The sequence below is a fragment of the Streptomyces sp. NPDC025721 genome (assembly GCF_055558595.1).
Map to the genome: position 1 here is coordinate 66976 of NZ_JBVHMF010000028.1, position 54842 is coordinate 121817.

Genomic DNA, 54842 nt, shown 5'->3' on the forward strand with positions numbered 1-54842 from the left:
GCCTTTTTGGGTCCAGGGGTTGCGGCCCCTCTGGGAGGGGGGGAGCAAGGAAAGGAAAAGGAAAAAGGGAGGGGGCGCCCTCCCTCCCCCCCCCCCCCCGCCGGTTCGAGGTGCTGCCGCGGTGCGCGTGTCCGCCCGCGTTGTTACGAGCCGTTACGCGCGCCGCCGTCGTACGCGGTGCCGCTACGCGCGGCCGGAGGTCTTCTGCGTACGGCGCGAGACCGAGTCGATGACCACGGCGGCGAGCAGAACGGCGCCGGTGATCATGTACTGGATCGAGGTGTTCATGTTGAGCAGGTCGAGTCCGGTCTGGATGGACTGGATGACCAGCATGCCGAGCAGCGCCGACCAGACGTTGCCGCGACCGCCGAAGAGGCTGGTGCCGCCGATGACCGCGGCGGCGATCGCCAGCATCAGCAGGTTGCCGGTACCGGCGGCGAGCGTCGCGGTGTAGGTCTGGGCGGCCAGGAAGAGACCGCCGATGGCGGCGAAGCCGCCGGAGATCGCGAAGACCGCGATCCGGATCAGCGCCACGTTGATACCGGCGCGGCGGGCGGCCTCGATGCTGCCGCCGACCGCGAAGACCTTGCGGCCGAAGGGCGTGCGGCGCAGGACGAAGTCGCAGATCACCAGGGCGACCAGGAAGATCACCAGGGCGTTCGGCACACCGGCGGACTTGTTGAGCACGTACGCGGCCACGTAGGCCACGACGGCCAGGGCGACGGTGCGCAGCGCGATCTCGCTGGTGGGGCGGAACGGGACGCCCGCCTTGCGGCGGCGGGTCTGCTCGATCAGCGAACCGGCGAGCAGCGCGACGACACCGACGGTCGCCAGGATGTAGGCGCCGGCGATGTCCTGGTCCATGAAGAAGGAGCGCTGGCCCAGGATGTGCATCGGGCCCTTGTCCTGGATGGACAGCGAGCCGGTGGAGCCGAGCAGCCACAGCATCAGGCCGTTCCAGCCGAGGTTGCCCGCGAGGGTGACCACGAAGGCGGGGACGCCGATCTTGGCGAAGAAGAAGCCGTGGATCGCGCCGATGCCGATGCCGGTGAGGACCGTGAGGATCATCGCCAGCCACATGTTCATGCCGTGTGTGGTGGAGAAGATCGCGAAGATCGCGGCCGACAGACCGCTGACGGAGGCGACCGACAGGTCGATCTCACCGAGCAGCAGCACGAAGACCAGGCCGACCGCGATCATGCCGGTGGCGGCCAGGAAGTAGCTGATGTTGACCATGTTGGTCGAGCTGAGGAACAGGCTGTCCTTCAGCTGGAACACGGTCCAGATGATGATCAGGCCGACGATGACGGGCAGCGAGCCCAGTTCACCGCCCTTGAGCTTGCGCTTGAACTCGGTGATGTAGCCCTTGAAGCCCTCTTGGCGGACCAGCAGCCGGGGGTCGATGACCTCGACCGCGGCCGGGGCCATTTCGTCGACCGGAGCGGCCGGCGGCTCCTCGTCGGCCTTCGACAGGGTGGTCTTGTCGCTCACTTCGCCGCCTCCACATTGCGCGACTGACGGCGGGTCACGGCGTTGTCCGTGGCTCCGGTGATGGCCGCGATGATCTGCTCGTTCGTGGTGCCCTTGACCGGGAAGGACCCGTTGTTCCTGCCCAGGCGCAGCACGTGGACGGTGTCCGCGACCGCCGTCACGTCAGCCATGTTGTGGCTGATCAGAATCACGCCGAGGCCGCGCTCGCGCAGCCGCTCGACCAGGTCGAGGACCTGGGCGGTCTGCTCGACGCCGAGGGCGGCGGTGGGCTCGTCGAGGATGACGACCTTGGGCTCGCCGATCAGGGCGCGGGCGATGGCCACGACCTGCCGCTGACCGCCGGAGAGGCTGGCGATCGGGATCCGCACGCTGGGGATCCGGATGGACAGCGTGTTGAGCAGCTCGCGCGCACGCCTTTCCATCGTGACCTCGTCGAGCACTCCGACCCGGAGGATCTCCCGTCCGAGATAGAGGTTGCCGACCACGTCGAGGTTGTCGCAGAGCGCGAGGTCCTGGTACGTGGTGGCGATGCCGAGGCTCTGGGCGTCCTGCGGCCGGTTGATGCTGACCGCCTTGCCCTCCCATTCGATGACGCCTTCGTCGATGGGGTGCACACCGGCGATCGTCTTGACCAGTGTGGACTTACCGGCTCCGTTGTCGCCCACCAGGGCGACAACCTCTCCGGCGTGGACCTCCAACTCGACATCGGTGAGGGCCTGAACCGCACCGAATCGCTTGGAGACTCCGCGCAACGCCAGCACGGGCGTAGCGGACACGTGAACCATCTCCTTCGCCGCCTGACCGGCGGGGATGCCGCGTACTGGGGGGACAGCCGCGGGGGACGTGCAATAAAGCACTGGGATGACATCAGTCAACGGGGAACGGGCTCATACCCCTTCCCCGAACGCTCTACCCCGGAAGCGTTTCCGTCCGGTGCCCCGCCCCGGCAGCGGGGTGGAATGGTTGGGGCGGGGCACCGGACAGGTCTTTCGGGGGCGGGCCGAGGCCCTGGGTACTACTGGATGCCCGCGTCCTTGCACGCCTGGGCGAACTCGGCGGTGCAGATCTGGGCCACGGTGTACAGCTTGTCCTTGATGACCGTGTCCTTGATGTTCTCCTTGGTCACCGCGACGGCGCCGATGAGGTGGGCGGGGACCGTCTGGCCCGAGCCGCTCTTGGCGGTGGTGTCGGCGACGTCCTTGAAGTCCTTGCCCTCGAGCAGCGCGACCGCGATCTGGGCGGTGGCGTCGGCCTCCGGCTGGTACGCCTTGTAGATCGTCGCGGCCTGGGTGCCCGCGAGGATCCGCTGGATGCCGGGCAGTTCGGCGTCCTGGCCGGTCAGCGGCGGGTTGATGCCGGCGCCCTTGAGGGCGGTGGCGATACCGCCGGCCATGCCGTCGTTGGCCGAGTAGACGCCCTTGATGTTGGCCTTGCCGAGCTGGGTGATCGCCGCGGTGACCTTCTGGTTGGCGACGGTGTCCTTCCACAGACCCGACTGCTCGTAGGCGATGTTCACCTTGCCGTCGAGGATCTTGTGGGCGCCGGCCTTGAAGGAGGCGGCGTTCGGGTCGGCCGGGTCGCCGTCGATCATGACGATCTTCGAGGTCGGCTTGGCGTCGGCGCCCATGGCGTTGAGCAGCGCCTGGCCCTGGAGCTCGCCGATCTTCTCGTTGTCGTAGGAGACGTAGGCCGAGACCGGGCCCTGCGCGAGGCGGTCGTACGCGACGACCTTGATGCCCTTGTCGACCGCGGCCTGGACCGAGGACTGGATGCCGACCGAGTCCTGCGCGTCCAGGATGAGAACCTTGACGCCCTTGGCGATCATGCTGCTGACCTGCTGCGCCTGCTTGGCGGGGTCACCGGCGGCGTTGGCGTAGTCGACCTTGCAGTCGGAGCACAGCTCCTTGACCTTCGCCTCGATCAGGGGCCGGTCGAACTTCTCGTACCGGGTGGTCGCGTTCTCCGGGAGCAGCAGGCCGATGGTCTTGTCCTTGCTGCTGTCGGACGACTTGTCGCCCGCCTTGCCACAAGCGGCCATCGTGAGCGCGATCGAAACAGCGACCGTCCCGACGGCGATTCGACGCGTCATTGCGTTCATGTGAGGTTGCCTCCCTGACAGGGCCGCAACACCGCGGCCGAGGTGCTCGTGAGTCAACTCCGGCTGACGCCATGCCGTCAAGAAGTAAACACTTAACGAGATGGCAACGACCCGTTTCGTTAGCTGTGTGAACGCTCAGTTATGCCGAAAAGGCGGGTGTATCAACCGGAGTATTACCATCCAACAGTGTAGAATCACCCATCTCACTCAGCACCAGGGCAAGTGCCCCCAAAACCTCCGCACGGGCACCCAGCGACCCGGGCACCACGGACAGCCGTTGGGCGGCACTGGGGATCGCGTACCGCGACACGGACTCCCTTATCGGGCCGAGCACCAGCTCCCCCGCCTCGGCCAAGTCCCCGCCCAGCACGACCCTGCTGGGGTTCAAGAGGTTGCACAGACTGGCCACGCCCATGCCTATGTGGCGGCCCACGTCCCCGATCACGCGACGGCAGCCGGGGTCGCCCTCGCGTGCGAGCTGCACCATCTTCGGGACCGTTAGGCCATCTCCGTGGCTGCCGCGCAGGAGTTCGAGCACATAGCGCGCGGCGGTGAAGGTCTCCAGGCAGCCGCGGTTGCCGCACCGGCACACCGGACCCGACTCGTCGAGGGTGATGTGGCCGATTTCACCCGCCGTGCCCCCCGGTCCGCGGTAGATCCTGCCGTCGATCACCAGGCCCGCGCCGACGCCGCTGGCGACCTTGATGTACGCCAGGTCCTTCACGCCCCGGCCGCCGCCCCAGACCAACTCGCCCAGTGCGCCCAGATTCGCGTCGTTGTCCACCTGGACCGGCACACCGAGCCGGTCGGTCAGCTCCTGGCGGGGGTTGATACCGCTCCAGCCGGGCAGGATCGCGGTCGAACCGAGCGTCCCGGACTCCACGTCGATCGGCCCCGGCACGCCCAGACCCACCCCGAGCACCTTGTCGGGGTTGATCCCGGTGGACTCCACCAGCCGCGCGACGAGTTGCTCGGCGCGGTCGAAGCCCTGGGAGGCGGAGGCGTCCACGTCGATCGGCTCGGACTGCTCGGCCAGCACCTGATGGGCCAGATTGCCGACCGCGACCCGGAGATGCGAATGGCCGAAATCGACTCCTACGACGATGCCGGCGTCACCGGACAGCGCCACGCTGCGGGCCCGCCGACCACCCGAGGAGGTCGACGTCACCTGCACCGTGCCGTTGTCCCGCAGTTCGCGGACGATGTTGGAGACCGTCGCGGCCGACAGGCCGGTGCTGCGCGCGATCTCCGCCTGGGTGAGTGACCCGGCCAGCCGTACGGCACGCACGACGCGTTCCAGGTTGGCCCGGTGCAGCGACGACTGCGATCCCGGAGTCTCGACCACGACATCCACTCCTGCCCGGCAGCCGGAGCGTCCCGGCTGCCCGCACGGACGGGGACCCGGACCGATGTCGTACCTGCCACATCGGTGAGACCCCGTCGTCTACAACATGTGAACTCTAAGTTGAGTGTTTGGGGTGATGTCCCGTCAAGGGGGAGAGCCACACCGTTATGCGAATCGGTCGCCAACGCCGAGGAGCGGCTCCGCGCCCTCGCGGAGCCGCTCCTCGCGGCGTACAGCCTGCTCAACGGCGCTCGGGGGCGCCGCCGCGGGCTACTTCAGGGTGCCCGCGGTGAGTCCGGCCTGGACCTGGCGCTGGAAGGACAGGTACACCACCAGCACCGGCAGCATCGCGATCACCATGCCGGCGAACAGCGCCGGGTAGTCACCCGAGTACCCCTGCGACAGCGCGAGGTTCACCAGGCCCTGGGCCAGCATGGAGTGGTCCTTGTCGGTGCTGGTCTGCGGCTGCATCAGCGTGACCGGCAGGATGTACTGATTCCACTGCCCGAGCACGTTGAAGATGCCGACGCTCAGCAGACCGGGCTTGGCCATCGGCACCATCACCTGGAAGAACGTCCGGGTGTGCGAGGCGCCGTCGAGCACCGCCGCCTCATGGATGGCCGTTGGCAGCGTCTTGAAGAACGAGTGCATGAAGAAGGTCGTGAACGGCAGCGAGTAGGCGACGTACACCAGGATCAGACCCTGGTACGTGTTCAGCATGCCGAGGTTCTTCACCATGAAGAACAGCGGGACCAGCGCGAGGAAGTACGGGAACATCGCGCCGCCGACGAACAGGAAGTAGATGAACCTGTTGCCGGGGAACTCGTACCGGGCCAGCACGTAGGCGACCATCGAGCCGAAGAGCATGGTCAGCGGCACCGAGAACACCATCACGATCACGGTGTTCAGGAAGAAGTCGCCGATGCCCTTGTCCCAGGCGCGGCTGAACGCGCCGAAGGTGAAGTGCGAGGGCCAGGACCACGCGCTGGAGCCGATCTCGCTGTTGTTCTTGAACGAGCTGAGGATGATCCATGCCAGTGGCAGGATGATCATGATCGCCCAGACCGCAAGGAAGCCGTGCGAGAAGACGTTGAGCACCCGGCCGCCGGCTCCGTCGTAGCCGGCCTCCTCCGCTCCCTTGCCCTTGCGCTTCTTGCCGGGCCCGCCCTGAGCGGGTACCTGGCCCAGCAGTCCGCCGGACTGCGCCTCGGTGATGGGTGAGGTCATGGTGCTTCCCCGCTCAGAACTCGATGCGGTCACGGCGGGAGACCCGCAGCGTGACAGCGGAAACGATCAAGGTCACCAGCATGATGATCACGCCCTGTGCGCAGGCGTAACCGCTCTTGCCGAAGGACAGGAAGTTGCGCATCAGGTAGGTCGCCATGACCTCGCTGTGGTGGTCGGGACCACCGCCGTAGCCGGTTCCGGGGGTCAGTCCGGAGACCAGGGCGAAGAAGTCCATCGCGAAGATCGAGATGTACACCCACGAGGTCTGCACGCTGTCCCACAGCAGCGGGAGGGTGACCTTGAAGAAGGTCTGCGAGCGGCCCGCGCCGTCGAGCAGCGCGGCCTCGTAGATGTCCTTGGGGATGGACTGCATCGCCGCGGAGAACAGCACGAGGTAGAAGCCGACGCCCGCCCAGACCTGGATCGCCAGCAGGCACCAGAGCACGAGGTTGGGGTCGTTCAGCCACTCGATGGGGTTGTTGGCGTCCTCCAGGTGCAGCTTCACCAGGACGCCGTTGAGCAGACCGGCCGAGTCACTGCGGTAGACCGCGCCGAACAGCACGATCAGGATCGCGACCGACAGGACCTGCGGGAAGAAGTAGACGACCTTGTAGATCCCGGCGCCGCGGACGCCCTGGACACCGCCCGCCGTGCTGCGACCGCCCACGTTCACCATGAAGGCGAAGAACAGCGCCAGCAGGATGGTGATCACCGGCAGGAAGATCAGCAGCAGGATGTTGTGCCACAACGCGGTCCTGAAGACGGAGTCGTGGAACAGGGTCGTGTAGTTGTCCAGGCCCACGAAGTTGAAGGTCTGGGACTCGCCCTTCCAGTCCGTGAGCGAGTAGCCGATCGTCTGGAGATACGGCCAGATCACGAACGTCACATACAGGACGATCGGGACGATGAGGAAGCCCACAATGAAGGGGTATTTGCGATGCTGCATGGATCCTGCTCCTGATCGAGGGGCTATGCCGGTGGGGGGGGGGGGGGGGGGGGGACGCGCCCCCCCCCCCCCCCCACCGCACGACGTCGCTGGGTCAGGCCTTCTTGGCCTTGGCCGCGAGCGCCTTGGCCTTCGAGATCCACTGGGCGGGGGTGAGGCGCTTGGCCATCAGCTCACCGCTCAGGTTCTGCAGGGCGACATCGAACTCGCTGTTGGTGTTCGGGTAGTTGTAGTTGAACGTGTTCGCACCGGCAGCGCTCAGCGCGGTCACGGTCGACGCGGTACCCGGACGGAGCTGGACGTCGGAGCCGACGCCGTCCTTGAGGACGGTGAGGGAGTTGGCGGCGGCGGCGAACTTGCCGGAGCCCTCCTTCGTCAGCATCATGCGCAGGAACTCCAGGCCGCCGGCCTTGTTCTTGGCCTTCTCCGGGACGATGAACGGCTCGCCCGCGCCCGCCCGGATCGCCTCGAAGGGCAGCTTGTCGCCCGTGAGCGACGGCATCGGCATGAACTTCATGTCGAAGTCGCTCGGGGTGGCCTTCATCTGCTCGTTCTCCAGCCAGGAGCCGCACGGGATGAAGGCGGCCTTGTACTGGTTCCACGCGGTCTGCGACTCGATGTGGGTCAGACCGTTGGTGCCGGGCAGCAGGTAGTTCTTGTCCACGATCTCGTAGACCGCCTCGATGCCCGCCTTGACGGCCGGGTCGTCCCAGGCCGTCGGGTCCATCGTGTCGATGCGCTTCTGGAGCTCCAGGCCGCCGTTCTTGGCGATGAGGTCCATGATCGCGACGTTGATGTAGTACGGGTACTTGCCCTGGTGACAGAAGGGCGCGATCTTCTCCTTCTTGATCTCCGCGGAAAGGGAGATGAAGTCGGCCCACGTCTTGGGCTCGGTCCAGCCCTTGTCCTTGAACAGCTTGCCGGAGTACCACAGGCCGAACACGGTGTAGATGTAGCTCAGCGAGTACATCTTGCCGTCGAGCGTGCCGGTCTCGATCGTGCCGGGCTGGAGCACGTCGCGGATCTTCTTGCTCGGGTCGTCGATGTAGGGCGCGTCGAGCAGCGGGGTGAGGTCCGCGAGCTGACCGCTCTTCTGCAGGACGTCCAGCTTGATCTGCTGGGCGCCCGAGTCGTCGATGACGTCCGGCGGGCTGCCGGCGTTGAAGCGCGGCTGGAGCTTGCCGGCGATGTCCTGCGTGGGCAGGACGCTGGACTTGGAGCCCGGGTGCTTGGACTCGTACAGCTTGCCGAGCGCGGTGGCGTAGTCGTGGCCGTAACCACCGTCGAAGATGACGATGTCGAGGGCCGTGGAGTCGTTCACGCCGAAGGGGTTGTCCTTCGAGGCCGCAGTCGCGCTCTTGGTGGGCTTGTCGCTACTGCTGTCACCGCCGCTGGACGCGCAGGCGCTCAGCAGACCGGCCGACGGAATGGCTACGAGGCCAAGCGCCGCGGAACGCTTGACCAGATCCCGGCGGTTCATTTCGGATCCCATGCTCAAGTCCTCGCTCTCATCAGGACTCATGCGGTGCAGCGGAATCCGCCGACGACCGCGAACAGTTGAAGCTTGAGTGATGCCGTGCATCCATCGAGGAGGGGTACGTCACCGTAGGCCGCCGGGTGTTTCTGCCCGACGTTCCCCCCCGCCCCGCCCCGCTGTGAGCGGGTTCCTTGGACGCCGACAGGTATAGTCCACTTGCAGTCGGCAGGGCAAGATCGAATGATGGTTTGGGCGGCAAGCTTTCCCGAGTTGAGACCTCCGCGAAACGTGGGATGTCTCACCGATCCCGAGCGCGCCGGATCTTGTATTCACTAGTCAACACGACTGTCACGGAAGTGCGTTCAAGTAGTGAAGACCGAACCGGGCCGAGCCGGTCTGCATGTACGGACATAAGCGGACGGGCCGCACTCCCCTGAGAGGAGCGCGGCCCGCCTGCGGTTTCTTCTGCGTATCCGCCGTAGCGGAACGTCACTTGATCGTTACTTGCGGATCAGCGACCGCAACACGTACTGCATGATGCCGCCGTTGCGGTAGTAGTCGGCCTCTCCGGGGGTGTCGATCCGGACAACGGCGTCGAACTCCACGCCGGTGTCGGTGGTGACCTTCACCGTGCGCGGGGTCGTGCCGTCGTTCAGCTCGGTCACGCCGGAGATGGCGAACGTCTCCTCGCCCGTGAGCCCCAGGGAGGCCGCGGAGGCGCCCTCGGGGTACTGGAGCGGCAGCACGCCCATGCCGATCAGGTTGGAGCGGTGGATGCGCTCGTAGGACTCCGCGACGACCGCCTTGACGCCGAGCAGCGCGGTGCCCTTGGCCGCCCAGTCGCGGGACGAGCCGGAGCCGTACTCCTTGCCCGCCAGGACGACCAGCGGCACGCCCTGCTCGATGTAGTTGCGCGAGGCGTCGTAGATGAAGGCGACCGGGCCGTCCGCCTGGGTGAAGTCGCGGGTGTAGCCGCCCTCGGTGCCCGGCGCGATCTGGTTGCGCAGCCGGATGTTGGCGAAGGTGCCGCGGATCATGACCTCGTGGTTGCCGCGGCGCGAGCCGTAGCTGTTGAAGTCGCGGCGGTCGACGCCGTGTCCGGTGAGGTACTTGCCCGCCGGGGTGTCGGCCTTGATCGCGCCGGCCGGGGAGATGTGGTCGGTGGTGACCGAGTCGCCGAGCTTGGCCAGGACGCGGGCGCCCTCGATGTCGGTGACCGGGGTGGTCTCCATCGTCATGCCCTCGAAGTACGGGGGCTTGCGGACGTAGGTGGACTGCGGGTCCCACTCGAAGGTGTCGCCGGTCGGGATCGACAGCGCCTGCCACTGCGCGTCGCCCGCGAAGACGTCGCGGTAGGACTCGTTGAACATGTCCTGGCCGATCGCGGACGCGACCACGTCGTTGACCTCGGCCTCGGTCGGCCAGATGTCCTGGAGGCGGACCGGCTTGCCGTCGGTGTCGGTGCCGAGGACGTCCTCGGTGATGTTCACCTTCATCGAGCCCGCGATGGCGTACGCGACGACCAGCGGCGGCGACGCCAGGTAGTTCATCTTGACGTCCGGGTTGATCCGGCCCTCGAAGTTGCGGTTGCCCGAGAGCACCGCGGCGACCGCGAGGTCCGCCTCGTTGACCGCCTTGGAGACCTCCTCGGGCAGCGGGCCCGAGTTGCCGATGCAGGTGGTGCAGCCGTAACCGACCAGGTTGAAGCCGAGCTTGTCCAGGTACGGGGTCAGGCCCGCCTTGTCGAAGTAGTCCGTGACGACCTTGGAGCCGGGCGCCAGCGTCGTCTTCACCCACGGCTTGCGGGTCAGACCGCGCTCGACCGCCTTCTTGGCGACCAGGGCGGCGGCGACCATCACGTACGGGTTCGAGGTGTTGGTGCACGAGGTGATCGCGGCGACGGTGACGGCGCCGTGGTCGATCTCGTACGTGCTGCCGTCGGGGGCGGTCACCACGGTCGGCTTGGTCGGCACGCCGTTGTGGGTGGCCGGGGAGTCGGAGGCCGGGAAGGACTCCTTGCCCGCCTCCTCGTCGTCGGTCACGTAGTTGCGCACGTCGCGGGCGAACTGCTGGGAGGCGTTCGCCAGGACGATACGGTCCTGCGGGCGCTTGGGCCCGGCGATCGACGGGACGACGGTGGCGAGGTCCAGCTCCAGCTTCTCGGAGAAGTCCGGCTCGGCGGCCGGGTCCAGCCACAGGCCCTGCTCCTTGGCGTACGCCTCGACCAGCGCGACCTGCTGCGCGTCCCGGCCGGTCAGCCGCAGGTACTTCAGCGTCTCCTCGTCGATCGGGAAGATCGCCGCGGTGGAGCCGAACTCCGGCGACATGTTGCCGATGGTGGCGCGGTTGGCCAGCGACGTGGCGCCGACGCCCTCGCCGTAGAACTCCACGAACTTGCCGACCACGCCGTGCTTGCGCAGCATCTCGGTGATGGTCAGCACCAGGTCGGTGGCGGTGGTGCCGGTGGGCAGCTCGCCGGTCAGCTTGAAGCCGACGACCCGCGGGATCAGCATGGACACCGGCTGGCCGAGCATCGCGGCCTCGGCCTCGATGCCGCCGACGCCCCAGCCGAGCACGCCGAGGCCGTTGACCATGGTGGTGTGCGAGTCGGTGCCGACCAGGGTGTCCGGGTACGCCTGGCCGCCGCGGACCATGACGGTACGGGCCAGGTGCTCGATGTTCACCTGGTGAACGATGCCGGTGCCGGGCGGGACGACCTTGAACTCGTCGAACGCGGTCTGGCCCCAGCGCAGGAACTGGTAGCGCTCCTTGTTGCGGCCGTACTCCAGCTCCACGTTCTGCGCGAAGGAGTCGGCGGTGCCGAAGCGGTCGGCGATCACCGAGTGGTCGATGACCAGCTCGGCCGGGGCGAGGGGGTTGATCCGGGCGGCGTCGCCGCCGAGCTCCTTGACGGCCTCGCGCATGGTGGCCAGGTCCACGACGCAGGGCACACCCGTGAAGTCCTGCATGATCACGCGGGCCGGCGTGAACTGGATCTCCTGGCTCGGCTGGGCCTGGGAGTCCCAGCCGCCCAGCGCCCGGATGTGGTCGGCGGTGATGTTCGCGCCGTCCTCGGTACGCAGCAGGTTCTCCAGCAGCACCTTCAGGCTGTACGGCAGCCGGGCCGCGCCCGCCACCTTGTCCAGCCGGAAGATCTCGTACGACTCGTCGCCCACGCGCAGCGTGCTGCGGGCGTCGAAGCTGTTCGCCGACACGACAGTCTCCTTCATGCGTCGTCTTGCGTCATTGCGCGCGTACCACCGCGGTCCCCCGGCCCGGCCGCATGTCGGTGACATGCCCGCCGGCCGGTCCGCTAAGGTGGGCTCTGGTTAGGTAACCCTTACCTCGTGCGGTGCGGTCGTCGTACGCCTCAGCAGATATCTCGATGTCGAGATAACTCTAGTACATGACCGCCGCTGGGTCATGCCCGGCCCGCCCGGTGACCTGTCGCAGTGAAGGTTGAGTGTTTCCCACCGAAGCTTGATCGGCTCCTGCCGGTGGGGCGCCCTCGCATCAACCCGGTCTACGGGCTCTGCTACGGCTGAGACCGCGGATCCGAGCGCAGACCCAGGGCACTGTGCTGAACCCATCCAGCTGGCACGTCCGCGCCACCGGACGCACTGCGCGTCATCGCCACCAATCGCGACCGCAACTCCTGCGTCGGCTCATCCAGCACAATCGCACTGATCACCAGTTCCAGCATCACGCAGTCGTACTCGTCGTCCCTGCTCCGGTAGCGCTCCTGATCACGCTCCACCACAGCTCCGGAGATCCGCCAGCCCCCGGCGTCCACGGGCGTGAAAGTTGCTTCGAAGACCCCGCGACCGGTCCAGCTCCGATGGAGGAAGACAACCCTGCCCTCGCTGAACACGTCCCACTTCTCGTCCATACCCCGGGAGTGGTAACCGAGCTGGATCCGCTCCCAGTCCGCATCCGACCAGATCCGGCCGGGCAAGACCGGGAGTGATCCGGGAGACGAGATCGGCTGGATGCGACCGGCAAACGAGGACCGGGTAACACGTTCGGCGGCAGGCATGCCGCGATCCTACGGATGGGGGTGCCCACCACGACAGCCGTCCAGAGATAGGTCCACGCCACCGGCAGGAAGCCGCTCAACCTTCGGTGAGAATCGCTCAACCTTCACTGCGACAGGTCACCCGGGGACGGCGGCGTGGCGCGCGCCGGGTCGGACGGGCGGGTGGACGGGCGTGACCGACGGCGTGACCGACGGGCGTGCCGTGCGGCGGGTCGGACGCGGGACGGGGCGCGGGCCTCGCGCGGGGGTGTGCCCGCTTGACGGGTGCCGGGACAATCTCCTCATGCGGTATACGACGGAGGACGAGGGCGCGAGGGTCGCGGCGGTCCTGGCCGAGGCGGCGCGGCGGATGGCCGCGCTGCGCGGGGCGCCGCCTTTCCGGGTGTGCGCGGTGACCCGTCCCGCGCCGGAACCGGCGTGGTTCGCCGAGGGCCACAGAAGAGACGACGTATGGCAGCGGATCACCGTGCGGCACGGACGGCTGGGGCAGGACGAGGCGGCGGTCTGGGTGACCAGCGCGGTGCGTGACGCCGAGCCGGTGAGCCTGGCCGAGGCGCTGCGGCTGGAGCGGGACGGGTACCCGCGGGCGGACGAGGACCCTTCGGCGCGGGAGGCCGGGGCGGGCCGTACGTCGCGGGCGGAGGTCGTCGTGGACGGTGCGCCGCGGGCGGCCGATGTCCTGACGGAAGGGACGTGGTGGGCGGCGCGGATCGAGGCGGTGGCGGATGCCGGTACGGACGCTGATGCGGACGCTGACGCTGAACCCGTCACGGTCACCGTCGTCGGGCACCACGTGCCCATCGGACAGGTCCGGTTGGCGACCGTGACCGACCTCGGACCGTACATCGACGCCAGGGAAGCGGAGTTGGCGCGACTGCGGACCTGACCCGCGGGACCCTTCGTGCGGCCGACGGGGAGATCCACAACGGCAACGGGACGTGATACCAAGGTGGGTGACGCAACGTCACACACTCGGGGGTCGACGGGTCATGCAGCACGGTGGGGTCGAACTGACCGCGTATCTGGTCAACGAGTCGCGGGCGCGCAAGCCCGACCTCGCCGAGGATCCTCTGGCGGGCGCGTGGATTCCGGACGGTGACCGGCCCGCGGTGAGGGAGTTGTGGCGGGAGTTCGCCGACGAGGTGTACCCGCACGACGACCTGGTGGTGTCGCTGCGCGGACGCTACATCGCCGACACCCTCGCGCGGGCGCTGCGCGCCGACCCGGACACGGTGCTCGTGGTGTGCGGGGCCGGTTTCTCCTCGTATCCCTGGCTGTTGCCGTTCCCCGCGGCGCTGGAGGTGGATCTGCCGGAGATGGCGGCGGCCAAGCGGCGGCGGGCGGCGGAGCTGACGGCGTCCGGTGTCGCGCCGGAGCGCGAGGTGCGGCATCTCGCGGCCGATCTGAACAGCGCGCAGGGCCGCGCCGAAGTGACCTCCGCCGCACGCGAGTTGGCGGCCGGCCGGCCGGTCGCGTACGTCGCGGAGGGCGTCGTCTTCTATCTGCCGGGGGACGCGGCACGGTCGGTGGTGACGCTGGGCGCCGGTTTCGGTACGACGGCGGTGACCGCGGTCAGCTACTGGCCCGCGGCGGCGGCGGGCTGCCGCGTCCTGGCCGAGCAGCGCGACTGGTTCCTGCGCAGGTCGGTGCCCGCGGACGCGAGCCATCTCACGCACGACGAGCTGGAGTCGCTGCTGGGCACGGCGATCGAGGACCGGGGCCCCGAGGATCTGCAACGCCGTTATCTGGGCGGGGTGTCGGTGAGCGAGTCCGACCTGATCCCGGAGTACGTGGCGGTCTCCTGGACCCTCGGCTCCGGCACCGGCCGCGCGGGCGCGGCGGCATGAGCGGCGGCGCGAGAAGCGGCACGAGCGGCGGCGCGAGCGGCGGCGCGAGCGGCGGCACGAGCGGCGGCGCGAACGGCGGCGCGAGCGGCGGCACGAGCGGCGGCGCGAACGGCGGCGCGAGCGGCAGTATGAGCTTCGGCGCGAGCGAGGTGCTGCATCTCCAGAGCCGGGCGTATCCGCTGCACCACCGCTCCCCCGTCAGCTCGTTGGAGCTGGTCGCGGTGCCGGGCCACGGCGAGTTACGGCCGGTGGTCGGGGGCCTGCGGTCGCTGGCGTACAACCCGGACACCACCATCGAGATGGACCTGACCGGCATGGTCGGACCGGCGATCAGCCTGCCGGGCACGGAGATCGTGGCCTGCCACGCGCGCATCCTGACCGCGGGCACGGTGCTGGTGGTCTACGCGCTGCGGCACGAGGCCGATCTGCGGCGGATGGCGCTGCACGACCTCGACGCGCTCGACGCGACCGTCAACCAGGCGCTGCGGGAGGCGGACGCGCCGATCCTGACGGCGGTGCTGGCCGCGGCCGTCGCCAGTGGTCTAGTCCAGGGGATCGCGCTGCGGCCCGATCTCGCGCTGACCGGGGCGGGTTCGCCGATCGACCGTCAATCGGCGCGCTACAACTGCCACTTCGTGACGCGGGACCCGCCGTGGGCGGCCGACGCACGGGTGCCCGCGCTGATATCGGGCCCCGACTGCCGGATCCTGCTGCCGTACACGTACGCCTGGGACCGCGATCCGGCGACGCCGCTGCACGATCTGCTGACCATGACCGAGCCCACGGACATCGCGGTGGCGCAGCAGTCGCTGCTGGTGGGCGCGCTCGTCGCCGGGCGGTGGGTGCTGGCCGACCTGGCGCACGGCCACCCCGAGACCACCGATGTGCACGCCTTCCGGCGGTTCCTCGACGGTCTGTGGGCCGACTTCCATCATCTCGACGGCTACCGGATCGAGTCGACGCAGGCGCACCGGGCCAGTTATCTCTCCGCGCGGCAGGTGATCGGGCTCGACGACACCCAGGAGCGCGCCGACAAGCTCCTCGGTTACGTCAGCAACTCCCTGCTGGCCGCGTCCTCGCAGCGCGCGGAGGCGCTGGACGCCCGGCTGAACCGTGTCGCGGCGGCGCTGACGGTGGTGAGCGCCGCGTCCTTCGGCCTCGACATCGCCGTGTTCGTCCTGCCGCAGGTCTCCCTGGCCACGAAGCTCGGCGTCGTCACCGGGCTGCTCGGCATGGCGGTGTGCTGTCTGCTGGCCGTGGTCCTGCCGCGTACGCCGCGGTGGGTGGCGCGCCGCCGGATTCCGGCGCCGCGGGCCGCGGCCGACGACGAGCGGATCTTCGTACCGCACGGGCGGTAGCGGGCACCGGCCGCGCTACGTCGGCGTGGCCGGTGTCGGGACCTTCGGCAGCTCCACCCAGGAGCCGTAGACGCACACATACGTCGTGCCGCCGTGGACCCCCTGGTCGCTGTCGACGCACGGCGCGGACGGGTCGATCGTCGGCCGGACCAGCGTGTAGTGGCCGCACACGCGATACGGGTGTCCGGGGGTCGGGCACGTGCGCGCGTTCCCGCTCACGCCGGGCGTCACCGCGGTCGCGCCCGCGCGCGCCGGCGGCGCCGTGAGGGCGAACGTCGAGCCGGCCGAGGGCGATCCGGTACCCCGAGTGGCCGCGGCGCCCGTCGTCTCCGCCCGGGTCGGGGGTGTCCGGGAGGGTCCGCTCGGCGACCAGCCGAAGGGCAGCTTCGGCTGGTCCCGCGAGGGGCCCGCGCCGCCGCCGCACCCGGCGAGCGCTCCGGCCAGGGCGAGTACGGCGACGGCCAGTCCCGCACCGGCCGCGCGGCGCGCGGGCCGGGGCCGCGTGGGCCGTGGGGAACGTATGCGCGTGAGCATGATCGGAAGTGTGCCGTACGCCCGCGGCGGCGCGTGGCCGGGGCGTGCGCATCGGGCCGCGGGGGCCGGGGCCGCGCGGTCGGGTTGTGGGGCCGGGTCGTGGGGCCGGGCAGTACTCCGGGTTGCGCGGCCGTGACCCGCGAGTACGGTGATGGCGGTCGCGGGTGCGGGCACGGGCGGCACGCGCTGGCGTACGCCGGATGGCACGCGGCGGGAGTGGGGTCCGTCACGGACGGCCGATCTGCGGTTGCCGCATCTCATATGTGAGATAGCCTCGGCGATATGACCGACGACTACCTCGTACGTATCGGCAGGCTCATCCGGGACGCCAGGCAGCACAGGGGCTGGACACAGTCCCAGCTCGCCGAGGCTCTCGGGACCAGCCAGAGCGCAGTCAACCGTATCGAGCGCGGCAACCAGAACATCAGTCTTGAGATGATCGCCCGCATCGGCGAGGCGCTGGACAGCGAGATCGTCTCCCTCGGCTACGCGGGCCCCATGCATCTGCGGGTGGTCGGCGGGCGTCGCCTGTCCGGCGCCATAGACGTCAAGACGAGCAAGAACGCCTGCGTGGCCCTGCTGTGCGCCACCCTGCTGAACGCCGGGCGCACCACGCTGCGCCGGGTGGCCAGGATCGAGGAGGTCTACCGGATCCTGGAGGTGCTGGGCAGCATCGGCGTCCGCGCCCGCTGGATCAACGACGGAAACGACCTGGAGATCGTGCCGCCCGCCAGCCTCGACCTGGACTCGATGGACACCGAGGCCGCGCGGCGCACCCGCAGTGTGATCATGTTCCTCGGGCCGCTGCTGCACCGCACCGACCGCTTCCGCATCCCGTACGCGGGCGGCTGCGACCTCGGCACCCGTACGGTCCAGCCGCACATGAACGCGCTGCGCCACTTCGGCCTGGACATCACCGCGACGGACGGCACGTACCACGCGGAGGTCGACCGGAGCGTCACCCCGACCCGGCCGATCGTGCTGACCGAGCGCGGCGACACGGTGACCGAGAACGCGCTGCTGGCCGCCGCCCGGCACGACGGCGTCACCGTCATCCGCAACGCCAGCTCCAACTACATGGTCCAGGACCTCTGCTTCTTCCTGGAGGAGCTGGGCGTCCGCGTCGACGGCATCGGTACGACGACGCTCACCGTGCACGGCGTCTCCTCGATCGACCGCGACGTGGACTACGCGCCGTCCGAGGATCCGGTCGAGGCGATGAGCCTGCTGGCCGCGGCCGTCGTCACCGAGTCGGAGCTGACGATCCGGCGGGTGCCGATCGAGTTCATGGAGATCGAGCTGGCCGTGCTGGAGGAGATGGGGCTCGACCACGAGCTGACTCCCGAGTACCGCGCCGACAACGGCCGCACCCGGCTGGTGGACCTCACCGTCCGCCCGTCCAAGCTGCGCTCCCCCATCGACAAGATCCACCCGATGCCGTTCCCCGGTCTCAACATCGACAACGTCCCCTTCTTCGCGGCCATCGCCGCCACCGCCCAGGGCTCGACCCTCATCCACGACTGGGTCTACGACAACCGCGCCATCTACCTCACTGAGCTGACCCGCCTCGGCGCGGCCGTCAAGCTCCTCGACCCGCACCGCGTCCTGGTCGAGGGCCCCACCCGCTGGCGCGCCGCCGAGATGATGTGCCCCCCGGCCCTGCGCCCCGCCGTCGTCGTCCTGCTCGCCATGATGGCCGCCGAAGGCACCTCCGTCCTCCGCAACGTCTACGTCATCAACCGCGGCTACGAAGACCTCGCCGAGCGCCTCAACTCCATCGGCGCCCAGATCGAGATCTTCCGCGACATCTGACACACGGATGCCGCCGCACCCCGTCTGACCTGCTGTTGAGCGGGTCGGTGCGGGGTGCGGCGGCTGGTCGTATGCTGGGCGCGTTCAGGGATGCGCTTGGCGTTTAGATATGTGATCGGGAGGATTTCCGTGGTGTCGATACCGCCCGCCGGTGACCGGATCCGGTCGGTCAGATTGTCGTCCGTCTATCTGCCGCTGGCGGTGCCGGTGAGCGACGCCAAGGTGCTGACGGGGGTGCAGAAGGCGATGACGGAGGTCGCGCTGCTCTTCGCGGAGATCGGGACGGAGGACGGGCACGAGGGGATCGGGTTCGGTTACTCCAAGCGGGCCGGCGGTCCGGGGCAGTTCGCGCACGCGCGGGAGGTGGCCGGGGAGTTGGTGGGCGAGGACCCCAACGACATCGGGCGGCTGTGGGGGAAGCTGGTGTGGGCGGGCGCCTCGGTGGGCCGAAGTGGCCTGGCCACGCAGGCGATCGCCGCGTTCGACATCGCGCTGTGGGATCTGAAGGCGAAGCGGGCGGGCCTGCCGCTGGCCAAACTGCTGGGCGCGCACCGGGATTCGGTGCGGTGCTACAACACCTCCGGCGGCTTTCTGCACACGCCCGTCGAGCAGGTGATGGAGAACGCGACGGCCTCGCTGGAGCGCGGGATCGGCGGCGTCAAGATCAAGGTGGGGCAGCCGGACAGCGCCGAGGACCTCAAGCGGCTCGCAGCGGTACGGGCCCATCTCGGCGACGGCGTACCGCTGATGGTGGACGCCAACCAGCAGTGGGACCGGCCGACGGCGGCGCGGCTGGGGCGGGCGCTGGAGTCGTTCGGGCTCGCCTGGATCGAGGAGCCGCTGGACGCGTACGACGCGGAGGGGCACGCCGCGCTGGCCGCCGCGCTGGACACGCCGATCGCCACCGGGGAGATGCTGGCCAGTGTCGCGGAGCACGTGGCGCTGATCGACGCGCGGGCCTGCGACATCATCCAGCCGGACGCGCCGCGCGTCGGCGGGATCACCCAGTTCCTCAAGCTGGCCGCGCTGGCCGACCACCACCGGCTGCAACTCGCCCCGCACTTCGCCATGGAGATCCATCTCCACCTGGCCGCCGCCTACCCGCACGAGCCGTGGGTCGAGCACTTCGAGTGGCTCGAACCGCTGTTCAACGAGCGGCTGGAGATCCGGGACGGCCGTATGCACCTGTCCGACCGCCCCGGCCTCGGCTTCACCCTCACCGACCGGGCCCGCGCGTGGACGCGCGACAGCTATCGGACCGGCGTGGACGCGTAGTGCCGCCAAGTCCGCAGCCCAGGAAGGGGGTTACGCGAGGAAGGCGGTTACGCGAGGAAGGGCGTTACGGCAGCACCGCGATGCCGTCCAGTTCCACCAGGGCCTGTTCGTCCCAGAGTCCGACCACCCCGATCACCGCCATCGCCGGATAGTCCCGGCCCGCCGATTCCCGCCAGATCCGGCCCAGTTCGGCGGCGCACGCGCGATACGCGGCGACGTCGGTGGTGTGCACGGTGAGCCGGGCGAGATCGGCCGGGGTGCCGCCCGCCGCGCGCAGGGCGGTCAGCAGATTGGCGAGGGCGCGCTCGAACTGGGCGGGCAGGCCGTCGCCGACGACCGCGCCGGAGGAGTCCAGCGCGGTCTGGCCCGCGAGCATCACCAGGCTGCGGCCGGTGGCGGTGACGGCGTGCGAGAAGCCGGTGGGCGGCGAGAGTTCGGCGGGGTTGATACGGCGCAGGCTCATCGGTACAACTCCCTGGCGATGATGGTCCGTTGGACCTCGGTGGCACCCTCGTAGATCCGCGGGGCGCGCACCTCGCGGTAGAGGTGTTCGAGCAGGTGGCCGCGGCGCAGGGCGCGGGCGCCGTGGATCTGGAGGGCGGCGTCGACCACGTACTGCGCGGTCTCGGTGGCGTAGAGCTTGGCCATCGCCGCGCGGGCGGTCAGGTCGGCGGCGCCGGTGTCGTACGCGGTGGCCGCCGCGTGGACCAGCAGCCGGGCGGCCTCGGTGCGGGTGGCCATCTCGGCGAGCGGGTGCGCGACGGCCTGGAGGTCCTTCAACGGGCCGCCGAACGCGGTGCGTTCACCCGCGTGCGCGACGGCCGCGTCGAGTGCGGCCTGGGCCATGCCGACCGCGAAGGCGCCGACGCTGGGCCGGAAGAGGTCGAGGGTGGCCATGGCGGTACGGAAGCCGTGGTCGGGCACGCCGAGGAGGTCGTCGGCGCCGACCGGGACGCCGTCGAAGACCAGCCGTCCGATGGGGTGCGGCGAGAGCATGTCGAGGTGTTCGCCGGTCAGGCCGGGGCGGTCGGCGGGGACGGCGAAGGCGGTGACACCGCGCGCGCCGCTGCCGCCGGGGCCCGGCCCGGGGGCCGTCCGGGCGAAGACGGTGAGGATGTCGGCCTCGGGCGCGTTGGAGATCCAGCACTTCTCGCCGGTCAGCCGCCAGCGGCCCGCGCCGTCCGGCTCGGCGGCCAGGGACAGCGCCGCCGCGTCGGAGCCCGCGCCCGGTTCGGTGAGCGCGAAGGCGGCGACGGCCCGGCCCGAGGTCACCTCGGGCAGCCAGCGCGCGGCGACGGCGGGCGCGGTGAGCAGCGGGTGGGCGCCCAGGCCCTGGAGGGCGAGGGCGGTCTCGGCCTCGGTGCACTCGCGCGCCAGCGATTCCCGCAGTACACAGAGATCGAGGGCGGAGACCGGGGCGCCGTCTCCCGGCAGGACGCGGGCCAGGAGTCCGAGCGCGCCGAGTTCGGCCAGCAGCGGCCGGTTGACGCGGCCCGGCTCACCGGCCTCGGCCAGCGGTTTCAGGCGTTCCGCCGCGAGCGCCCTGATCCGGTCCGCCCAGGCCGCCCGTGCCGGGTCGAGGGTGAACGCCACACGGGCGCCGCCGCCCCCACCGGTGCCACCGCCACCGGTGCCACCGCCTCCACCGGCGCGGCCCACGGCTCCTTCCCCGGCCGCCGGACCGTCGGAATCCGCACCGCGGGAAACCCCGTCCTCCATCGCCCCGCCTCCCAGCTTTATCGCGTCCTGTTGACTGCCGTCATCAACACGTTACGCTGAAATCGTCCGCTGGATGCTTACTCGTCGAGGGGCACTGTCGCCATGGACCTGCTGCCGTCAGCCCATGTGGACACCTTCGCGCGCGATCACCTTCCGCCGTCCGACCAGTGGCCGCGCCTCGACGGCCTGGACGGCGATGACGGCGACGACGGCGACGACCGCGACGCCCTCGGTGAAGGCCCCGGAGCCGACGGCGGTCTCCGCTACCCCGATCGGCTCAACTGCGCCGCCGAACTCCTCGCCACCGGACGCCCCGACGCCCCCTGCCTCCGGCTGCCCGACGGCTCGGAGTGGACGTACGCCGAGCTGCGCGCGACGACCGCCAGGGTCGCGCACGTCCTCACCGACGAGCTGGGCGTCGTCCCCGGCAACCGCGTGCTGCTGCGCGGCCCGACCACCACCTGGCTGGTCGCCTGCTGGCTCGCCGTGCTGGAGGCGGGCGCGGTGGCCGTCACCGTCCTGGCCGCGCAGCGCGCGCACGAACTGGCGGAGGTGGGCCGGATCGCCCGCGTCTCGCACGCGCTGTGCGACGCCGCGTATCTGGAGGAGCTGACGGCGGCGCGCGTACCGGGGCTGCGGATCACCCCGTACGGCGGTACCGGCGACGACGATCTGCTGCGGCTGGCCGAGGGGCGCGCCGAGACGTACGAGGCGGTGCCGACCTCGGCGGACGACGTGGCGCTGATCGCCTTCACCTCGGGCACGACCGGGCACCCCAAGGGCTGCATGCACTTCCACCGCGATGTGCTGGCCATAGCGGACACCTTCTCCGCGCGGGTGCTGCGCCCGGTGCCCGAGGACGTCTTCACCGGCAGCCCGCCGCTGGGCTTCACCTTCGGACTCGGCGGCCTGGTGGTCTTCCCGCTGCGCGCGGGCGCGTCCTCGCTGCTGCTGGAGCGGGCCGGACCGGAGGAGCTGCTGGCAGCGGTCGAGAAGCACCGGGTCAGCGTGCTGTTCACCGCGCCGACCGCGTACCGCGCCATGCTCGGCGACCTGCCGTCGTACGACGTCTCGTCGCTGCGCCGCTGCGTGTCCGCGGGGGAGAATCTGCCCGCCGCGACCTGGATGGGCTGGCACGAGCGGACCGGACTGCGGCTGATCAACGGGATCGGGGCGACGGAGCTGCTGCACATCTTCATCTCCGCCGCCGACGACGCGGCCCGGCCCGGCGCGACCGGGCTGCCGGTGCCCGGCTACACCGCGCGGATCGTGGACGAGCGCCTGCGGCCGGTGCCGGACGGCGAGCCGGGGCTGCTGGCCGTGCGCGGACCGACCGGCTGCCGGTATCTGGCCGACGAACGCCAGACGGAGTACGTGCGCGACGGCTGGAATCTGACCGGCGACACCTACGTCCGGGACGCCGACGGCTACTTCCGCTACGTGGCGCGCGCCGATGACATGATCATCTCGGCCGGGTACAACATCGCGGGGCCCGAGGTCGAGGAGGCGCTGCTGCGGCACCCGGACGTGCGGGAGGCGGCGGTGATCGGGGTGCCGGACGAGGAGCGCGGGCAGATCGTCCGGGCGTTCGTCGTCCTGCACGAGGGCGTGGACGGCGGGGACCGGGCGGCGGGCGCGCTGCGGGACTTCGCCAAGAGTGTGATCGTGCCGTACAAGGCGCCGCGCGAGATCCGTTTCGTGCCCGCGCTCCCCCGTACGCCCACCGGCAAGCTCCAGCGCTTCCGGCTGCGCGACCTGGACTGAGACGCCCTAGGGTGATCATGTGACCGAGCAGCACACACCGAGTTCCCTGATCCTCACCTTCTACGGCGCCTACGGGCGCGCGGAGTTGGCGGGCCGGGTGCCGGTGGCCGCGCTCATCCGGCTGATGGGGGCGGTGGGCGTGGACCCGCCGTCGGTCCGGTCCGCGGTCTCCCGGCTCAAGCGGCGCGGCCTCCTCGTGCCCGACCGGGTCGGCGGGGCCGCCGCGTACGCGCTGTCCGACGACGCGCGGCTGCTGCTCGCGGACGGCGACGGGCGGATCTACGGGGTCGGCGCCGCGCCCGATCCCGACCCGGAGGACTGGCTGCTCGCCGTCTTCTCGGTGCCGGAGTCCGAGCGGCACAAGCGGCATCTGCTGCGGTCCCGGCTGGCCGGTCTCGGCTTCGGTACGGCCGCGCCCGGTGTGTGGGTGGCGCCCGGCGCGCTGCACGAGGAGACCCGGCACGTGCTGCGGCGGCTCGAACTGGCCCCGTACGTCGACCTGTTCCGCGGCGCGCACCTCGGTTTCACCGCGACCGAGGAGGCGGTACGGCGCTGGTGGGATCTGGACGCGCTGGCCGCGCTGCACCACACCTTCCTGGCGGCGCACGAGCCGGTGCTGGGGAGGTGGTCGGCCGAGGCCGAGGCCGAGTCCGAGGTCGGGGTCGGGGCCGGGGCTGAGTCCGGGGCCGGGGCTGAGTCCGAGGTCGGGGCCGAGTCCGAGGTCGGGGCCGAGTCCGGGGCCGGGGAGCCCTCGCCCGAGCGGGCCTTCGGGGACTATCTGCGCGCGCTCGACACCTGGCGCCGCCTGCCGTACGCCGACCCCGGCCTGCCCCCGGCGCTGCTGCCCGCGGACTGGCCGGGCATCCGCTCGGCGGCGGTGTTCACGGCCCTGCATGTGCTGCTGCGCGACCAGGGGGCGCGGTTCGTGGCGGACCAGTAGCCCGGCCCCTTCCGCTCAGGAGTCCAGCGCCAGGCGGGGTTTCGGCGCGTCCGTACGGCCGGTGGGCGGCGGGCGGCGGCCCGCGAGGTACGGGGTGGGCCAGGGCGCGCCGGGGCCCTCGTAGGACTGGTCGGCGGCGGCGTGCAGTGTCCAGTGCGGGTCGTACAGGTGCGGGCGGGCCAGCGCGCAGAGGTCGGCGCGGCCCGCGAGCAGCAGGGAATTGACGTCGTCCCAGGAGGAGATGGCGCCGACCGCGATCACCGGCAGGCCCGTCTCGTTACGGATCCGGTCGGCGTACGGCGTCTGGTAGGAACGGCCGAAGGCGGGCCGCTCGTCGGCGACGACCTGGCCGGTGGAGACGTCCACGGCGTCGGCGCCGTGCTCGGCCAGCGCGCGGGCGACGGCGACGGCGTCGTCTCCCGTGGCACCGCCGGGTGCCCAGTCGGTGGCGGAGATCCGTACCGTCAGCGGCCGGTCGGACGGCCACGACTCCCGTACCGCGTCCAGGACTTCGAGCGGGAAGCGGAGCCGCCCCGCGAGGTCGCCGCCGTAGCGGTCGGTGCGGTGATTGGTCAGCGGGGACAGGAAGGAGGAGAGCAAGTAGCCGTGGGCGCAGTGCAGTTCGAGCAGGTCGAAACCGGCGCGGGCGCCGCGCTCGGCCGCCGCCGCGAACTGGTCGCGGATCTGCGCGAGTTCGTCCGCGCGCAGGGCGTGCGGCACCTGGTTGACGCCTTCGCGGTACGGCAGCGGCGAGGGGGCGACCAGCGGCCAGTTGCCGTCGGGGAGCGGCTGGTCGATGCCGTCCCACATGAGGCGGGTGGAGCCTTTGCGGCCGCTGTGGCCGAGTTGGAGGCCGATGGCGGTGCCGGTTCCGCCGGCGCCGGTCCCACCAGCGCCGGTTCCGTCCGGGCCGCTCGCACCCGCGCCGGTCCCGCCCGCGCCGCCCTGCTGGTGGACGAAGTCGGTGATCCGCCGCCAGGCGGCTTCCTGTTGGCCGTTCCACAGGCCGGTGCAGCCGGGGGTGATCCGGCCGCGCGGGCTGACGCAGACCATCTCGGTCATCACCAGACCGGCCCCGCCGAGGGCCCGCGCGCCCAGGTGGACGAGGTGGAAGTCGCCGGGCACGCCGTCCCGCGCCACGTACATGTCCATCGGTGACACGACGACGCGGTTGCGCAGCGTCAGGCCGCGCAGCCGGAAGGGGGTGAACATCGGCGGTGTGCCGGGCGGCGCCCCGAAGCCGCGCTCGACGCGGTCGGTGAACTCCCGGTCGCGCAGCCGCAGATTGCCGTGCGTGACGCGGCGGCTGCGGGTCAGCAGATTGAACGCGAACTGTGTCGGCGGCTGGTCCACGTAGCTGCCGAGCCGTTCGAACCACTCCAGGCTGGCCAGCGCCGCCCGCTGCGTGCTCTCCACCACCGGCCGCCGCTCGCTCTCGTAGGCGGCCAACGCCGTTTCGGTGTCGGGCTGTTCGCGCAGGGAAGCGGCGAGCGCCAGCGCGTCCTCCATGGCGAGCTTGGTGCCGGAGCCGATGGAGAAGTGCGCGGTGTGGGCGGCGTCGCCGAGCAGGACCGTACGGCCGTGCCGCCAGCGCTCGTTGACCACGGTGGTGAAGGGCTGCCAGCGGGAGCGGTTGGCGTGCAGGGCGCGGCCGTCCAGGAGGCGGGCGAAGAGCTTTTCGCAGGCGGCGATGGTGGCGGCGGTGGCGGCTTCCATATCGGACCCGTTCGCTGCGCCCGCCGCGCCGACGACGCCGACAGCACCCTCAGCGGCTTCGGCGGCTTCGGCGCCTTCGGCGGCTTCGGCGGCCTCGCGGTCGAAGCCCGCGCGCCGCCAGACGTCCTCGGTCATCTCGACGACGAAGGTGCTGGCGCCCGGCCGGTACGGGTAGGCGTGGGCCTGCATCACACCGTGCGGGGTCTCCAGGATCTCGAAGCGGAAGGCGTCGAGCGGGAGGTCGGCGGAGAGCCAGATGTAACGGCAGCCGTGGGTGGTCAGGCGGGGGCGGAAGACGTGGGCGTGCGCGGCGCGGGTGGCGCTGTGGGCGCCGTCTGCGGCCACCACGAGGTCGTGGTCGAGGGCGAGCCGGTCGGCGGAGGGGGCCGGGGTGCGGACGCGGACGTCCACGCCGAGGTCGCGGCAGCGCTCGTACAGCAGCGCGAGCAGCCGGCGCCGGTCGAGGGCCGCGAAACCGTGGCCGCCGGAGCGGGTGAGGCGGTCGCGGTGCCGGATGTCGATCGCTTCCCAGCGGACGAACTCCTCGCGCATGGCGGCGTAGACGGCCGGGTCGGCGTTCTCGATGCCGCCCACGGTCTCGTCGGAGAAGACGACGCCGAAGCCGAAGGTGTCCTCGGGCGCGCCGCGTTCCCACACCGTGACCGTGCGGTCCGGGTCGAGGCGCTTGAGGAGCGCGGCGGCGTAGAGGCCGCCGGGGCCGCCGCCGATGACGGCGACGCGCTCGGGACGGCGGGCGCCCGCGGTCCGGTGAACGCCCGGCATCGCTAGTGGCCTTCCCACGTCGGCTCGCGCTTCGCGGTGAAGGCGGCGTGGAATTCGGCGTAGTCGCCGCTGGTCATGAGCAACGCCTGGGCCGCGGCGTCCATTTCGACGGCGGCGCCCAGCGGCATGTCCAACTCGGCGGTGAGCAGCGCCTTGGTCTGCTGGTGGGCCAGCGCCGGGCCCGCCGCCAGCCTGCGGGCGAGCGCGGCGGCGGCCTCGTCGGCGCCGCCCTCCGGTGCCGGCTGGCTGACGAGGCCGATCCGCTCCGCCTCCGCCGCGTCGACGCTGTCGCCGAGCATCAGCAGCCGGGTGGCGTGGCCGAGCCCGACGAGCCGGGGCAGCAGATACGCGGCGCCCATGTCGGCGCCCGACAGGCCGACGCGGGTGAACAGGAAGGCGAAGCGCGCGGAGGGCTCCACGATCCGGAAGTCGGCGGCGAGGGCGAGCACCGCGCCCGCGCCCGCGGCGCCGCCGTGCACGGCGGCGATCACCGGGAAGGGCGCCTCGCGGATCGCCCGGACGACCTGTCCGGTCATCCGGTTGAACTCCAGCAGCTCGCCGGTGCCCATGGCCAGGGTGGCGCCGATGATCTCGTCCACGTCGCCGCCCGAGCAGAAACCGCGGCCCGCGCCGCCGAGGACCAGGGCGCGGGTCCCGCCCTCCCTGGCCAGCTCGGCCAGCAGGTCGCGCAGGTCGGCGTAGGCACCGAAGGTCAGTGCGTTGAGCCGCTCGGGCCGGTCGAAGGTGACGGTGACGACGCCCTCGGCCCGGTCGACGCGCAGATGGCGCCAGTGGCCGGTGGGGCTCGCGGAGCTGGGATACGGACTCATGCGCGGCCTCCTCGCCCCGACGTTATCACCTGTTTGTGACTGTCGTCAGGAGAGCGAGACAAGGAGGGGGCGGGGCGCGAACACGGGCGGAACGAGAGCGGCGCGCGCGCCGGGTACGGGCAGGAGGTCCGTCCGCTCGCGGGCCTTTGGTCCCTACGACCTCCTTCCGGACGCCTCTGCTGACCGTATTGTCCGATTCCTAAGGTGGAGGACATCGGGGTGAGCGAGCCCCCGCCCCGTCCGGATCGGAGTAGCGATGACCAGCCCCACCCGCACCGCAGGCGAGTTCCCCGACCGGCCGACGGTCTGGCGGATCGACCTGCCGCACTCCCCCGCCGCCGTCCCGCTGGCGCGCGCCATGGTCCGTACCGTCCTGGTCGAACTCGGTCAGGACACCGGCCCCGACACCGACACCGCGGAGCTCCTCACCGCCGAGGTCGTCGCCAACGCCGTGGAGCACACCCCGCCGGGCGCGATCGAGCTGTTCGTGGAGCTGCTTCCGCACGGCTTCCAGGTCGAGGTCCACGACCAGGGCCTGGACTTCCCCGTCGGCCTCAATCTCCTGATCCCCGCCCAGCCCGACCCCCCGTGCCACGACGAGCTGGCCGAGCACGGCCGCGGCCTGATCCTGATCCGCGCGCTGAGCGCCGACTCCGGCTGCCGGCTGACCGGCACCGGGAAGGCCGTCTGGTTCACCCTGCACTGACCGCCGGGGCGGCCGGGCCTGGCCTCAGGACCGGGGGGTACCGGGCTCAGGCCAGCGTCGCCACCAGAACCGCCTTGATGGTGTGCATACGGTTCTCCGCCTGGTCGAAGACGACCGACCGGTCCGATTCGAAGACCTCGTCGGTGACCTCCAGCGAGGTCAGCCCGGTGCGCTGGTGGATCTCGCGGCCGATCGCGGTGCCCAGGTCGTGGTACGCGGGCAGGCAGTGCATGAAGCGCACGTCCGGGTTGCCGGTGGCGGCGAGGACGTCGGCGGTGACGGCGTACGGCGCGAGCAGCGCGATCCGCTCGTCCCAGACCTCCTTCGGCTCGCCCATCGACACCCACACGTCGGTGTGGACGAAGTCGGCGCCGCGCACGGCCTCGGTGACGTCCTCGGTGAGGGTGAGGCGGGCGCCGGAGACCTCGGCGAGGCGGCGGGCCTCGGCGACCACGGACTCCCGCGGCCACAGGGTGGCGGGCGCGGCGACACGTACGTCCATGCCCAGCAGCGCGCCCGTGATCAGCAGCGAATTGCCCATGTTGGAGCGGGCGTCGCCGAGGTAGGCGTATGCGATGCCGGTGAGCGGCTTCGCGCTGTGCTCGGTCATGGTGAGGACGTCGGCGAGCATCTGGGTGGGGTGCCAGTCGTCGGTGAGGCCGTTCCACACGGGGACGCCCGCGTGGGCGGCCAGCTCCTCGACGACGTCCTGGCCGCTGCCCCGGTACTCGATGCCGTCGAACATCCGGCCCAGCACGCGGGCGGTGTCCTTGACCGACTCCTTGTGTCCGATCTGCGAGCCGGACGGGTCGAGGTAGGTGGTGGACGCGCCCTGGTCGGCGGCGGCGACCTCGAAGGAGCACCGGGTACGGGTGGAGGTCTTCTCGAAGACCAGCGCGATGTTACGGCCGCGCAGCCGCTGCTCCTCCGTGCCCGCCTTCTTCGCCGCCTTCAGCTCCGCGGCCAGCTCCACCAGGTGGCGGAACTCCTCGGGCGTGAAGTCCAGCTCCTTGAGGAAGTGGCGGCCCTTGAGGTCGACGGCCATGCGGGGACTCCTAGGTCGGGGTGCGGGACGAACAAGACTGGAAGTCTATACGTAGATCGGCATTCTTATACAGACCCCTCCCGCGCCGCACACGCACCCCGCCGCGATCAGGCGTTCAGACCCCGCCCCGCCCCCGACCAGGCGTTCGGGCCGCCCCTCAGCTCCGGTCGGGCGTTCAGACCGCGTCCCGCTCGATCGGGCAGCTCATGCAGCGCGGGCCGCCCCTGCCCCGGCCCAGCTCGCTGCCCGGGATCTCGATCACCTCGACGCCGCGCTTGCGCAGAAACGTGTTGGTGGTCGCGTTGCGCTCGTAGGCGACGACCACGCCCGGCTCCACGGCCAGGACGTTGCAGCCGTCGTCCCACTGCTCGCGCTCGGCGGCGTGCACGTCCTGCGTCGCGGTGAGCACGTCGATGGAGTCCAGGCCGAGGGCCGCCGCGATGGCCCGGTGCATGTGCTCGGGCGAGTGGTCGGTGACCTTGAGGTCGCCCGCGCCCGAGCCCGGCTCGATGGTGTACGAGGGCAGCATCCCCAGCCCCGCGTACTGCGTGAACGTGTCGCCGTCGACCATCGTCATCACCGTGTCGAGGTGCATGAAGGCCCGCCGCTTGGGCATGTCCAGGGCCACGATGGTCTGTGCGGAGCCGGCCTCGAACAGCCCCTGCGCCAGCATCTCCACGGCCTGCGGGGTGGTGCGCTCGCTCATCCCGATCAGCACGGCGCCGCTGCCGATGACCAGGACGTCGCCGCCCTCGATGGTGGACGGGTAGTCGGCCTGCCCCTCGGACCAGACGTGGAAGCCGCCGCCGGAGAACAGCGGATGGTGCCGGTAGATCGCCTCGAAGTGCACCGTCTCGCGCTGCCGGGCGGGCCACCGCATGGCGTTGATGCTGACGCCGTCGTAGACCCAGGCCGAGGTGTCGCGGGTGAAGATGTGGTTGGGCAGCGGGGCGAGCAGGAAGTCGTCCAGGTCCATGGCGTGGAAGCGGACGGAGACGGGTTCGGCGAAGCGCTCCAGGAATTCGCGCTTGGTCATGCCGCCGATCAGCGCCTCGGTCAGCTCCACGACGCCCAACCGGTCGAACGCCTCCCGCAGATGGGGCGTGGCCAGCGGTCCGTACTCCTTGGCGTCGAAGACCCGGTCGAGGACCAGCTTCTTGGCCTCGGGCACCAGCATCGACTCGCGCAGCAGGTCGCCGAAGAGGTGGACCTCGACGCCCCGGTCGCGCAGCACGTCCGCGAAGCCGTCGTGCTCGGCGCGGGCCCTGCGCACCCACAGGACGTCGTCGAAGAGCAGCGCGTCCTTGTTGCTGGGGGTCAGGCGCTTCAGTTCGAGGTCGGGGCGGTGCAGTATGACGCGGCGCAGCCGCCCGGTCTCGGAGTCGACGTGGAATCCCATGCCTCCATCCTGACCACCGCGCCCGCGATTCACGCGCCCCGGCGGCAGGACGCGCCGCGCGCGCCCCGTCAGCCCGCGCCCGCGCACCCCGGCGGGTACGCCGAACTCCCCATCTCGTCCTCTTGACGATAAGAGGATCGCTCGATATCGTCACACTGACGAGAAGGAGGGGCCCACCATGGCCGACATCACCAGGCGCTTCGGCTGGCGCCATCTGCGTTCGGCGCCCACCGCGCACATCTGCCACCACTCGCGCGGCGCGCTCGTGCACGACGGGCCCGGCCTCAGCTTCTGGTACCGGTCACTGACCGCGGCCCTCTCCGAAGTGCCGGTCGACGACCGCGAGTTGGCAATGTCCTTCCATGCCAGGACCTCCGACTTCCAGGACGTCAGCGTGCAGTCGACCGTGACGTACCGGATCAGCGCCCCGGCCACCGCAGCCGAGCGCCTGGACTTCTCCATCGACCCCGACACCGGGATCTGGCGCGGCGCCCCGCTGGAACAGCTCGCCACCCTGCTCACCGAGACCGCCCAGCAGCACGCGCTCGACGTCCTGGCCCGTACCGCGCTGGCGTCCGCGCTGGTCGACGGCGTGGCGGCGGTACGGCAGCGGATCGCCGACGGGCTCGCCGCCGAGCCGCGACTGGCCACCACCGGCATCGAGGTCGTCGCCGTACGCGTGGTGGCGATCCGGCCGGAGCCCGAGGTGGAGCGCGCGCTGCGGACGCCCGCCCGCGAGCAGATCCAGCAGGAGGCGGACCGGGCCACGTACGAGCGGCGGGCCGTCGCCGTCGAGCGCGAACGGGCCATCGCGGAGAACGAGTTGGCCAGCCGGATCGAACTGGCCCGGCGCGAGGAGCAGTTGGTCGAGCAGCACGGTACGAACGCGCGCCGCGAGGCGGAGGAGAACGCGGCGGCCGACGCCGTGCGCGCCGAGGCCGAGGCCGCCCGGCTCGTCCGCCTCGCCCGCGCGAAGGCCGAGGCGGCGCGCGAGGCGGGTACGGCGCGCGCCGAGGCACAGGCCGGGTGGCTGCGGGTGCACGGCGACGTGGATCCGGCGACGCTGCACGCGCTGGCGCTCAACCGGGTCGCGGAGAATCTGCCGCGGATCGACAGCCTCACGCTCACCCCCGACATGCTCACCGGCCTGGTGGAACGGCTCGGGCGCCCCGGCGGCGCGGTCCCGGCCTCCGGTGGTGAGCGGCGGTGAGCCTCGCCCCGCGCGCGGTGCTGGTGCACCGGGTCAGCGAGTACGAGGAGTTGCTGGCCCGGCACGGCACCCACGGCCAGGCGGCGTTCTTCCTCTCCTCGCGCGGCCGGAGCATCCAGGAGGTGCGCGAACGCCATCAGCGCGGGCGGGCCGCGCTCGCCGAGGTGGCCGCGGCGGTGCCGTTGCGGTGGCGGCAGGCGCGGGTGGAGCGGGCCGATCTGGACCGCTTCCTCTTCGCGCCGGAGGACGTGGTCGTGGTGATCGGCCAGGACGGGCTGGTGGCCAACGCCGCCAAGTACCTGTCGGGGCAGCCGGTGGTGGGGATCGACACCGACCCCGGCCGTAATCCGGGCGTGCTCGTCCGGCACCGGGCGGGCGACGCGGGCAAGCTGCTCGACTCCGCCGCGCGCGGCGGCCGGGCCGACGAACTGACCATGGTGGAGGCCGTCGCCGACGACACACAGCGGCTGCTGGCGCTCAACGAGATCTACCTCGGACCGCCGGGACACCAGACCGCCCGCTACCGGCTCGGTCCCGACGACGACGCCGCGCCCGCGGAGGCCCAGGCGTCATCGGGCGTTCTGGTGGGTACAGGCACGGGTGCCACGGGTTGGCTGCGGTCGCTGTGGCAGGAACGCGGCAGCGGCCTTCCGCTGCCGGGTCCCGCGGAGCCGCGGCTGCTGTGGTTCGTCCGCGAGGCCTGGCCCTCCCCCGCGACCGGCACTTCGCAGGTCGCGGGCGTGCTGGCCGCGGCCGACCGGCTCCGGCTGACCGTCGAGTCCGACCGTCTGGTCGCCTTCGGCGACGGCATGGAGTCCGACGCGCTGGAGCTGACCTGGGGTCAGACCGTACGCCTCGGCCGGTCGGCGACGGCGCTGCGGCTGCTGGGGTAGGACCGGTTCGGCACACGGGGATCGAGCCCGGTCGGACCGCCCACCGGAGGGGTGTGGGCGGCCCGACCGTTCGACGGGCACAGCTCACGGCGTCACAGCCGGGGGTCGACCGGCTCCGACTCCAACGCCAGTACGGCGAAGACCGCCTCATGGACGCGCCAGAGCGGTTCGCCGGCCGCCAGCCGGTCCAGCGCCTCCAGGCCGAGCGCGTACTCGCGCAGGGCGAGCGAGCGTTTGTGGCCGAGGAAACGGGACCGCAGCCGCTCCAGGTGCTCCGGACGGGTGTACTCGGGACCGTAGATGATCCGCAGATACTCCCGGCCGCGGCACTTGATGCCCGGCTGCACCAGCCGCCCCTTCTCGGTGCGGACCAGCGCGGCGAGCGGCTTGACGACCATGCCTTCGCCGCCCGCGCCGGTCAGTTCGAGCCACCAGCGCACTCCGGCCGCGACCGACTCCTCGTCCGTGGTGTCGACCAGCAACCGCCCGGTGGTCCTGAGCAGCCCGGTGGGGTCGGCCTCGACCAGCCGGTCGATGAGCGCCAACTGCTCGTCGTGCGGGAGCGCGGCGAGGCTGCGGCCCTGGACGGCGAGGAGCTGGAACGGCGCCAGCCGTACGCCGTCGAGCCCGTCGGTGGTCCAGCAGTACCGGCGGTAGGCGTCGGTGAACGCCGCCGCGTCCGACGCCCGTTCGCGCTGTCTGCCCAGCAGGTCCGCGACATCGGTGCCGCGAGCCGCCGCGGCTTCGAGCGCGCTCAGGGCGGCGGGGAAGACCGCGCCGCCCGCGGCGCCGACGGCCGCGTACTGCTTGCGCAGCAGGCCGGACGCCTTCAGCGACCAGGGCAGCAGCTCGGCGTCGAGCAGCAGCCAGTCCGTGGACAGCTCGTCCCACAGTCCGGCCGCCGTGACGGCCGCGCGCAGCCGGGCCAGCACCTCCTCGGTGACGGCCCCGTCGTCGAAGAACGGCCGCCCGGTACGGGTGTGCACCGCGCCGGTCGTGCCCTCGGGCGCGTCGAAGCGCTTCCGCGCGGCGGTCTCGTCACGGCAGACCAGGACGACCGCGCGGGAGCCCATGTGCTTCTCCTCGCAGACGACCTGGGCGACACCGCTCTCGCGGTAGTCGGCGAAGGCGTCCGCCGGGTGCTCCAGCCAGCCCTCCTGCCGTGAGGTCGCGCAGGGCGACATCGTCGGCGGCAGGTAGGCGAGCAGGCGCGGGTCGACGGCGAAGCGGCTCATCACCTCGAGGGCCGCCGCCGCGTTCTCCTCGCGGACGGCGAGCCGTCCCATCTGCCCGGTCTCCACGATCCGCCGCCCGGTGACGTCGGCGAGGTCGAGCGGGCGCCCGTCATGGCCACCGGGCGCCTCGACCACGAGCGGCTTGGCCGGCTCGTACCAGACCCGCTCGGCCGGTACGTCCACGATCTCGCGCTCGGGCCAGCGCAGGGCGGTCATCTTGCCGCCGAAGACCGCCCCGGTGTCGAGGCAGATGGTGTTGTTGATCCAGGACGTGTTCGGAACCGGGGTGTGGCCGTAGACCACGGCGGCGCGCCCGCGGTAGTCCTCGGCCCACGGGTAGCGCACGGGCAGGCCGAACTCGTCGGTCTCGCCGGTCGTGTCGCCGTACAGCGCGTGCGAGCGGACCCGGCCCGAGGTGCGGCCGTGGTACTTCTCGGGCAGACCCGCGTGGCAGACCACCAGCTTGCCGCCGTCCAGCACGTAGTGGCTGATCAGACCGTCGATGAAGGCCGCGACCCGCTTGCGGAACTCCGGGTCGCGGGCGTCTTCGCGCTCCAACTGCTCGATGGTCTCGGCCAGTCCGTGGGTCTGCTGCACCTGGCGGCCCTTGAGGTAACGGCCGAGCTTGTTCTCGTGGTTGCCGGGCACGCACAGCGCGGTGCCCGCCTCGACCATGCCCATGACGCGGCGCAGCACACCGGGGCTGTCCGGGCCGCGGTCGACGAGGTCGCCGACGAAGACGGCGGTGCGCCCCTCGGGGTGCGTGCCGTCGGCGTAGCCCAACTCGGCCAGCAGCGTCTCCAGTTCGGAACTGCACCCGTGGATGTCGCCGATGATGTCGAACGGCCCGGTGAGGTGCGCCAGGTCGTTGTAACGGCGCTCGGTGACGATCTCGGCGGAGTCGATCTCCTCGGTGCCGCGCAGGACGTGCACCTTGCGGAAGCCCTCGCGCTCCAGGCCCCGCAGCGAGCGGCGCAGTTCGCGCTGGTGCCGCTGCACGACGTGGCGCGGCAGCGAGGCCCGGTCGGGGCGCTCGGCGTTGCGCGCGACGCAGACCTGCTCGGGTACGTCGAGGACGACGGCGATCGGCAGCACGTCGTACTCGCGGGCCAGCTTGATCAACTCCCTGCGGCTCTCGGCCTGCACGTTCGTGGCGTCCACGACGGTGCGGCGGCCCGCCGCGAGCCGCTTGCCCGCGATGTAGTGCAGGACGTCGAAGGCGTCGGCGCTGACGCTCTGGTCGTTCTCGTCGTCGCTGACCAGGCCGCGGCAGAAGTCGGAGGAGATGACCTCGGTGGGCTTGAAGTGCCGTGCGGCGAAGGTGGACTTGCCGGAGCCGGTGGCGCCGATCAGGACGACGAGGGACAGGTCGGTGACGGGCAGCGTGCGCGGTGCGGTCATGCCGCCGCCTCCTTGCCGGTGGTCGTGGTCGTGGTCGTGCCCGTGTTCGTGGTTGTGTGACGGGGGTCGGTCGTGGGCGCGGCGATCGTGAAGACCGCCATCTGGGTGGGCGGGCCGACCTCGGGGTCGTCGGGGCCGACGGGGGTGAAGGCGACGTCGTAGCCGTGCCGGGCGGCGACCGTCGTCGCCCAGCCGCGGAACTCCTCGCGGCTCCACTCGAAACGGTGGTCGGCGTGCCGGACATGGCCCGCGGGCAGCGACTCCCACCGCACGTTGTACTCGACGTTCGGCGTCGTCACGACCACGGTCCGCGGCCGGGCGGAGCCGAACACCGCGTACTCCAGGGCGGGCAGCCGCGGCAGGTCGAGGTGTTCGACGACCTCGCTGAGCACGGCCGCGTCGTAACCCTTGAGCCGCGCGTCGGTGTACGCCAACGAGCCCTGGAACAGCGTGACCCGCGCCGCCTGCCGTTCGCTCAACCGGTCCAGGCGGAGCCGCCGCGCCGCGCTGCCGAGCGCCCGCACCGATACGTCGACGCCGACGATCTCCGTGTACCGCACGTCCTTCAGCAGCGCGCCCACCAACTGGCCCTGCCCGCAGCCCAGGTCGAGCACGCGCGTGGCCCCTGCGTCGCGCAGCGCCCCGAGGATCGCCTCGCGCCGCTGGACGGCCAGCGGCGTCGGCCGCTCCTGCGCCTCCTCGCCGTCCGGGCCCACGGTGTCCTCGACCGCGTTGTCGATGGCCTCGACCTCGATGTCGTCGGCGTCCGCCAGCCGGGCCAGCTCAAGCCGCTCCATCGCCTGCCGGGTCAGCGCCCAGCGCCGCGCCAGATAGCGGCTGGTGATCAGCTTCTGCTCCGGGTGCTCCTCCAGCCACCCGTCGCCGAACCGCAGCAGCTTGTCCACCTCGTCCGCCGACACCCAGTAGTGCTTGGCGTCGTCGAGCACCGGCAGCAGTACATAGATCTGCCGCAGCGCGTCCGCCAGCCGCAGCTCCCCTTCGAGCACCAGCCGTACGTACCGCGAGTCGCCCCACTCGGGGAACCGCGTGTCCAGCGCCACCGGCTCGGCCTCCACCCGCCAGCCCAGCGGCTCGAACAGCCCGGCCACCAGCGCGGGGCCGCCGCGGGCGGGCAGCACCGGCACCTCGATCCGCAGCGGCAGCGGCGCCGCCGCCCGCTCCGGCATCGTGCGGCACTCGCCGCGCAGCGCGCTGGAGAAGACGGTACGCAGCGCCACCGCGAGCAGCGACGAGGCCGCGTAGGGCCGGTCGTTCACATACTGCGCGAGCGCGGAGTCGGGCGCGCCGCCCCGGCCTTTGCCCTTGCCCTTCCCCCGGCGCGCCAGCGCGGGCGGATCGATCTCCAACAGCAGCGCGGCGGTGGTCCGCTCGACCGACGCCTCGGGATAGAAGACGTGCGCGTTGCCGTAGGAGGTGGAGAAGGTCTGCGCCTTCTCCGGGTGCTTGTGCAGCAGAAACCCCAGGTCAGTAGCCGGGGCAGCCGCGGTGCCGGTGGTGGAGATCGTCAGGAACACCTCCCCGAGTATTCTCTTCCGGCCGCCCCCCGACCAGGGGATTTTCCCGGCCCTAGCCGCCGCCCAGCACCTTCGACAGGGCGCTGATCCGGGCCGGGCCCACTCGGCAGCAGCCGCCGATCAGGCGGGCGCCCGACCGTTCCCAGGCGGTCACGCGGGCCGGGGAGAAGGTGGCGGCGCCGTCCCAGCGGCGGAGGCCGGCGTCCCAGTGCTCGCCGCTGTTGGGGTAGACGACGACGGGCTTGCCGGTGACCGTCGCCGCCGCCTCCACCGCATGGTCCGCGTCGGCGGGCGCGCAGCAGTTGACGCCCACCGCGATCACCTCGTCGCGGCCCGCGGCCACCGCGAAGGCGTCCGCCAGGGGCTGCCCGGCCCGGGTGCGGTCGCCGTCGACGGTGTAGGAGAGCCAGACCGGCACGCCGGTCCCCTCGGCCGCCCGCAGCATGGCCTCGGCCTCGTCGGTGTCCGGCACCGTCTCCAGGGCCAGGACGTCGGGACCGGCCGCCGCCAGGGTCTCGATCCGCGGCCGGTGGAAGCGCTCCAGCTCCCGCACGCTCAGCCCGTACCGCCCGCGGTACTCGCTGCCGTCCGCGAGCATCGCCCCGTACGGCCCGACCGACGCCGCCACCCGCACGTCGGTCCGGCCCGCGCCCGCCCGCCGGGCCAGCTCCACGCTGCGGGTCAGCAGCGCGGACGCCTCGGCCCGCCCGATGCCGCGCCGGGCGAACCCCTCGTAGGTGGCCTGGTAGCTGGAGGTGATCAGCACCCGGGCGCCCGCCCGCACATAGGCGGTGTGCGCGGCCTCGATCTGCTCCGGGGCGTCGGCGAGCAGCCGGGCGGACCAGAGCGGGTCCGACAGGTCGCAGCCCTGGTCGGCGAGTTGGTTGGACAGCCCGCCGTCCAGGATCAGTGCCCTCCCGGCGGCGGCCGGGAAGAGCGGTGCGGGCGGGGTCGTGGGCATCGCGGCCTCAGCCCACCTGGGTCCTGACCTGGGACGAGATCAGCTCCAGGTGGTCGAGGTCGGACAGGTCGAGAATCTGGAGGTAGAAGCGGGTGGAGCCCTGCTCCGCGAACTGCCCGATCCGGTCGACGACCTCGGCGGGCGTGCCCGCCAGCCCGTTCGCCTTCAGTTCGTCCACCTCCCGGCCGATCGCGGCGGCCCGGCGGGCCACCTCGGCGTCGTCCTTGCCGACACAGGCCACCAGGGCGTTGGAGTACACCAGGTCGTCGGGGCCGCGCCCGGCCGCCTCCGCCGCCGCGCGCACCCGGCCGATCTGGAGCCCGCTGTCCTCGACCGAGGCGAACGGGATGTTGAACTCGGTCGCGTAGCGCGCCGCCAGTTCCGGTGTCCGCTTGGCGCCCATGCCGCCGATCAGCACCGGGACCTTCGCCTGCGCGGGCTTGGGCAGCGCGGGCGAGTCCTTGAGCTGGTAGAACGTCCCGTCGTAGTCGAAGGTCTTGCCGACCGGGGTCTCCCACAGGCCGGTGACGATGGCCAGTTGCTCCTCAAGGCGGGCGAACTTCTCCTTCGGGAAGGGGATGCCGTACGCCGTGTGCTCCTCCTCGAACCAGCCCGCGCCGAGGCCGAACTCGACCCGTCCGCCCGACATCCGGTCCACCTGGGCGACCTGGATCGCCAGCACACCGGGGAGCCGGAAGGTGCCGGCCGTCATCAGGGTGCCGAGCCTGATCCGGCTGGTCTCGCGGGCGAGTCCGGCCAGGGTGATCCACGCGTCCGTGGGTCCCGGCAGTCCGGTCCCGTCGCCCATCTTCAGGTAATGGTCGGAGCGGAAGAAGGCGTCGAATTCCAGGTCTTCGGTCGCCTTCGCGACGGTGAGCAGGGTGTCGTACTCGGCACCTTGCTGGGGCTCGGTGAAGATTCGCAGATCCATTCCTCCATCCTGCCCCCATCACGGCGATCTCCGTCAACGGTCCACCTCCCGGGTCAGCGCGCGCACGCGGTCCTTGGCCTCGTCCACCGCGTCCAGCGCCTCGATGCAGTTCCAGTACGCCGCCTCGTCCTCCGCCGTGCAGGTGATGGCGACCAGCGACAGGCCGATCTCGCCGAGCAGCGTGCGCAGGGCCCGCAGCGTGCCGTGCGGGTCGCGCACCCCGGTCAGCCGTGCGGCCCGCGGCGGGTCGCCGCCTGACGCGCCCACCACCGGCCCCGGCCCGGCGCGGACCACCGGCCGCTCGTGATCGGCGGTGAGCAGCCGTCCCACGGCCTCGGTCAGCTCGAACGCCTGCCATGCCTCCGCGATGACGTCGTCCGGCTGCGGCGATCGGCTCATCACGCGCTCCGCCTGGGCCACCAGTCGCGCTGCGTCCATGTCCCGCACCCCCTCTGTCCTGCGGCGATCCCTTCGCCGTTACTCAGAGTGACAGAGTTTCGCGAGTGCGGAAAGGCCCCTCTGGGAGATCTGTGGACAACTGCGCGCCTGTGGAAAACCTCGTCACCCGGACGAGGGATCGGCCCGCGGGAACCGCAGCTCGTTGCGGTCGATCTTCGCCGCCAGCGCGGCCAGCACGTCGATGCCGAGCACTTCGCAGAATTGCAGCAGATACGCCAGCACGTCCGCGACCTCGTCGCGGACCCGGTGCGCGGTCCCGTCGTCCGCCATCACCTCCGCCGCCTGTTCCGGGGTGAGCCACTGGAAGATCTCCAGCAGCTCCGCGGACTCGACGCTCAGCGCGGCGGCGAGGTTCTTGGGCGTGTGGAACGGCTGCCAGTTCCGGGCCGCGGCGAAGGAGGCGAGGCGGCGCTGGAGCGCCGCGAGATCGGGTGCGTCGGTTTCTTCGGTCACCCCGACTGGTCTACCGCATCCTCACGGCGGCGTGGCCTCGGGACCCCGAGCGCGGTGACCGAGACACCGCCGATCCCCTCCGCGAAGCTCGCGTCCTGGACGGTGCCCAGCAGCCGGATGTGCCCGCGTTCCGCGGCCGGGCCCGCCAGCCGCAGCAGTTCGCTCAGTTGACGACGGTCCAGTCCGTGGTCGAGGCCGTCGCCCAGCACGGTCAGCACCTGACTGGCGGGCAGCAGCTCCGTACTCGTGTCGACGTCCAGCACTCCGGGGCCGGTGAGCAGCACCAACGCCAGCGCGAGGAAGCGGAGTTCGCCGTCGCCGAGGCGGTCCACCGGGACCAGGCCGAGCGGGCCTCGGTCCACCGCGGCGATCACGGCGTCCACCGCACGTGCCGTTTCCGCCACCGGCCCGCCGCCCGCGCGGGCGCCCTCCGCCGTACCGGCACCGGTACGCGGACCGGCGCACGTACGCCCGCCTGCGCCCGTGCTCGCGGCGGCGCCCGCAGCCAGCGCCGTGATCCCCTCCACCGGCGGACTGCACACCGCGCGCACCGCGTTGACCAGCGCCGCGTGCCGGGTGCCGCATTCGCCTTCCGTCCTGGCCAGGACGGCGGACAGATTGTCGCAGGAGGCGCGCAGCCGTCCGTCGCCGACCGGGACGGGGCCGCGCATCAGCTCGGGGCGCGGTGCGATTGGGAAGACCCCGCGCAGCGCCACGACGACCTGTTCCGCGGCGGCCAGCACCAGGCGCTGCCCGTCGGTGCGTCCGGCGACGCGCAGCGGCAGCAGGGCCGTGGCGAGGCGGTCGTCGGGCAGCGGCGCGCGGGTGACCGCGACCAGGCCCGCGGTGTGCCAGGCGGCCTGCACCGTGGGGCGTTCCGGGTCGCGCAGCGCCGTCGTCAGCAGCGTCTCGCCCGCGCCGGTCAGCCGCTCGCCGACGATCCGCAGCGTGGGCTCCGCCTGGACGGCGACGTCGAGCCGCACGGGACCCACCGGGCCGGTGACCGTGCAGCCGATCCGGAAGCCGCGCCGTCCCTGCGGGTCGGGCTGCGCGTCCTGCGGTACGCACGCCGCCGCGCCACCGCGCACCACGGACTCGAAGACCTCGTCGAGCCCGTCCCCGCAGGCCAGCCGACCGAGCGCGGCCAGCGCCTCCAGCACGCTCGACTTGCCGGTGCCGCTGCCCCCGCAGAGCAGGGTGAGCGGCCCGAGTCCGAACGACGCGCCCCGGTGCGATTTGAAGGCCGACAGCCGCAGTTCGGTGACGACGGGCCTGTCATGGATGCTGGTCATATGCGCGAACGTAACCAGGCCCCGGCCTGCCGAACCGTTCCAGCGACCGTACCGTCCTCCGAACGAGGGACATCGCGCATGATTCGCGCGACGCCGCGCTTGCCCCGGCACCACCCGGAATCGACCGATTGTCAGTGCCGGCCGCTAGCGTGGCGATAGTGACGACCAAGGCCACCGGCGCCAAAACCAACACCAAGACCAACACCAGGACCAGCACCCGCACTAGTAAGAGCACGACCCCGGATACGGATACGGATACCCGCTACGTCGCGCTGCTGCGCGGAATCAACGTCGGCGGCAAGAACAAGCTGCCCATGCGGACCCTCAGGGACCTGCTGGCCTCCATCGGCGCCACCGACATCCGCACCCACCTCCAGAGCGGCAACGCCGTCTTCACCCACGCGCAGGCCGATCCGGGGCGGCTGGCGGCGGATTTGGAGCAGCGGATCAGCGACGAATTGGGGCTGACCGTCGCCTGCCTGATCCGTACCGGCGCGGACCTCCGGCGGGTCGTGGACGCCAACCCGTTCCCGATGGACGGGGTGAATCCGTCGCGGTTCATGGTGACGTTCCTGTCGGGGCCCGTCCCCCTCGACAAGCTGGCGGCGATCGACGCGGCGGCGTACGCGCCGGACGAATTCCGTCCCGGCCGGAGCGAGATCTACGGCCACTTCCCCGGCGGTGTGCACAATTCCAAGCTGGCCGCTCAGTTCTCCGACCGCCGCCTCGGCCTGACGGCGTCCACCCGCAACTGGAACACGGTCACCAAACTGGTGGCGATGAGCGAGGAATAGCCTGATGCCATGAACGCCGATCGTGTCGACTGGACGTCGGTCGCGGCCGACGGATTCCCCTTCCCCGAGGGCGTCCCCGCGCCGCGGCTCGCCGCCGAGCTGTCCGTCATGCTGACGTCCCCGGACCCCGGGACACGCGACGACCACGCCTATACCGGCGCTGCCCGCTGGATCAGGGAGGGGCGTCTCGACGCCGTCCTCGAAACGCTCGGGGACGACGCGGCCGGCCGTCTCACCCACCCGGAGGTTCAGGCCAGGGCCTTCGCACCGCTGATCATCTGCTCCGTGCTGACGCGGGGCGACGCCGTGCCCGGGCTCGTGCCGCGAGAGGCGGCGGAGCGCTGGTACGCGCGGTTCTCGGCCTGGTATCCGGCCGAGCGCGACACCCGCGGCTGGGACGACGCGCTGGGCTGGCTGCACGCCGTGGCGCACGGCGCCGACGCCGCCGCCGCGTTCGCGAAGGCCCTGCCGGAGCGCCGCACCGGCCTGCTGGAGCTGTGCGCCCGCAGGATGACGGTCGAGCAGACCGACTACCGCTACGCGCAGTTGGAGGACGCGCGGCTGGCCCGCGCGCTCACCCGTATCCTCCAGGCCCCCGGACTGACCGTCGAGGAGGCCACCGACTGGCTGACCGTCGTTCACAAGGCATTGGAGGGCGGCGGACCCGGCGCGGTCCCGGTCTGGGCGTTCAACACCTTCGCCACCCTCCAGTCGCTCCATCTGCACCTGATACGCGGCATCGCCGACGAGGACCTCCCGCCGCACGCGCGGGAGGTCGCCGCACGCGTCGCCGACCTCCTGCGCCTGCCGTACTACTGGCTGGCCTGAGGCTGCCGGCCGACCGTCGCCGAGCGGGCGGCCCGCGGGCGGGCCTCCGGCTGGTCGAGCCCGAGGCCGTTGAGGACGCCTTGCAGGTAGCCGATCGCGTGGGCCCGGCCGCGGCTGCAGTACGCCTCGGAGGAGATGTCGCCCCAGGTGTCGAGGTCGCCGATCATCGCCGGGACGTGGTCGTCGATGAGGAACCCGTCGAATCCGGAGTCCTCAAGACGGCGGATGACCCGCGCCGGGTTGAAGTTGCCCTCGCCGAGGAAGCACTCGCTGAAGCGGGGCACGGTGCCGCGGACGTCCCGGAAGTGGACGTAGAAGATGGACGGCCCCAGCAGGTCGATGACCTCGTTGACGCTCTCCTCGCCCGCCATCTCCGACACCGTGCCCAGGCAGAGGTTCAGGCCCCAGGACGGGCTGCCGCCCGCCTGGTCGCGGGCCCGTCCGATGGCGGCGGGCGAGGTGAAGATCCGGGCGATGCCGCCCAACGGCACGTCGACGGGCGGGTCGTCGGGGTGCAGGGCCAGCCGTACGCCAACCTCCTCGGCGACGGGCAGGACGGCGTCGAGGAAGTACTGGTGGTTGGCCCACATCCGGTCGGCGGTGGCCGGCTCGTCGACGGGGTGGTCGGGGGTGAGCCGGTATCCGGCGAGCGCGTTGCCGCGGGAGACGTCCGCCAGGTCGAAGGCGCTGACCTTGGCGCCGCCGCGGCCCGCCGCCGCCATGTCCGTGCGCCAGACGTACGTGGCGAGGAAGTTGTAGCCGAGCAGGTCGATGCCGACGGCGGCGAGGTTGCGGATGGTTCTGAGGTAGTTCTCGATCTGCTCGTCGCGGCCCGGCAGTCCGCGCTGGATCTTCCAGAAGTGCGCGAGCGGTACGTTCTCCAGGCCGTCGATCGCGAGGCCGTCGGCCTCGCAACGGTCCTTGAGGGCCCGCAGCTCGGACTCGCTCCAGAAGCCGTCCTCGCCGGGCAGCAGGTCGGGGGTGTGGAGCTGCACGCCGGTGAGGCCGAGTTGGCGCGCGAAGGTCGCCACCCGCGCGTCGTAGGTGTCGATGTGTCCGAGCGAAAGTCGTATGGTCATGCCCGGCCGACCCGCTGCCGCTGACGGCCCAGCCCGTCGATCTCCAACTCCATGGTGTCGCCCTCCGTGAGGTAGGGGAAGCGGCCCGACAGCGCGACGCCTTCGGGCGTGCCGGTGTTGATGACGTCGCCCGGTTCGAGGACGGTGAACTGGCTCAGCTCGTGGATCAGCGTGGCGACGTCGAAGATCATGTCCTTGGTGCCGGACGCCTGGCGGGGTTCGCCGTTGACCCAGGAGCGCAGGCCGAGGGCCTGGGGGGACGTGATCTCGTCCGGGGTGACCAGCCAGGGACCCAGCGGGTTGAACGTCTCGCAGCTCTTGCCCTTCGACCACTGGCCGCCGCTGGTCTCCAGTTGCAGGGCCCGCTCGGACACGTCGTTGGAGATCGTGTAACCCGCCACGTGGGCCAGGGCGTCGGCGGGCGAGTCGAGGTAGCGGGCCCGGCGTCCGATGACGATCGCGAGCTCGACCTCCCAGTCCGTCTTGGCGGAGCCGCGCGGCAGCAGGACGTCGTCGTCCGGTCCCACGACGCAGTGCGGTGACTTGTAGAACACGACCGGCGCCTGGGGCGGTGCGGCGCCCGATTCCGCCGCGTGCGCCGCGTAGTTCATGCCGACGCAGAGCACGACGCCGGGGCGGGCGACGGGCGGGCCGACGCGCTGCCCGGTGACGTCGACGGCCGGCAGGCCGCCCGCCTCGATCGCGTCGCGCAGCCGGTCGGGTCCGTCGCCCGCGAGGAAGGCGCCGTCGATGTCGTCGGTGAGCGCGGACAGGTCGAGGTGGCGGCCGTCGGGAAGCAGGGCGACGGGCCGTTCGGCCCCGGGTGGGCCGACACGCATGAGCTTCACGGTGATCCGTTCGGTGGTAGGGATGGTCAGCCGGCGAGCAGCCCGCCGTCGATGACCAGCTCGGTGCCGGTGATGAACGCGGCGGCGTCGGAGGCGAGGTAGAGGGCGGCGGCGGCGACCTCGGCCGGGGTGCCGAGGCGGCCCATCGGCTGCCGGGCGACGAGTTGGGCGCGGGCCTGCCCGGGGTCGTCGGCCGCGGCGAGCAGGCGGCCCACCCACGGGGAGTCGACGGTGCCGGGGCAGACGGAGTTGCAGCGCACGCCGGTGCCCGCGTACTGCACGGCGACCTGGCGGCTGTAGGCGATCACGGCGCCTTTGCTGGCGCAGTACGCGGCGCGGTCCTTCAGTCCGACGAGTCCGGCGGCGGAGGCGGTGTTGACGATGGCGCCGTCGCCCTGGGCGAGCATGTGCGGCAGGGCGAGTTTGGTGCCGAGGAACACCCCGCGGGTGTTGACCGCGAAGGTCGCGTCCCACTCCTCGACGCTGCACGCCAGGGTGTCGGTGCTGGAGGCCAGGCCCGCGTTGTTGCAGAGCACGTGCAGCGCGCCGGTCTCCGACACCGCCCGGGAGACGGCCGCGGCGAAGGAGTCGGGGTCGGTGACGTCGACGGTGAGCGGGATGCCGCCGTCGGGCACGTCGGCGGGGTCGAGGTCCGCCGCGTAGACGGTCGCCCCCTCCGCCACGAACTGGCGCGTCATCTCGCGGCCGATGCCGGAACCGGCGCCTGTGACGAGAACCGTCCGTCCGGCGAACCTGTTCACGTGGGGTTGTCCTTTCGTCGCGGTGATTCGGTGCACCTGGCTGTCATGCGCGGTCGTGCACGGTCGTGCGCGTTATTGGGCGTCGTACGACGCTGCCCCGCCCGGTCGTACGACGCTGCCGCGCGTGGTCGTACGCCCCCGCGCCCGGTCGTACGCCGCCGCGCGCGGTCATGCCGTGAAGTAGTGCGGATACTGCGCGCGCAGCCCTGGCACGCGTTCGAGCGCGCGTCTGGCGTGACGGCTGATCAGGGCGCGCCCGCCCGCGATGTCGCGGGACTCCAACGCGTCGACGATCAGCCGGTGTTCGTCGATCAGGTCACGCATCGTGGCGGTGTCGGGTTGGGCGAGCCGGCGCACTCTGTCGAGTTGCAGCTTCATCCGCTGGACGACCTGCCAGGCGCCGGGGTGGCCGCTGAGGGTGAAGATCGCACTGTGCAGGGCCTCGTCGGCCTGGAAGAACGTGTCGTAGTCGGCGGTGCGGTAGGCGTGCTCCTGCTGTTCGAGCAGGTCGCGGAGGATGCCGACGTCCAGTGCCGGATTGCCGCAGGCCGCCTCGAAGGCCGAGACCTCCAGGCTCTCGCGGACGAAGCGCGCTTCCTCGACGTCGCGTAGCCGGATCAGCCCGACCTGCGTGCCGACCTGCGGCACGACGTGGACGAGGCCGGTGTCGGCGAGCCGGGCGATGGCCTCCCGGACGGGCGTACGGCTGACGTGCAGCCGTTCCGCGATGTCCGTCTCCGACAGGGAGGAGCCGGGGGCGAGCCGCAGTCTGCGGATCGCGGAGACCAACTCGTCGTAGACGTGGTCGGAGGCGCGGTTCCGCGTGCGGTCCCGGGTGATCGGCGACAGCCCTCCGGCGGGGCCGGGGGGTGCCTGCTCCTGGATGCGTGCTGGTCGGGGAGGATTCACGTCCGAATCCTTGCATGCCAGTATTCTTGTATGCAAGTATCCCGGTCGCCTACCCGGTGTCGTCCGCGGCGGTATGTCCGCTCCCCCATCGCCCCCTCATCGCCCCCGCCAACGCCCCCCATCACCACGGCACGAAGACACGAACCGCGCTGTACAGCAGCAAACCGAGAGGTCGCCATGATCATGCGCAGGGCAAGACTCACCACCGCCGCGGTCCTCGCCGCGCTCAGCCTCGCGCTGACCGGATGCGGCGGCGGCAACGGCAGCGGCAGCGGCAGCGCCAAGGCGGACACCGGCGGCCCGGCGGACATCACTTTCTGGGGCTGGGCCGCGGGCTACGAGAAGTCCGTCGCGCTCTGGAACAAGACGCACCCCGACGTCCACGTGAAGTACGAGGCCATCACCAACGGCGGCGCCGGCGGCTACGACAAGATGCTCACCGCCGCCAAGGCGGGCAAGGCGCCCTGTCTGGCCCAGGTCGGGTACGAGACGTTCTCCAGCTTCCTCGCGGCGGGCGTGCTCCAGGACGTCAGCACGTACGTCAAGGACGGCAGGAGCGAGTTCCCCGACTGGGTGTGGGGCAACGTCGGCGTCGACGGCAAGGCGTACGGCGTACCGGTGGACACCGCGCCGATGGCGATGTTCTACCGGGCCGACCTGTTCAAGAAGGCGCACATCGCACTGCCCAGGACCTGGGACGAGTTCACGGCCGCCGCCGCCGCGGTGAAGGCCGCGGACCCGGCGTCGCGGATCATGAACCTGCCCACCGACCCCTACCTCTACGCCGGGTTCGCGTGGCAGGGCGGCGCCCCCTGGTTCGGGGTGAAGAACGACGCGTGGTCCGTGTCGTTCGACAGCGCCGCCAACCGCAAGGTCGGCGACTACTGGCAGGGCCTGTACGACAAGGGGCTGCTCGCCTCGTACCCCGCCTTCGACGCGGCGCTGTACTCCGCGTGGAGCAAGGGGACGGTCTGGGCCGAGGTCGGTCCCGTCTGGTCGGCGTCCCTGATCCGGGACAACGCCTCGGGCTCCGCGGGCAAGTGGGCCGTCGCGCCGATGCCCCGATGGGCCGGTACGGACACGGTCGGGAACTCCGGCGGATCGGCCACGGCCGTGATGAAGGACTGCTCGCACCCGAAGGAGGCGACCGAATTCGCCACCTGGATGTCGACGGACAAGGAGTCGGTGTCGAACCTCATCGCCTCCGCGGCCATCCTGCCCGCGTCCAAGTCCGGGCTCACCAACCCCGCGCTGGACGCCCCGCAGAGCTACTACGGCGGCCAGCCCGTCTACCAGTTGTTCCGCACCGAGTCGGCCAAGGTCAACTCCGGCTGGATGTGGGGGCCGATCATGTCGATCTCGGCCACGACGCTCGGTGACGGCCTCGGCAAGGTGCACACGAAGAAGGCCACGTACGAGAACGCGCTCGGCAACGCCCAGAAGGACACGCTCAAGGCGCTGAAGTCCCAGGGCTTCTCGGTCAATTAGCCGGGGCCAGGAAGAAGGGCCGCGCGGGGGCCGCGAATCCGCCGCCCCCGCCGCCGCCCTGGCCCCGCCCCTGCGCTGCCCCCGCCCCCGACTCGCCCTCGCCCTCGCCCTCGCCCTCGCCCCGACAAGTCCCCCAGCACCCACGTTCCTTCAGAGAGAAGGTGACCGTGTCCTCCGTGACGACTCAACGGCGCCGACTACGCGAGCTCCGCCGGGCCGCGCCGTTCGTCCTGCCCTTCCTCCTGCTCTTCGTCGTCGTCTACCTGATCCCCACCGCGTACTCACTGGAGCAGAGCCTGTTCTCGGTGAAGCGCTCCGGCCTCGGGCTCGGCGGCTCGAAGACCGTCTTCGCGGGCTTCGACAACTACGTCGAGGTGTTCCACGACGCGGACTTCCTCGCCTCGCTGGGACGGGTGGCGTTCATCGGCGTGATCCAGGTGCCGGTGATGCTCGGCATCGCGCTCGTACTCGCCCTTCTCCTGGACTCCGCGGCGATCAAGGGCGGCCGGTTCTTCCGGCTCGCCTACTTCGTCCCGTACGGGCTACCCGGTGTGATCGCGGGACTGGTCTGGTCGTTCCTGTACGCGCCGTCGCTGAGCCCGATCACCCGCGCGCTCGACTCGATCGGCGTCCACGCCAGCTTCGTCACCGACGCCGCGCTGCCGTTCTCGATCGCGAACATCCTCACCTGGGCGTGGACCGGCTACAACACGATCCTGCTGTACGCGGCGCTCCAGGCGATCCCCGAGGAGACCATGGAGGCCGCCGCGATGGACGGCTGCACGGGGTGGCGGGCCGCGTGGCTGATCAAGGTCCCGCAGATCCGCCCCGCCCTGCTGATGACCCTGGTCTTCTCGATCATCGGCACGTTCCAGCTCTACAACGAGCCCGCGACCATGAAGTCCGTGGCGCCGAACCTGTCCTCCACCTACACGCCGATCATGGCCACGCTGCGGTCGGTCTCCTCCAACAACTTCAACTACGCGGCCACGCAGTCGGTGGTGCTCGGTGCGCTGATCTGTGTGCTCTCCGTCGCCGTCTTCCGCGCGTCGGCCAAGAGGACCGACTGATGACCGCCACCGTGGAATCACCCGCGCCCGCCACGCCGGCTCCCCCGAAGCCGCGACCGGGGCCCAAGCGCGCCTCGGGCAGCCCGCTGACGACCGTGAACCCGGCCTCGCGGATGTTCGTGCTGGCCGTCATGGGCCTGTTCGCCCTCTACTTCCTGCTCCCGGTGTGGTGGCTGATCGTCTCCGCCACCAAGGGCAGCGGGGAGCTCTTCTCCGGCAACGGCTTCTGGTTCGGCGCGCACTTCGCCCTCTGGGACAACGTCCAGACGCTGTTCGAGGCCCAAGGCGGCATCTACTCCCGCTGGTTGCTGAACTCGCTGCTGTACGCGGTCGGCGGCGGCGTCGTCTCCACGCTGCTGGCCACGATGTGCGGCTACGCGCTGGCGAAGTTCCCCTTCCCCGGCCGTGAGGCGGTCTTCGGCACGGTGCTCGCCGCCGTCCTGCTGCCCGCCCCCGTACTCGCCGTCCCGCTGTATCTGCTCTTCAGCCACACCGGCGTGATCAACACCTTCTGGTCGGTGTTCATCCCCAGCATCGTCAGCCCCTTCGGCGTGTATCTGAGCCGGATCTACGCCGCGTCGTCGATCCCGGACGCGCTGATCGAGGCCGGACGGATCGACGGGGCGGGCGAGTTCCGCATCTTCGTGATGGGGATGCGGATCATGGCGCCCGCGATGGTGACGATCTTCCTGTTCCAGTTCGTCGCGATCTGGACGAACTTCCTGCTCCCCTCGCTCATGCTCGCCGACAGATCGCTCCAGCCCGTGACCGTGGGGCTCGTCGGCTGGCGTGAGATGCAGGGCTATCCGATCGGTTACGCGACCGTCGTCACGGGCGCGCTGCTGTCGGTCGTGCCCGTCGTCGCCATGTTCGTGTCCTTGCAGTCCTTCTGGAGCAAGGGCCTGGTCGCGGGGTCGGTCAAGTAGCCGGTCGGTTCAACGGTCGGCAAGTCAGCCAGTGCCAACGAAAGGATGATCAATGAGAGTCCTGTACGGAGCCATGGCGTCCGCGTGCGTCATCGTGCTCCTCGCGGCACCGTCCCAAGGTGCCGTCGCCGCCGACGACCCACAGGTCAACCTGCTCGCGGCGGACATGGACACCACGATGGACAGCGGCACCAGTCCGCTGACCATGTCCACCGCCTCGGGCGGGGGCAGCCAGCAGATCGTGAGCGTCGGCGGGAACAACGCGCTCGAACTGCGCGACGCCTCCCAGGGGACCAACCTCGCCAGCTACTTCTACCACCGGTTCTCCACCGGCTCGCTGGTGAGCCGCGTCAACGCCGTCTACGGGGCGCCGGTCGGCAGCCCGGCCGAGCAGTTCGTCCTGAAGTTCGACCTCAAGCGCGCCGCGGCCAGCAGCAAGCCCGTCGCCAAGGACATCTACGCGGAGATCCAGTTCGGCAACGCCGACAACGTCCTGGTGCCGCGGTTCGCCGTACCGGCCGTGAGCCTGACCGGCACCGCCGCGTACAAGAGCACGTCGGGCGCCCTGGCGACGGTCGACGACAGCGACATCCCCGAGTACCGCTTCACCGTGGTGCCCAACGGCGGGCAGCGGCTGGTGACGACCGTCGAACTCGGCTTCCAGGTACGCGTCGACACCGGCGGCACCGACGAGGCGATCGACGTCGACAACGTCGGTGTGTACGACGCCGGCGCGGTGTCCGACAGCGCGCCGCCCACCACGCCGACGTCCCTGCACGCCGGGACGGCCTCCTCGGACAGCGTCCCGCTGCTGTGGAACGCCTCGACCGACGACACCGGGGTCAGCGGCTACGACATCTACCGCGACGGCTACCTGGCCTCCTCGGTCAGCGGCTCCAGCACCTCCGCGGTCGTCACCGGCCTGATGCCGAGCACGGGTTACGACTTCGCGGTGCGCGCGAAGGACGCGTTCGGCCACGTCAGCGCGCTGAGCGCCCCCGTGCACGTCACGACCGCCACGTACGTACCCGCGGCTCCCGCCCCGTTCCCCGGCACCCAGCAGACCCGGACGCAGTGGCTGTGGGACCGGACGAAGGCCATGAAGGAGGAGGACGGCCCCATCAACGTGGCGCAGTACACCGCGCAGTTGGTGGACCACCAGAACGTGGCGGCCAACCTCGGCAAGCTGGACAAGCTCTACCAGGGCTACGACTACGAGCAGTACAAGATCATGGCGAAGATGTACACGTACCTGATGGCGGGTGACCAGTTCAGCCCCGCGATGCTCCAGGACGTGCGCGCGTACTTCGCCAAGTACGGCTACCAGAAGCTCCCGCAGACCGAGAACCTGCGGATGAGCACGTACGTCACCGGCTATCTGGTCGGGCAGTACTTCCCGGACGTGGCCGACCTCAACGGCAGCTCCGGGGCGGCGCTCAAGGCGAGCAGCAAGGCCAACATCGAGGAGATGGTCAAGGCCGGGGTGCGGCGCGGCTGGGCCGAGTACGAGAGCCCCGAGTACACGATCATGACGTATGTCGGTCTGAACGCGATCTACCAGTGGTCCGACGACCAGCAGTTGCGCTCCGAGGTCAAGATGGCCATGGACGTCATGTGGTTCGAGTGGGCGAACGACTGGGACAACGGCTACCTGATCTCGTCGGAGAGCCGCGCCAAGGGCGACCTGGCCTCCGCCAACGACCCGACCTGGCGGTCCGCGGACCACACGACGCTCGCCTGGACGTACTTCGGGGAGCACCGGGCGCAGCAGGGCGTGGGCGAGTCGGACAACACCGCGCCGTCGGCGTACCGGCCCGACCTGGAGTACGTGGGCATGCTGGCCTGGTCCGGCACGTCGTACACGCCGCCGCCGCTCGCGGTGAAGATCGGTCAGATGACCGACAAGTCGTACAGCGCGTACAAGTCGAATCTGCAGAACTCCAGCGGCAACGCGATGGACGTCTACCGCACCAGTTATGTGCGGCCCACCTGGGGACTGGCCACCGAGACGCAGTACCGCAGGGTCGACAACTGGATCGAGGACATGCCGATGGTGCTGCGCTGGCAGTCCAACGCGGCGAATCCGCTGTTCCGGATCTCGCTCGACCAGGGCACCGCGCAGATCGGGTCGTACGACCAGCCCGACAACCACCGGGTGATGCAGGACGGTCCGACGGCGCTGGGCATCTACAAGTCGTCGGGTGAGCAGACGTCGAACTACATCAACGCGATGTTCCCCGACAACGGTTCGATCGTGGAGCGCAAGCAGGTGGACGGCTGGACGGTCGTCAGCACCGGCCCGATGTACTTCGCGTTCAAGCTGGCGAAGCCCGGCACCTGGTACCACCAGACGCCCAACGACCCGTCGAACAAGGTGAAGACGACGACGCAGATCCACCCGACCGCGACGCTCGGCTACACCTACGACATCCTGCGCAGCCAGGCCGACACCAACGCGTGGGTGCTGGAGACGGCCGACGCCTCCGCGTACGCCGACCTCGACGCCTTCGCGACGGCGCTGACCACGCAGACCGGCCTGGACACCAGCCACGTGAACGACGCCACCCCGCGCGTCGTCTACCACAGCCTGGCCGGGGACGACCTCGACCTCACCTACGACAAGGCGTCCCAGGCGCCCGGCGCGACCCACCTGGTCAACGGCCAGGCGATCGGTTACGACAGCTTCAAGCTGTTCGACACGCCGTGGCTCCAGCAGGACAAGCTCGGCTCGACGTTCACCGCGACCGTCGGCGACGAGTCGGTCGCGTACGACTTCGACCAGTGGACGGTGACGCCCGGCACGCAGAGCGCGAAGCGCTGACCGCCGCGTCGCGTCGATGAGACACACGGCCGGCCGGGTCGCGGGACCCGGCCGGCCGCGGTGTGCGCGGGACCCGCTGCCCGACGGACGAATCCCGATATCCTGACGAGGAGTTTGGCCCGAAAATCTTGCGAGGGTGGAACGATCGTTGAACAGCCCCCCAGCGGAAGCGCGCGGCGGCGGCTCCCCGCTGCGTCCGGTCGTCCGCGGTCGCGCCCGCACCTCCGACCGCGTCTACGAAGAGCTGGTCTCGGCGATCAGGACGTTGCGCATCGCGCCCGGCGCCTCGCTGTCCGAGACCGACCTGTCGGCCAGGCTCCAGGTGAGCAGGACCCCGGTGCGCGAGGCCATCGCCCGCCTGGTGGACAACGGACTGGTGACCGTCATCCCCCAAGTCGGCACCACCGTGGCGAAGATCAGCCTGCGCGACGTCGAGGAAGCGCGGTTCGTCCGCGAAAGCCTGGAGATCTCCGCCTTCGCCGTCGCGTGCGCCGCTCCGGACCGCCGCCTGGGCGTATGCCGCGCCCTGCTGGCGGAACAGGTCCGCTGCGAGGCGGAACAGGACCTCGCCGGATTCTTCGACGCCGACGAGGCCCTGCACGAGCAGATCTTCGTGATCAGCGGCTACCACGGCGTCTGGACCGTCATGCAGCCGATGAAGCTCCAGCTCGACCGGCTGCGCCGCCTCAGCCTCCCCGACCCCGACACCGTCCGCGCCCTGGTCGCCGAGCACACGGCCATCGTCGACGCCCTCGAAGCCGCCGACGTCACCGGCGGCAGGCGCCTGCTCAGCGACCACGTGAGCCGCGTCCGCCGCTACGGCGTCGCCCTGCGCGAGCAGTACCCCGACTACTTCACGGACTGACTGTCGGAGCGGGAGGGCGTCCTCGTTGATGCTGTGCATCGCCCAGGGGACCGGGCAGGGGCCCTCGTGGTCCGGGTCGGGGCAGGGCACTTCGGACAGCCGGTCCATCAGCCGCTCGTGTTCGGCGGCCGTGGCGACCAGGGCGAGCCGGACGCCCCGCGCGTCATTCCGGCGTCAGGCGTCCTTCTTCTCCGGCTTCTCCGGCTTCTCCGGCACGAGGATCGCGACGCACTCCACGTGGTGGGTGACCGGGAAGAGGTCGAAGGCGCGCAGGGTGGTGGGGCGGTAGCCGGCTTCGGCGAAGTAAGAGAGGTCGCGGGCGAGGGCGGCGGGGTCGCAGGCCACGTAGGCGATGCGGCGGGCGCCGAGGGCGGCGAGCCGGCGGACGGTCTGCTTGCCCGCGCCCGCGCGCGGCGGGTCGAGGACGATGAGGTCGGCCTCGTCGATCCGCGTCTTGGGCAGGACCTGCTCGACCTTGCCGTGCTCGATGCGGACGCGGTCGAAGTCCTGGAGATTGTGCCGGGCGTCCTCGACGGCGCGCTTGCCCGACTCGATGCCGAGGACGGCGCCCTGGTCGCCGACGCGTTCGGCCAGCGCGCCCGCGAAGAGGCCGACCCCGCAGTAGAGGTCGAGCGCCATGTCGCCCTTGCGCGGCATCAGGCCCTGCATGACGGCCTCCACCAGCAGGTCGGCGGCCTTCGGGTGGACCTGCCAGAAGCCGCCGTCGCCGACGCGCCAGGTGCGGCCCGCGGCGCGCTCACGGACGAAGGGGCGGCCGTGGACGCGGTGCACGGCGTGGTCGCGTTCGCCGATCCGCTGCACCGACACCGGCTGGTCCAGCTCGACGATCGGCAGCCGCCCGCCGGGGCGCGGGGTGAGGATCACCTGACGGTCGTTCGAACCGGTGGCGGCGATGGCCTCGACGGTGGCGATCTGCGGCCACGTACGGTCCTCGACGCCGAGGTCGCTGACGCCGGGGGCGGCGATCAGGCAGTGGTCGACCACCTCGACCTCGTGGGAGCGGTGCTTGCGCAGTCCGGCGCGGCCCTCGGCGTCCACCGCGTACTGCACGCGGGTCCGCCACGCGGGCACCTCGCCCTTGGCGACCTTGTCGCCGGGGGCGGGCATCACGGTGCCGTCCCAGCCGGCCTGCTCCGGGGTGAGCCCGGCGAGCCGTTCGAGCTGTTCCGCGACGACCGTCGCCTTGAGGCGGCGCTGCGCGCCGGGCGCCGCGTGCTGCCAGTCGCACCCGCCGCAGCGGCCGGGCCCTGAGAAGGGGCACGGCGGCTCGACCCGGTCCTTGGACGCGGTCAGCACCTTCACGGCGTCGGCCCGGATGAACCGCGCGCCCTCCTCGCCCTCCGTGACCCGCGCGACGACCCGCTCGCCGGGCAGCGCGTGCCGGACGAAGAGCACCTGCCCGGCGTCGGTGCGCGCGACGCAGTGGCCGCCGTGCGCCACCTGGCCGACCTCGACCTCGTACTCCTGGCCGACCAGTGACGGTGCGGATTCGGTCTGCATGGGGGCGGTGCTCCTGAGCTTCAAGGTGGGGTGCGCGGGGACGGGCCCCGCGCGTGCCGGGGTGTCCGAGGGGACAAGCCCTCCAGTCTACGTGCCCGCGCCCGGCCGGAATCCCGGTCCCGGGGGGGGGGGGGGGGGGGGGGGGGGGGGGGGGGGGGGGGGGGGGGGGGGGGGGGGGGGGGGGGGGGGGGGGGGGGGGGGGGGGGGGGGGGGG

The 54842-nt window shown here is 71.2% G+C and carries 45 protein-coding genes; 17 read left to right on the forward strand and 28 right to left on the reverse strand.

Annotated features, from left to right (window positions below; all coding sequences use genetic code 11):
• Nucleotides 1-183: 183 nt before the first annotated feature.
• From ACZ4EF_RS30230 to ACZ4EF_RS30270, 9 genes are all read right to left on the reverse strand, one after another.
• A complete protein-coding gene (locus ACZ4EF_RS30230) occupies nt 184-1491 on the reverse strand; it encodes a sugar ABC transporter permease (RefSeq protein WP_355338636.1) in 1308 nt (435 codons plus the stop codon).
• Nucleotides 1488-2276: an ATP-binding cassette domain-containing protein gene (locus tag ACZ4EF_RS30235; protein WP_188282659.1), complete on the reverse strand. Its 789-nt coding sequence runs from the start codon at nt 2274-2276 to the stop codon at nt 1488-1490. Before ACZ4EF_RS30235 ends, ACZ4EF_RS30230 begins: the two co-directional genes overlap by 4 nt.
• Nucleotides 2277-2506: 230 nt before the next feature.
• Complete coding sequence (locus ACZ4EF_RS30240) at nt 2507-3589, reverse strand: sugar ABC transporter substrate-binding protein (protein WP_355338632.1); 1083 nt, start codon at nt 3587-3589, stop codon at nt 2507-2509.
• 139 nt (nt 3590-3728) lie between these two features.
• Entirely contained in the window at nt 3729-4943 is a 1215-nt protein-coding gene (locus ACZ4EF_RS30245; protein WP_355338629.1) for an ROK family transcriptional regulator, read from the reverse strand.
• Between the two features lie 261 nt (nt 4944-5204).
• Complete coding sequence (locus ACZ4EF_RS30250) at nt 5205-6161, reverse strand: carbohydrate ABC transporter permease (RefSeq protein WP_355338626.1); 957 nt, start codon at nt 6159-6161, stop codon at nt 5205-5207.
• Between the two features lie 13 nt (nt 6162-6174).
• The gene (locus ACZ4EF_RS30255) at nt 6175-7107 is read right to left on the reverse strand and encodes a carbohydrate ABC transporter permease (RefSeq protein WP_355338623.1); all 933 of its coding nucleotides are present in this window, start codon (nt 7105-7107) and stop codon (nt 6175-6177) included.
• Nucleotides 7108-7201: 94 nt separating this feature from the next.
• Nucleotides 7202-8599 carry an N-acetylglucosamine/diacetylchitobiose ABC transporter substrate-binding protein gene (gene ngcE / locus ACZ4EF_RS30260; protein WP_355338620.1) on the reverse strand — a complete coding sequence of 466 codons (1398 nt, stop codon included), beginning with the start codon at nt 8597-8599 and terminating at the stop codon, nt 7202-7204.
• 485 nt (nt 8600-9084) lie between these two features.
• The gene (acnA, locus tag ACZ4EF_RS30265) at nt 9085-11799 is read right to left on the reverse strand and encodes an aconitate hydratase AcnA (protein WP_355338617.1); all 2715 of its coding nucleotides are present in this window, start codon (nt 11797-11799) and stop codon (nt 9085-9087) included.
• A gap of 320 nt (nt 11800-12119) precedes the next feature.
• On the reverse strand, nt 12120-12620 hold the full coding sequence (locus ACZ4EF_RS30270) for a hypothetical protein (RefSeq protein ID WP_467507242.1): 501 nt from the start codon (nt 12618-12620) through the stop codon (nt 12120-12122).
• Nucleotides 12621-12903: 283 nt separating this feature from the next.
• Between ACZ4EF_RS30270 and ACZ4EF_RS30275 the strand changes: the two genes are divergently transcribed.
• From ACZ4EF_RS30275 to ACZ4EF_RS30285, 3 genes are all read left to right on the forward strand, one after another.
• A complete protein-coding gene (locus ACZ4EF_RS30275; protein WP_467507244.1) occupies nt 12904-13506 on the forward strand; it encodes a hypothetical protein in 603 nt (200 codons plus the stop codon).
• Nucleotides 13507-13609: 103 nt separating this feature from the next.
• Nucleotides 13610-14467 (forward strand): class I SAM-dependent methyltransferase, encoded by an 858-nt coding sequence (locus tag ACZ4EF_RS30280; protein ID WP_467507246.1) that lies wholly within the window; start codon nt 13610-13612, stop codon nt 14465-14467.
• The gene (locus ACZ4EF_RS30285) at nt 14464-15825 is read left to right on the forward strand and encodes a hypothetical protein (protein ID WP_467507247.1); all 1362 of its coding nucleotides are present in this window, start codon (nt 14464-14466) and stop codon (nt 15823-15825) included. The genes ACZ4EF_RS30280 and ACZ4EF_RS30285 overlap by 4 nt, the downstream gene beginning before the upstream one ends.
• Before the next feature lie 15 nt (nt 15826-15840).
• On the opposite strand, the gene ACZ4EF_RS30290 is transcribed toward ACZ4EF_RS30285, so the two are convergent.
• A complete protein-coding gene (locus ACZ4EF_RS30290) occupies nt 15841-16359 on the reverse strand; it encodes a hypothetical protein (RefSeq protein ID WP_467507249.1) in 519 nt (172 codons plus the stop codon).
• Nucleotides 16360-16641: 282 nt separating this feature from the next.
• Here ACZ4EF_RS30290 and ACZ4EF_RS30295 point away from each other — a divergent pair, with 282 nt between their 5' ends.
• Nucleotides 16642-18171, forward strand: a complete 1530-nt coding sequence (locus ACZ4EF_RS30295; protein ID WP_355338602.1) for a helix-turn-helix domain-containing protein — start codon at nt 16642-16644, stop codon at nt 18169-18171.
• Nucleotides 18172-18303: 132 nt separating this feature from the next.
• Complete coding sequence (locus tag ACZ4EF_RS30300) at nt 18304-19446, forward strand: L-talarate/galactarate dehydratase (RefSeq protein WP_467507252.1); 1143 nt, start codon at nt 18304-18306, stop codon at nt 19444-19446.
• Between the two features lie 64 nt (nt 19447-19510).
• Here ACZ4EF_RS30300 and ACZ4EF_RS30305 read toward each other — a convergent pair whose 3' ends face one another.
• Both ACZ4EF_RS30305 and ACZ4EF_RS30310 read right to left on the reverse strand, forming a co-directional pair.
• Nucleotides 19511-19909: a RidA family protein gene (locus tag ACZ4EF_RS30305; protein ID WP_401312122.1), complete on the reverse strand. Its 399-nt coding sequence runs from the start codon at nt 19907-19909 to the stop codon at nt 19511-19513.
• Nucleotides 19906-21039: an acyl-CoA dehydrogenase family protein gene (locus tag ACZ4EF_RS30310; protein ID WP_391119932.1), complete on the reverse strand. Its 1134-nt coding sequence runs from the start codon at nt 21037-21039 to the stop codon at nt 19906-19908. The genes ACZ4EF_RS30305 and ACZ4EF_RS30310 overlap by 4 nt, the downstream gene beginning before the upstream one ends.
• Before the next feature lie 228 nt (nt 21040-21267).
• On the opposite strand from ACZ4EF_RS30310, the gene ACZ4EF_RS30315 reads away from it, so the two are divergent.
• Both ACZ4EF_RS30315 and ACZ4EF_RS30320 read left to right on the forward strand, forming a co-directional pair.
• Nucleotides 21268-22929 carry an AMP-binding protein gene (locus tag ACZ4EF_RS30315; RefSeq protein ID WP_467507254.1) on the forward strand — a complete coding sequence of 554 codons (1662 nt, stop codon included), beginning with the start codon at nt 21268-21270 and terminating at the stop codon, nt 22927-22929.
• A gap of 19 nt (nt 22930-22948) precedes the next feature.
• Nucleotides 22949-23869 carry a PaaX family transcriptional regulator gene (locus ACZ4EF_RS30320; RefSeq protein WP_467507256.1) on the forward strand — a complete coding sequence of 307 codons (921 nt, stop codon included), beginning with the start codon at nt 22949-22951 and terminating at the stop codon, nt 23867-23869.
• Between the two features lie 15 nt (nt 23870-23884).
• On the opposite strand, the gene ACZ4EF_RS30325 is transcribed toward ACZ4EF_RS30320, so the two are convergent.
• Both ACZ4EF_RS30325 and ACZ4EF_RS30330 read right to left on the reverse strand, forming a co-directional pair.
• Nucleotides 23885-26368 (reverse strand): oxidoreductase, encoded by a 2484-nt coding sequence (locus ACZ4EF_RS30325; RefSeq protein WP_467507258.1) that lies wholly within the window; start codon nt 26366-26368, stop codon nt 23885-23887.
• A 2-nt stretch (nt 26369-26370) separates the two neighbouring features.
• Complete coding sequence (locus ACZ4EF_RS30330; RefSeq protein WP_467507260.1) at nt 26371-27198, reverse strand: enoyl-CoA hydratase family protein; 828 nt, start codon at nt 27196-27198, stop codon at nt 26371-26373.
• Nucleotides 27199-27454: 256 nt separating this feature from the next.
• Between ACZ4EF_RS30330 and ACZ4EF_RS30335 the strand changes: the two genes are divergently transcribed.
• The gene (locus tag ACZ4EF_RS30335) at nt 27455-27904 is read left to right on the forward strand and encodes an ATP-binding protein (protein WP_355338580.1); all 450 of its coding nucleotides are present in this window, start codon (nt 27455-27457) and stop codon (nt 27902-27904) included.
• Between the two features lie 46 nt (nt 27905-27950).
• On the opposite strand, the gene argF is transcribed toward ACZ4EF_RS30335, so the two are convergent.
• Both argF and ACZ4EF_RS30345 read right to left on the reverse strand, forming a co-directional pair.
• Entirely contained in the window at nt 27951-28949 is a 999-nt protein-coding gene (gene argF, locus ACZ4EF_RS30340) for an ornithine carbamoyltransferase (protein ID WP_355338577.1), read from the reverse strand.
• A gap of 175 nt (nt 28950-29124) precedes the next feature.
• Nucleotides 29125-30348 carry an arginine deiminase gene (locus ACZ4EF_RS30345; RefSeq protein ID WP_355338574.1) on the reverse strand — a complete coding sequence of 408 codons (1224 nt, stop codon included), beginning with the start codon at nt 30346-30348 and terminating at the stop codon, nt 29125-29127.
• A 178-nt stretch (nt 30349-30526) separates the two neighbouring features.
• Here ACZ4EF_RS30345 and ACZ4EF_RS30350 point away from each other — a divergent pair, with 178 nt between their 5' ends.
• A complete protein-coding gene (locus ACZ4EF_RS30350; protein ID WP_467507262.1) occupies nt 30527-31558 on the forward strand; it encodes an SPFH domain-containing protein in 1032 nt (343 codons plus the stop codon).
• Nucleotides 31555-32451 carry an NAD(+)/NADH kinase gene (locus ACZ4EF_RS30355; RefSeq protein ID WP_355338568.1) on the forward strand — a complete coding sequence of 299 codons (897 nt, stop codon included), beginning with the start codon at nt 31555-31557 and terminating at the stop codon, nt 32449-32451. The genes ACZ4EF_RS30350 and ACZ4EF_RS30355 overlap by 4 nt, the downstream gene beginning before the upstream one ends.
• Nucleotides 32452-32543: 92 nt before the next feature.
• Here ACZ4EF_RS30355 and ACZ4EF_RS30360 read toward each other — a convergent pair whose 3' ends face one another.
• The 7 genes from ACZ4EF_RS30360 to ACZ4EF_RS30390 all read right to left on the reverse strand — a co-directional run bounded on the left by ACZ4EF_RS30360 (nt 32544) and on the right by ACZ4EF_RS30390 (nt 40718).
• Nucleotides 32544-35087 (reverse strand): polynucleotide kinase-phosphatase, encoded by a 2544-nt coding sequence (locus ACZ4EF_RS30360; protein WP_467507264.1) that lies wholly within the window; start codon nt 35085-35087, stop codon nt 32544-32546.
• Nucleotides 35084-36622: a 3' terminal RNA ribose 2'-O-methyltransferase Hen1 gene (locus tag ACZ4EF_RS30365; RefSeq protein WP_467507266.1), complete on the reverse strand. Its 1539-nt coding sequence runs from the start codon at nt 36620-36622 to the stop codon at nt 35084-35086. Before ACZ4EF_RS30365 ends, ACZ4EF_RS30360 begins: the two co-directional genes overlap by 4 nt.
• Nucleotides 36623-36674: 52 nt before the next feature.
• Nucleotides 36675-37583, reverse strand: a complete 909-nt coding sequence (gene mmuM, locus ACZ4EF_RS30370; RefSeq protein WP_401723924.1) for a homocysteine S-methyltransferase — start codon at nt 37581-37583, stop codon at nt 36675-36677.
• Nucleotides 37584-37590: 7 nt separating this feature from the next.
• Complete coding sequence (locus ACZ4EF_RS30375; RefSeq protein ID WP_391048848.1) at nt 37591-38514, reverse strand: LLM class F420-dependent oxidoreductase; 924 nt, start codon at nt 38512-38514, stop codon at nt 37591-37593.
• Between the two features lie 33 nt (nt 38515-38547).
• A complete protein-coding gene (locus ACZ4EF_RS30380) occupies nt 38548-38952 on the reverse strand; it encodes a DUF6099 family protein (protein ID WP_391048850.1) in 405 nt (134 codons plus the stop codon).
• 123 nt (nt 38953-39075) lie between these two features.
• Nucleotides 39076-39426 carry a nucleotide pyrophosphohydrolase gene (locus ACZ4EF_RS30385; RefSeq protein WP_467507268.1) on the reverse strand — a complete coding sequence of 117 codons (351 nt, stop codon included), beginning with the start codon at nt 39424-39426 and terminating at the stop codon, nt 39076-39078.
• Entirely contained in the window at nt 39423-40718 is a 1296-nt protein-coding gene (locus ACZ4EF_RS30390) for an AAA family ATPase (RefSeq protein WP_467507270.1), read from the reverse strand. Before ACZ4EF_RS30390 ends, ACZ4EF_RS30385 begins: the two co-directional genes overlap by 4 nt.
• Before the next feature lie 158 nt (nt 40719-40876).
• Here ACZ4EF_RS30390 and ACZ4EF_RS30395 point away from each other — a divergent pair, with 158 nt between their 5' ends.
• Nucleotides 40877-41512: a DUF1697 domain-containing protein gene (locus tag ACZ4EF_RS30395; RefSeq protein ID WP_467507272.1), complete on the forward strand. Its 636-nt coding sequence runs from the start codon at nt 40877-40879 to the stop codon at nt 41510-41512.
• A gap of 9 nt (nt 41513-41521) precedes the next feature.
• Nucleotides 41522-42340: a DUF2785 domain-containing protein gene (locus ACZ4EF_RS30400; protein ID WP_467507274.1), complete on the forward strand. Its 819-nt coding sequence runs from the start codon at nt 41522-41524 to the stop codon at nt 42338-42340.
• Here the strand turns inward: ACZ4EF_RS30400 and ACZ4EF_RS30405 are convergent.
• The 4 genes from ACZ4EF_RS30405 to ACZ4EF_RS30420 all read right to left on the reverse strand — a co-directional run bounded on the left by ACZ4EF_RS30405 (nt 42325) and on the right by ACZ4EF_RS30420 (nt 45937).
• Nucleotides 42325-43419 (reverse strand): mannonate dehydratase, encoded by a 1095-nt coding sequence (locus tag ACZ4EF_RS30405; RefSeq protein WP_467507276.1) that lies wholly within the window; start codon nt 43417-43419, stop codon nt 42325-42327. The two genes, ACZ4EF_RS30400 and ACZ4EF_RS30405, sit on opposite strands and share 16 nt — an antisense overlap.
• On the reverse strand, nt 43416-44267 hold the full coding sequence (locus ACZ4EF_RS30410; protein ID WP_467507278.1) for a fumarylacetoacetate hydrolase family protein: 852 nt from the start codon (nt 44265-44267) through the stop codon (nt 43416-43418). The genes ACZ4EF_RS30405 and ACZ4EF_RS30410 overlap by 4 nt, the downstream gene beginning before the upstream one ends.
• A 26-nt stretch (nt 44268-44293) precedes the next feature.
• Nucleotides 44294-45028: an SDR family NAD(P)-dependent oxidoreductase gene (locus tag ACZ4EF_RS30415; protein WP_391048861.1), complete on the reverse strand. Its 735-nt coding sequence runs from the start codon at nt 45026-45028 to the stop codon at nt 44294-44296.
• A 168-nt stretch (nt 45029-45196) separates the two neighbouring features.
• Nucleotides 45197-45937, reverse strand: coding sequence for a GntR family transcriptional regulator (locus tag ACZ4EF_RS30420; RefSeq protein WP_355338533.1), 741 nt, complete (start codon nt 45935-45937; stop codon nt 45197-45199).
• A 183-nt stretch (nt 45938-46120) separates the two neighbouring features.
• On the opposite strand from ACZ4EF_RS30420, the gene ACZ4EF_RS30425 reads away from it, so the two are divergent.
• From ACZ4EF_RS30425 to ACZ4EF_RS30445, 5 genes are all read left to right on the forward strand, one after another.
• Entirely contained in the window at nt 46121-47425 is a 1305-nt protein-coding gene (locus tag ACZ4EF_RS30425; protein WP_401312070.1) for an extracellular solute-binding protein, read from the forward strand.
• A 176-nt stretch (nt 47426-47601) separates the two neighbouring features.
• On the forward strand, nt 47602-48495 hold the full coding sequence (locus tag ACZ4EF_RS30430; RefSeq protein WP_355338527.1) for a carbohydrate ABC transporter permease: 894 nt from the start codon (nt 47602-47604) through the stop codon (nt 48493-48495).
• On the forward strand, nt 48495-49421 hold the full coding sequence (locus tag ACZ4EF_RS30435; protein ID WP_355338524.1) for a carbohydrate ABC transporter permease: 927 nt from the start codon (nt 48495-48497) through the stop codon (nt 49419-49421). Before ACZ4EF_RS30430 ends, ACZ4EF_RS30435 begins: the two co-directional genes overlap by 1 nt.
• A gap of 52 nt (nt 49422-49473) precedes the next feature.
• On the forward strand, nt 49474-52242 hold the full coding sequence (locus ACZ4EF_RS30440) for a fibronectin type III domain-containing protein (protein WP_467507281.1): 2769 nt from the start codon (nt 49474-49476) through the stop codon (nt 52240-52242).
• Nucleotides 52243-52390: 148 nt separating this feature from the next.
• Nucleotides 52391-53107 (forward strand): GntR family transcriptional regulator, encoded by a 717-nt coding sequence (locus ACZ4EF_RS30445; protein WP_391048870.1) that lies wholly within the window; start codon nt 52391-52393, stop codon nt 53105-53107.
• 174 nt (nt 53108-53281) lie between these two features.
• On the opposite strand, the gene ACZ4EF_RS30450 is transcribed toward ACZ4EF_RS30445, so the two are convergent.
• Nucleotides 53282-54628: a class I SAM-dependent RNA methyltransferase gene (locus tag ACZ4EF_RS30450; RefSeq protein ID WP_467507284.1), complete on the reverse strand. Its 1347-nt coding sequence runs from the start codon at nt 54626-54628 to the stop codon at nt 53282-53284.
• Nucleotides 54629-54842 lie beyond the last annotated feature (214 nt).

What these genes read in the sequence shown, in the direction of transcription:
- ACZ4EF_RS30250 (WP_355338626.1), bottom strand. Translation starts at nt 6,161, where the DNA reads ATGACCTCACCCATCACCGAGGCGCAGTCCGGCGGACTGCTGGGCCAG.
- ACZ4EF_RS30275 (WP_467507244.1), top strand. Translation starts at nt 12,904, where the DNA reads ATGCGGTATACGACGGAGGACGAGGGCGCGAGGGTCGCGGCGGTCCTG.
- ACZ4EF_RS30380 (WP_391048850.1), bottom strand. Translation starts at nt 38,952, where the DNA reads ATGGACGCAGCGCGACTGGTGGCCCAGGCGGAGCGCGTGATGAGCCGA.
- ACZ4EF_RS30400 (WP_467507274.1), top strand. Translation starts at nt 41,522, where the DNA reads ATGAACGCCGATCGTGTCGACTGGACGTCGGTCGCGGCCGACGGATTC.
- ACZ4EF_RS30255 (WP_355338623.1), bottom strand. Translation starts at nt 7,107, where the DNA reads ATGCAGCATCGCAAATACCCCTTCATTGTGGGCTTCCTCATCGTCCCG.
- ACZ4EF_RS30390 (WP_467507270.1), bottom strand. Translation starts at nt 40,718, where the DNA reads ATGACCAGCATCCATGACAGGCCCGTCGTCACCGAACTGCGGCTGTCG.
- ACZ4EF_RS30270 (WP_467507242.1), bottom strand. Translation starts at nt 12,620, where the DNA reads ATGCCTGCCGCCGAACGTGTTACCCGGTCCTCGTTTGCCGGTCGCATC.
- ACZ4EF_RS30305 (WP_401312122.1), bottom strand. Translation starts at nt 19,909, where the DNA reads ATGAGCCTGCGCCGTATCAACCCCGCCGAACTCTCGCCGCCCACCGGC.
- ACZ4EF_RS30350 (WP_467507262.1), top strand. Translation starts at nt 30,527, where the DNA reads ATGGCCGACATCACCAGGCGCTTCGGCTGGCGCCATCTGCGTTCGGCG.
- ACZ4EF_RS30450 (WP_467507284.1), bottom strand. Translation starts at nt 54,628, where the DNA reads ATGCAGACCGAATCCGCACCGTCACTGGTCGGCCAGGAGTACGAGGTC.
- ACZ4EF_RS30425 (WP_401312070.1), top strand. Translation starts at nt 46,121, where the DNA reads ATGCGCAGGGCAAGACTCACCACCGCCGCGGTCCTCGCCGCGCTCAGC.
- ACZ4EF_RS30235 (WP_188282659.1), bottom strand. Translation starts at nt 2,276, where the DNA reads ATGGTTCACGTGTCCGCTACGCCCGTGCTGGCGTTGCGCGGAGTCTCC.
- mmuM (WP_401723924.1), bottom strand. Translation starts at nt 37,583, where the DNA reads ATGCCCACGACCCCGCCCGCACCGCTCTTCCCGGCCGCCGCCGGGAGG.
- ACZ4EF_RS30345 (WP_355338574.1), bottom strand. Translation starts at nt 30,348, where the DNA reads ATGGGATTCCACGTCGACTCCGAGACCGGGCGGCTGCGCCGCGTCATA.
- ACZ4EF_RS30440 (WP_467507281.1), top strand. Translation starts at nt 49,474, where the DNA reads ATGAGAGTCCTGTACGGAGCCATGGCGTCCGCGTGCGTCATCGTGCTC.
- ACZ4EF_RS30375 (WP_391048848.1), bottom strand. Translation starts at nt 38,514, where the DNA reads ATGGATCTGCGAATCTTCACCGAGCCCCAGCAAGGTGCCGAGTACGAC.
- ACZ4EF_RS30280 (WP_467507246.1), top strand. Translation starts at nt 13,610, where the DNA reads ATGCAGCACGGTGGGGTCGAACTGACCGCGTATCTGGTCAACGAGTCG.
- ACZ4EF_RS30295 (WP_355338602.1), top strand. Translation starts at nt 16,642, where the DNA reads ATGACCGACGACTACCTCGTACGTATCGGCAGGCTCATCCGGGACGCC.
- ACZ4EF_RS30240 (WP_355338632.1), bottom strand. Translation starts at nt 3,589, where the DNA reads ATGAACGCAATGACGCGTCGAATCGCCGTCGGGACGGTCGCTGTTTCG.
- argF (WP_355338577.1), bottom strand. Translation starts at nt 28,949, where the DNA reads ATGGCCGTCGACCTCAAGGGCCGCCACTTCCTCAAGGAGCTGGACTTC.
- ACZ4EF_RS30405 (WP_467507276.1), bottom strand. Translation starts at nt 43,419, where the DNA reads ATGACCATACGACTTTCGCTCGGACACATCGACACCTACGACGCGCGG.
- ACZ4EF_RS30290 (WP_467507249.1), bottom strand. Translation starts at nt 16,359, where the DNA reads ATGCTCACGCGCATACGTTCCCCACGGCCCACGCGGCCCCGGCCCGCG.
- ACZ4EF_RS30315 (WP_467507254.1), top strand. Translation starts at nt 21,268, where the DNA reads ATGGACCTGCTGCCGTCAGCCCATGTGGACACCTTCGCGCGCGATCAC.
- ACZ4EF_RS30360 (WP_467507264.1), bottom strand. Translation starts at nt 35,087, where the DNA reads ATGACCGCACCGCGCACGCTGCCCGTCACCGACCTGTCCCTCGTCGTC.
- ACZ4EF_RS30325 (WP_467507258.1), bottom strand. Translation starts at nt 26,368, where the DNA reads ATGCCGGGCGTTCACCGGACCGCGGGCGCCCGCCGTCCCGAGCGCGTC.
- ACZ4EF_RS30435 (WP_355338524.1), top strand. Translation starts at nt 48,495, where the DNA reads ATGACCGCCACCGTGGAATCACCCGCGCCCGCCACGCCGGCTCCCCCG.
- ACZ4EF_RS30335 (WP_355338580.1), top strand. Translation starts at nt 27,455, where the DNA reads ATGACCAGCCCCACCCGCACCGCAGGCGAGTTCCCCGACCGGCCGACG.
- ACZ4EF_RS30330 (WP_467507260.1), bottom strand. Translation starts at nt 27,198, where the DNA reads ATGAGTCCGTATCCCAGCTCCGCGAGCCCCACCGGCCACTGGCGCCAT.
- ngcE (WP_355338620.1), bottom strand. Translation starts at nt 8,599, where the DNA reads ATGGGATCCGAAATGAACCGCCGGGATCTGGTCAAGCGTTCCGCGGCG.
- ACZ4EF_RS30285 (WP_467507247.1), top strand. Translation starts at nt 14,464, where the DNA reads ATGAGCGGCGGCGCGAGAAGCGGCACGAGCGGCGGCGCGAGCGGCGGC.